Origin of the sequence: Mesorhizobium sp. M0052, from assembly GCF_040323255.1 — a bacterium.
In the GTDB taxonomy this organism is placed as follows: domain Bacteria; phylum Pseudomonadota; class Alphaproteobacteria; order Rhizobiales; family Rhizobiaceae; genus Mesorhizobium.
Map to the genome: position 1 here is coordinate 53660 of NZ_JAMYUS010000025.1, position 41739 is coordinate 95398.

The following is a 41739-nucleotide window of genomic DNA, read 5'->3' on the forward strand; positions in this document are numbered from 1 at the left end:
CTCGAGCGCCTCTATCCAGTTGCACCGGCGAAAGTCTATTTCGCGCTCAGCGATCCGGCCGCCAAGCGGCGCTGGTTCGCCGACCCCGACAACCCGATGACCCACAGGCACGAAATGGATTTTCGCGTTGGCGGCCAGGAGGTCAATGCCGGCGGGTCGAAGGACGGGCCGATCCACACCTATACCGCCACCTATCAGGACATCGTGCCCAACCAGCGCATCGTCTACAGCTACGACATGCTGTTCGGTGATGTCAGAATCTCGGTTTCGCTGGCGACAATTGAGCTTCGCCCGGAAGGCACGGGCACGCGTCTGGTGCTGACCGAGCAGGGCGCGTTTCTTGATGGGCACGACACACCGTCATCGCGCGAGCATGGTACCGGATTCCTGCTCGATGCGCTGGGCAAGGCACTGGCAACGGACACTTGAAAGCCAGGGAGGCGAGCTGGAATCTCGGCCTATGCTTCCCAGAACTGATCAAGCCAAATATTGAGCTTGAGGAAGCCGGCACTGCTGACTGTATAGACCCGCCTCGTGCCCTCGGCCCTGGCCTGAACCAGACCGGCGTCCAGCAGCACTTTCAAATGCTGGGACACGGCCGGGCGGGAGACTGGAAGGCCCGCAGCCAGCTCGTTGACGGTTTTCGGGCCACGCCGGAGCTCTTCCAGAAGATAGCGCCGGTTGGGGTCGGCAATCGCCATGAAGGCGTCAGAAAAGATCATGCCTATACTTGTGGGGCAAAGCTTTTCAAATCTCAACCGTCGGCTTCCGCTTTTCTGAGCCGCAGTGCTTCAGGGGTGACCGAGCGATCGGCCGGCTGGGTCTTGAAGGCATCGCGGTCTTCGATCGGCACCGGCGCGCGGCGGCTGATGCGCAGCAGCGTGTAGGCGGCGAGGCTGAGATGCGCCAGCGCGGTGGCCAGGAACAGGCCTTCGGGGCGGAGCCAGCCCATCAGGGCGGCAGCCAGCAGGGGCCCGATCATGGTTCCGAAGCCATACAGAAGCAGCAGGCCGCCCGAGACCTTGACGAAATCCTCCGATCGGGCGTGGTCGTTGGCATGCGCCACGGCGATCGAATAGAGCGTGTAGGCAAAGGCGCCGTAGGCGGCGGCGAAGACAATGACGAGGACGGCGGAACGCGGTTCGAACAGGAAGATCAGGATGGCGAACAGTGCGGCGCCGAAAGCCGCGCCCGCCAGCACGAAACGGCGGTCGGTCTTGTCGGAGAGGCGTCCGGCCGGAAGCTGCATGGCCGCGCCGGCAATAACGACAAGGCTCATCATCAGTGCGATCTGGGCGGTGGAGATGCCGATACGGGCGCCGTAGACGGCGCCAAGCGTGCCCCAGGCGCCATTGGCGATGCCGACCAACAGGCAGGCGATCGCCGACACCGGCGAGTTGGCGTAGAGACCTTTGACGTCGAGCTTGACGTCCTGCAAAGGCTTGGGAGACGAAGCCGACGACACCGCGGTCGGGATCAGCGACAGGCAGAACAATATGCCGGTGATCATGAACAGCGACGCCGATCTGACGTCGCCGCCGGCAACGATCATCTGGCCGCCCATGATCGAGGCATAGGTGACCATCATGTAGAGGCCGAAGACGGTGCCGCGGTTCTCGTTGGTGGCCTTCTCGTTCAGCCAGCTTTCGATGACCATGAAGGCTCCGGCCATGGTGAAGCCGGTGAAGGCGCGCAGCAGGATCCAGACATATTCGTCGATGATCAGGCCGGTAAGCAACGCCACGATGGCGCCCGAAGCGGCAAAGGCGCCGAACGCCCGGACGTGGCCGGCGCGGCGCACCAGGCGCGGTGCGAAGAAGCAGCCGGTGACGAAGCCACCGGCCCAGGCCGTGCCCATCAGACCGAGCGATGCGGTCGAAAACCCTTCGATCTGGCCGCGCAACGGCAACAACAGGCCGTGCAATCCCGAAGCCGCAAGCAGGAAAGCGGTGCCGCGAAGCAGCGAGAGGATCGGCCTGTAGCTTGCAAACATTGTTTGATCCGTCTGGAGATTCGGTGGCGGGGTCTGAAGACAGGCGCATTCGGGCTTTTCGGCGGCGGATGCTCAACGCCGAAACTAACGCGAAAACTAGCCGCGGCGAAACAGGGCTTCGGCCGCCGATTTGGTGCTGCCCTTGGTCTGGAGCTCGGCTTCGAGCCGGGCAATCTCCTCGCGCAGGATGCTGATCCGTTCGGTAAGGTCACCGACCGAAAGCAGCGACAGATCCTGTCCGATCTCATGCGGGCGGGCTTTCTTTTTGGGTTCGTCGTCGAAGATCGCCATCGTCGCTCCTCCCTATTCAGTATTGGGCTGATTTGGCCATTTGCCTGATCCGGCAATCAGCATACATAGGGCAGGGGCGCAGATGCAAACAGCCGGCAAGAAGCTGGCAGCCGGCGACAGACCGGCGGACCGAGACGGGAAATTTCATGGCGAGCGGACATAAAATTCCAGCCACGATGACGGCCATCGCAATCTCGCAACCGGGCGGGCCGCGTGTGCTGAAACCGGAAACGCGCGACGTGCCGGTGCCTGGTCCCGGCGAAATCCTGATCCGGGTGCGTGCGGCCGGCGTCAACCGCCCCGACGTGCAGCAGCGCAAGGGCGCCTATCCGGCGCCGCCCGGCGCCTCCGACCTGCCCGGTCTCGAGGCATCGGGCGAAGTGGCCGCCCTTGGCGACGAGATATCGCGCTGGCGCATCGGCGACCGGGTCTGCGCGCTGACGCCGGGGGGCGGTTATGCCGAATATGTCAAGGTTCATGCCGGCAGCGTGCTGCCGCTGCCCGCCGGCTTCACCCACACGGAGGCGGCCGCGGTTCCGGAAAACTATTTCACCGTCTGGCACAATGTGTTCGAGCGCGGCGGCTTGAAAAAGGGTGAGACGCTGCTGGTCCATGGCGGCTCATCGGGCATCGGCACCACGGCGATCCAGCTGGCGTCGGCCTTCGGCGCGCATGTCGTCACCACCGCCGGCTCGAAGGAGAAATGCGACGCCTGCCTGAAGCTCGGCGCCGACCGGGCGATCAACTACCGCGAGGAGGATTTCGTCGCGGCGGTCAAGGATGCGACCGGCGGCAAGGGGGCCGACGTCATTCTCGACATGGTCGGCGGCGACTATATCGCGCGCAACTACGAGGCCGCCGCGGTCGAGGGCAGGATCGTCCAGATCGCCGTCCAGGCCGGCGCGGTGGCGAGCGCCGATTTCTCGAAAATCATGGTCAAGCGGCTGACCCACACCGGCTCGACGCTGCGGCCTCGCACGGTCGAGTTCAAGGCGGCGCTCGCCGCCGCACTGGAAGCACAGGTGTGGCCGCTGCTCGGCACCCGGAAGGTAGCGCCGGTGATGGACATGATCTTCCCGCTGACCGACGCCTGGCGGGCGCATGAGCGCATGGAAGAGGGCGAGCATATAGGCAAGATCGTTCTCGACGTCGGCTAGATGGGGCGAGATTCAGGTGAGGCCGGCCTGCGAATGGCGGCTCCCTGCGCTTCCGGCCTTCGCCGGCCGAAGCCCTCATGAGGGGTGCGGCAGTTAAGGCTACGGCCGGCGTAGGCCGGTGCTTCGTACTGAAGTACGCTCCGCTCCGGTTGTCGGGAGCCGCCATTCTCTGCTCGGCCTGACCTGAACCTCGCGCCATGCTCCGCGCTCAGCCTGTCGGCAAGATGAACAGAAGCTTAATGCTGCAATGCAGCATTTGCATTGCGGCTATGCAAAGACGTCTGTTCAATTCGTGGGCAGCACTGCCTATCTAAGCGTCATCGAAACGATTTGATCCAACAACTGGAGGACAACCATGAACCCGATCCGCGCTTTCCGTAACTGGCGTATGTACAACGAAACCGTGCGCGAGCTGAACAAGCTCAACGCCCGTCAGCTCAGCGACCTCGGCATCAGCCGCGGCGACATCGAGAGGATTGCCCGCAAGGCCATCTAATTCGAAGCTTGGTCGGCCGATGAGGCCTGACCACGCGGCAGAAGCAAGAGCCGCCGCAGACGGTATCCCGTCGCCGGTTCCGAGCCCGCTGGACCCTGTCCGGCGGGTTTTGTCGTTTTGGACCCCCTGTACAACTCGGCATCAATGATCGCCGGAGCCGAGGTCCTCCTGGCCTCCCCCGCTGTCCGGTGTCCGACGGCTGCGCCCTGCGCCAAAAACATTGCGAAACGGCAGCGGAGCGGTTATACAGGCCGCGAATTTCCCATTTTGGTGGCTCTAAACCACCGCCCGCGCGGGAACGCGGGCGAACGAGAAGGATTTTTGAAATGGCCAATACGCTGCTGATGCCCAAGGCGACCGCCGTCTGGCTGGTCGACAACACCGCGCTGTCCTTCGAGCAGATCGCGCAGTTCTGCGGGTTGCATCCGCTCGAGGTCAAGGCGATCGCCGACGGCGAATCGGCGCAAGGCATCAAGGGCATGGACCCGATCATGACCGGACAGCTGACCCGCGACGAGATCGCGCGCGCCGAGAAGGATCCGAACCAGCGCCTGAAACTGTCCGACCCCAAGGTGCGGGTGCCGGAATCCAAGCGCAAGGGTCCCCGCTACACGCCGTTGTCGAAGCGCCAGGATCGGCCCAACGCCATCCTGTGGCTGGTCCGCAACCATCCGGAATTGAAGGACGCGCAGATTTCGCGCCTGGTCGGCACGACCAAGTCGACGATCGAACAGATCCGCGAGCGCAAGCACTGGAATTCGGCCAATCTGCAGCCGATGGACCCGGTGACGCTGGGTCTCGCTTCGCAGATCGACCTCGACATGGAAGTCAACCGCGCCTCGCGCGGCCGCGAGCAGGCGCAGCCTGTCGGCGACACGCTGCTGCCGGCTGCCGTGACCGAGCGCCTGGTGCCGGCGCCGGAGAAGCCGAAGGACGAGGATGCCGAACTGGACGCCAACGCCGTGTTCGCCAAGCTCTCGGCGCTCAAGTCCAAGAAGGAAGATGCGGACGACGAGTGAGGTTTGCGACAGTTCAACAAAAAAGCCCGCTTCGAGCGGGCTTTTTAACTGATTGTCGAAATCTCAGCTGCGCGCCGCCCGGTCCGGCGTCATGCCATAATCCTCGCTGCGCTCGACCGCGCGGTAGAAGTCGGCAAGCTGCTTGCCGCGCTCAGGCTTGAAGATGCGGCCGGCGATGACCACCGAGGCGATGCGGTCGATGCGGAAGGCGCGGAAATCGTCGCGCATCTCGCACCAGGCAACCAGCGTCCATACCTTGCCCCAGAACCACAGACCGAGCGGACGGATGTCACGCCCGGTGCCGCGGCCGGCCTCGTCGCGGTAGTCGATGGTCAGCACCTGTCGCTTCTCGACAGCGCGCTCGATCACGTCGATCGCCTCACGCGCGGCGTCGCTCACCACCCACATCGGCGTGTGGATCTCGGTGCGGGCGATGCGGTCCTTCTCGGCGTCGGGCAGGACGGCGCCGATCTTGACCAGCGCCTCGTCGGCCGCACGCGCCATGGCCGCGCCGCCAAAGGCCCGCACCATGCGGGCGCCGGCGACCAGCGCGACGATTTCGTCACGCGTGAACATCAGCGGCGGAAGGTCGAAACCCTCCCTCATCATGTAGCCGACGCCGGCCTCGCCGTCGATCGGCACTCCGGTCGACTGCAAATCGGCGATATCGCGGTAGATGGTCCGCTCGGAAACCTCGAGCCATGTGCCGAGCTTCTGGGCGGTGACCAGCCGGCCGCCACGCAGGTGCTGCACGATCTGAAAGAGCCTGTCGGCACGTCGCATCGTATGGTCCCTCGGCTGCTTGTCTATGAATGACATGGTCCCAAAACCGGTTCCGGGTGACATCCATGTCCTGTTTTATGCTTGTCGTTCTCCCAAAAACCGCTGCGCACTTTTGGGCGACACGCATTATGGTTTAAGTCCTTCGCGCTTGCGCTGCACGGCGACGAATTCCGCGCCGAAGGACAACTTCTTCGTTGTCGGCGTGTTCACGTCGAGCACACGCCAGTACGGCGTGATATCGTTCAGCGTCATGCCGCGTTCGAGATCCTCATTGGCGGCTTCGGCGACGGTTCGCAGATGATAGCCGATGGTAACCGGACATGTCACTTGCGCCCCATGCTCGATGGCGAGCGCGGTGCGCAAGGCGCGTACATCCATCTCGACGCCGTTGGGGATCGTGCGGATGAAATCATCGACCTGACGGGGCGTCGGCACCAGCATCGGCTGGCCCTCGACGACGTCGCCCATTGTGCGTGGCGTCGGCTTCACGCCGTTGACGCCCGGCGTGTTCAGCCTGTCGTTCCAGCTTTTCACCATTCATGTCTCCTGACACGTTTATGGCATGGTGCTCCTGACAGCATTCTGTCAGGAGCCTTCAGCATTGTCCGTAGCAGGCGCCAAAGTTTTTGCGCCAGCCCGAGGGGTCGCTGCCCGGGGGTCCATGTCAATGATCCGGGCGTTGCGGGGTCCGCATCCAAGCATTGTCAGGTAAAACGCCTCAGATCTCGCGAATGCGGCTGTGACCCTCATACATATCCGGCCAGCCAATGTCCTTGCGGATGTCCGCCGGCAAGGAGTTCAGGAAGCGCTGGGTACGGACTTCATTGCGCATCGTGCGGATCTTGCCGACATAGTGCTGTACGCTGTTCAAAATACCAAAGCTGTTCATGACAATCTCCTCTTCTCTGATGGAGACACTATCGCATACCCCTCCTGACAGCAGTCTGTCAGGAGCATGTCAGCTCGTTGAAGAAAGCTGCGAGGTGCTTGGCGGTCGGTTCGGAAACGAGCCTTTTGTCAGGAATGGCCAAGTCGACCGAGACCATGCAAGAACCGCTTTGACAGCCTGTCGCGATGCTGCTCAAAGGCGGGCATGTCGAAACTCCTCGCGCTCGTCATCATCGGCATGATGGCCATTCAGCTGATCAAGCCGCTCGGCTGGCCGGGCCTGAAGCGGCGCGGCGATTTCTGGAAGCTGGCCCTGATCGCCATGGCGGCCATCGCGCTGGCGGGTGCGCTGGGGCACTGGGCATAGCCTTGAGGGTCAGGTCGGGTCCACCGTTCCCATGGCAATCATCCGGATGGCGTTGAGGCTGGGCACGAAGAAGTAATCGCCACCGCGCGTCGTCATGAATTCCGGCAGGTTCGCCGCAATAAAAGGCGTGGCGTTGGCCGGGCCGGCCGGAATGACATGCTTGCTCGATTCGGCGCGGTTGCCGGTCAGCGTGCAGGTGTCGTTGCCGGTTTCGGAATCCAGGCCGTAGCTCGTCCATTGCTGCTGGATGATATTCTGGCTCAGATCCATTGGAAGCAGGCTGCAATCAACAGTATTTGGAAATACCCGCGTCAGTTCTCTGAAGCCCACCAGTCCGAGCTTGTGCCCCCTCAGGTCAATCGGCGAGCACCCATCCGACCAGATGTTCGGCCCAGGCGCGGTAACCGGCTTCCGAGGCATGAAAGCCATCGGAGGCAAAGCCGGCCTCAGGGTTGGTGATCGGCAGCCGTGGCGCCGGCACGGCGCCGCGCTCGAAACAGAGGCGCTCGCCCATGCGGTTCATTGCGGTAGCGCGGATTTCGAGTATCTTGCCGAGCAGCGGCGGCATGGCCGGCGCACGGGTGAATTCCAGCACCGGCGACCAGACGACGCGGGCCTCCGGCCATTTGGCGCGCAGCGCGTAAAGCAGGCCGCCGAACTCTTTCTTGAAGCGCGGCACCGAGTGGAAATTCTTGGTGTCGTTGGTGCCGATGGCCAGCACTATATGCGTCCACCGATCGGCCGACAGATTGGGCAGCACATGGTCGCGGATCTGGCCCGACGTTGCCGAGTTGAAGCCGGCGGCGCGCCAGCGCACGGCAAGGCCGGTTCGCTGCGCGATCATGACGGCAAGCTGCGCGGCAAGCCCGTTCTCGGAATTGCCGATGCCGACGGAAGCGGCCGAGGAATCGCCCAGCACCAGCAGCGAGATGGCCGGCGCCTTGCCCGATATTTCGTGCATGACCGGCCCTTGTGCCGGCAGCATGCGGGTGGTGCGGCGGCGCACGCCGAGGCCCTGCCAGACATAGACGGGGTAGGCGAGCCAGGTAAGAAGGGCCGGGAAGCGCATGGCAATACCGTTAGAGGTTAACGGCAGCCTTAGCGCATGTTTGGGCGCAGGTGAACGCGCTTCTAGTCGCAGCAGTTTTCCTTAGCCGCCTGCTTTTCCTGATATTCGTCATGCAGCCGCACCCAGTCCATCAGGCTTTGATAAGGGCCATTTTCGCCGCGGCCCTTCGGCGTCATATCGAGATAGTCATAGGTGCCGATCTGCGCCTCGCCGCCGCGGGCGCGCGACATAAAGGTGAGAAAGATGTCGCCGTTCTCGTCCTTGTAGAAAACACTGGTGCCGGGAAGGTCCTTTGACGTGCGCGGACGCGTCTCGAAATTGTAGGTGGTGTCGCCGGCCGCGATCTGCTTGTCGGTGAAGGAGACCTGCATGTCGAAGTTGAAATCCGAGGCGTAGGACGACACCCAGTCGAATTTCCAGCCCATACGCTGCTTGTAAGGCAGCAGTTCCGCCAGCGGCGCGCGCGCAACCACCACCAGCGACACGTCGTGGCGCCTGAGATGCTGATCGGCGCCGTCTATATGGTCGGCAAGGAAGGAGCAGCCTTCGCAGCGGTGGTTCGATCCTGGCGTCATCATGAAGTGGTAGACGATCAGTTGGCTGTTGGCGCCGAACAGTCCGGCCAGGTTCTTCGGACCCTGCTCGGTCTCGAAGACATAGTCCTTGCGGATTTTCATCCAGGGCAGTTCACGCCGCTCGGCGGCGATGCGCTCACGCAACCGTGTCAATTCCTTCTCGCGCGCCAGATGCGCCTTGTGCGCCTCAAACCAGTCTTCACGCGAAACCACCTTCTTGCGAGTCATGAAGTTCTCCCTGTCTGTTCACCCAAGGACGTTCGGGGTGGGCAGAAACCGACATCGCCGTCAGCTTTTGCCGAAAAGGAGATAAGGATGGGCGAACTCCGTCCCAAGCCCGCCTTGTCATAAACAAAACCCGGGCGCATCGGCCCGGGTTGTATGACAACGGGAGGACTGCGCTCAGGCGGCCTGTTCGAGGCTCGCCGTCCATTGTCCCAGCGCCGCCAGATGGTTCATGTGGGCACGATGGGTGAAGGCGGCCTGGCCGGCGGCGACGTTCGATGCCTTGCCGCTCCAGGCCTTTTGCGGGGCGGCCTGCAAGGCGCGGCCATAGGAGAAGGTCAGCTTCCACGGATGCGGGCCGATGGCGTTGATGGCGTTGAGGTTGGCGGTAGCCTCCTCGTCCGACTGCCCGCCCGAAAGGAAGGCGATGCCCGGCACCGCTGCCGGTACGGTTTCGCGGAACAGTTTTATGGTCTTTTCCGCGACCTCTTCGGGGCTGCTCACCTTGCCCGACTTCCTGCCGGCCAGCACCATGTTCGGCTTCAGGATGGTGCCTTCCAGCACAACGCGCGCCGCATGCAGCTCGTCATAGAGCTTGATCAGCGTTGCCTTCGAGATGTCGTAGCAGGTGGCAATGTCGTGCGCGCCGTCCATCAGCACTTCCGGTTCGACGATCGGCACGATGCCGGCCTCCTGGCACAGTGCGGCATAGCGGGCCAGCGCATGGGCATTGGAGGCAATCGAATTGGCCGAGGGCACGCCCTTGCCGGTGTCGATGTCGATCACCGCGCGCCATTTGGCAAAGCGGGCGCCGAGCTTGTAATAATCCGCGAGCCGCTCGCGCAAGCCGTCGAGGCCTTCGGTAACGGTATCGCCGGGAAAGCCGGCGAGTGGCTTGGCGCCGGCATCGACCTTGATGCCGGGAATGGCGCCCGCCGCCTTGATGATGTCGACCAGAGGCGTGCCGTCGGCAGCCTTCTGACGGATGGTCTCGTCGTAGAGAATGACGCCGGAGATGTACTTCGTCATTGCGTCCTTGGCGCGGAACATCATCTCGCGGTAGTCGCGGCGGCTATCGGCGGTCGATTCGACGCCGATAACGTCGAAGCGCTTCTTGATGGTGCCGGAGCTCTCATCGGCGGCCAGCAGGCCCTTGCCGCCGGCCACCATCGCGGCGGCAATGTCTTCGAGACGTTCGCTCATTTTTGCTTCTCCTTGACGGTGTTGTTCCGCGCTTAAGGGAAGTCTACCGCCAAAGGAATGGCATCGGAAAGCTCGAATCGATTGAAAGTTTCCAGCGCCTCGTTTGACGCCCTCGTCCCGATCAGGCCTGCTTCTTCAGGACGTCGACGCCGGGCAGCGGCTTGCCTTCCATCCATTCCAGGAAAGCGCCACCGGCGGTCGAGACATAGGTGAAGTCGTCGGCGACGCCGGCATGGTTGAGGGCGGCCACCGTGTCGCCGCCACCGGCGACCGAGACCAGCTTGCCGGCCCTGGTGCGGGCCGCCGCGTGCCTGGCCGCCGCCACCGTGGCGTGGTCGAAAGGCTCGATCTCGAAGGCGCCGAGCGGGCCGTTCCAGACCAGCGTCGCGGCGCGGTCGATCCATTCACCGATCGTCTTCACGGTCTTTTCGCCGACATCGAGGATCATGCCGTCAGCCGGGACATCCGAAATGGCAACGGTCTCGCTGGCGGCACCCGCCTTGAATTCCTTGGCGACGACACCGTCGACAGGCAGGATGATGGCGCAGCCGGCTTCGGCGGCCTCGATCATGATCTGCTTGGCGGTCGCGGCAAGGTCATGCTCGCACAGCGACTTGCCGACAGCGGTGCCACGCGCAGCGAGAAAAGTGTTGGCCATGCCGCCGCCGATGACCAGCGCGTCGACCTTCTTCACCAGGTTCATCAACAGGTCGATCTTGGTCGACACCTTGGCGCCACCGACAATGGCGACGACAGGGCGGACCGGATTGCCGAGCCCCTTCTCCAGCGCCTCGAGCTCGGCCTGCATGGTGCGGCCGGCATAGGACGGCAACAGCCGCGCCAGGCCTTCGGTCGAGGAGTGCGCCCGGTGGGCGGCGGAAAAGGCGTCGTTGACGAAGATATCGCCATTGGCGGCGAGCCGCTCTGTAAAGGCCGGGTCGTTCTTCTCCTCGGTCTTGTGGAAGCGGGTGTTTTCCAGCAGCAGCACATCGCCCTTGTTCATGGCGGCGACCGCACTGCCCGCCGTGTCGCCGACGCAGTCGCCGGCAAAGCCGACGGGGCGGCCAAGCACCTCCGCGGCAGCCTTGGCGATCGGCTCCAGCGAGAATTCGGGCGAGGGACCATCCTTCGGGCGGCCGAAATGCGCGAGCAGGATGACCTTGGCGCCCTTGCCGGACAGTTCGGCGATGGTCGGCGCAATGCGTTCGATGCGGGTGGCGTCGGTGACCTTGCCGTCGGCGACGGGCACGTTGAGGTCGACGCGCACCAGCACGCGCTTGCCGCTGATATTGCCGATATCGTCGAGTGTCTTGAAGGCGGCCATGCTGATACCTTTCCGTGAAAAATCGCCGGGACCATACCTCGCATCGATGACGATGCAAGGCTTGAGCCGGGGTGCGAGCTAAATTTTGAGATCAAGGCGAAGGCTGTCGTGATGATGCGGGACGTCAGCGTGAACCGATCGCTTGTCAGCCTTCGGTCGTTATCTTTTCCGCCGTCGGCTCAAGGGCCTTCTCATTGGCTATCGCCTCTGCAGTCTGCGTCTCGGTCGGCTTGTGCCAGTTGCGGATGAAGGCGGAGACCCGATCGCCGATCTCGCCGGCGCTCAGGAACACCGGAACCCGCGCCACCGGCGCGGTCGGCTCGAAGGAGAGGCCGAGACCGGTGATCTTGCCCTTGTCGTCGACGTCGCGGACGATCAATTCGATCGGGCCGATCAGCACCCGGTCGGCATATTCGGCATGGCCGCCGAGCCGCGCCGTCACCAGCGCGCCGACGGTGAGCTTCTGCTCGGCTTCGCTCAATCCCGGAGTGTATGCGGCCTCGAGCTCTGCGGCCGAGCGGGCGGGATCGACGGCAAAGGCGCCGAAGAAGTCGGCATCCTCGGGGTCGACTACGGCGCGGCTGGCAAACAGCTTGTCAAGCAGGCGCGGATAGCGGTCGGGCACGAAGATGTAGACCTGGTCGCCGGCCGCGAGCCGGCCCATGTCCTGGAAACGCATCGAGCGGCCGTCGCGCAGCACCAGCGAGGGCCGTGCCCAGCGCGGGATGCGCTCGCCGCGCGCCACCGGGCTGCCGGGCGCGACGCGGTAGGCGAGCAGTTCGTGGTGGGCGGAGCCCGGCAGTTCGAGTTCGACCTTGTCGAGCGGCCCGAGTCTCGCCGGCACGATCAGGCCGAGCCGGCGCGCCAGCGGACCGACCGACCAGCCCTGCACCACCAGCGATACCAGCACGATGATGAAGGCGACGTTGAAGATGGTGCGGCCGTTCTCCAGTCCGCCGAGCAGTGGGGTGATGGCAAGCAGGATGGACACGGCGCCGCGCAGGCCGACCCAGGAGACGAAGGCGATCTCGGGACGCGGCAGGCGGAACGGGATCAGGCAGAGCCAGACGGCGACAGGGCGCGCGACAAACATCAGGAACAGGCCGAGCAGCACCGCGGGCACCATGATCGCCGGAAACTGCGAGGGTGTCGCGAACAGGCCGAGGATCAGGAACATAATGATCTGTGCCAGCCACGACATGCCGTCCTGGAAGCGCTTCAGGATGGTGACGGCGCGGATGTCGGAGTTGCCGGCAATCAGCCCGGCGAGATAGACCGCCAGGAAGCCCGAGCCGCCAATGGCGCCGGCGGCGGCGAACACCATCAGTGACAGGGTCAGCACGAAGATCGGCAGCAAGCCATGGTCGAGGTTGAGCCGGTCGACGAGGCGCACGATGCCGAGCCCGCCAAGCACGCCGACGACGGCGCCGAGCCCCATATTGAGGAGGAAGCCGAGGATCAGGTCGGTGACCAGCACATGGGTCTCGGGATTGGCGTGGGCGGCGATGATCTCGACCAGCGTGATGGTCAGGAAGATGGCGATCGGGTCGTTGGTGCCGGATTCGACTTCCAGTGTCGCGCGCACGCGCTCGCGCAGATTGATTTCGCCGGCGCGCAGCAGGAAGAACACCGCAGCCGCATCGGTCGAGGCGACGGCAGCTCCAAGCAGGAAGGATTCCAGCCAGCTGAGGTCGAGCAGGTAATAGGCGGCGGCGCCGAACAGGCCAGTGGTCAGGATTACGCCAAAGGTCGCCAGCGACAGCGCCGGGCCGGCCGCCTGGCGCAGCGCGTTGAGCGGCGTGCCGAAACCGGAATCGAACAGGATGACCGCCAGCGCCAGTGAGCCGGCAAAATATGCCACGCGCGCATTGTCAAATTCGATACCGAGACCATCGACGCCGCTGGCGAGGCCGATGCAGAGGAAGAGCAGCAGCAAAGGGGCGCCGAAGCGAAAGGCGATCAGGCTCGAGAACGCTGCGGCGACGACTAGCGCTGTGCCGACCAGCGTGACGAGATAGATCGCATGCTCCATCCGTGATTTGCCCCTCGAATTCCTCTTTCTACCGATTCACGGGAGAGTGGGGCGAAGGAATGGCCGGTGCAAGGCGCAAGGATGGCTTTTTGCCTTATGCCGCTGATTTTCCGGCGTTTGGCGGCTCGGCGCGCCTTGCCCGGCGCGCTGACGAAAAACGCCCGGGCACAGCCGAGCGTTCGAAGCTGCGAGACGATGCCTTCAGATCAGGCGATGGTCTTGCCGAAGGCGACCGAGGTGTCGGCCATGCGGTTGGAGAAGCCCCACTCATTGTCGTACCAGGACAGCACCGAAACGAAGTTGCCGTCCATGACCTTGGTCTGGTCGAGCGCCAGGATCGACGAGCGCGGATCGTGGTTGAAGTCGATCGACACATTCGGATGATGGGTGACGCCGAGAATGCCCTTCAGCTTGCCGTTGGAGGCAGCGATCACCGCTTCGTTTACCTCCTGCACGGTGGTGGCGCGCTTGGCGATGAACTTGAAGTCGACAACCGAGACGTTGGGGGTCGGCACGCGGATCGAGATGCCGTCGAGCTTGCCCTTGAGGTCGGGCAGCACCAGGCCGATCGCCTTGGCCGCACCGGTCGAGGTCGGGATTTGCGACAGGGCAGCCGCGCGGCCGCGGTAGAGATCCTTGTGCATGGTGTCCAGCGTCGGCTGGTCGCCGGTGTAGGAGTGGATCGTCGTCATCATGCCCTTTTCGATGCCGACGGTCTCGTGCAGCACTGCGGCCAGCGGCGCCAGGCAGTTGGTGGTGCAGGACGCATTCGAAATGACGATGTGGTCCTTGGTCAGCTTGTCGTGGTTGATGCCGTAGACGACGGTGAGGTCAGCACCTTCGGCAGGCGCGGAGACGACGACGCGCTTGGCGCCGGCGGTCAAATGCGCGGCAGCCTTGTCGCGGGCGGTGAAGATGCCGGTGCATTCGAGCGCGATGTCGATGCCGAGCTCCTTCCACGGCAGCTGCGCCGGGTCCTTGATCGCGGTGACCTTGAAGGTCTCCTTGCCGACGGTGATCTGGTCGCCCGAGACCGACACTTCGTGCGGGAAGCGGCCGTGCACGCTGTCATAGCGCAGCAGATGCGCGTTGGTCTCGACCGGGCCGAGGTCGTTGACGGCGACGACGTCGATGTCCTTGCGGCCGGATTCATGGATGGCGCGCAGGATGTTGCGGCCGATGCGGCCAAATCCGTTGATGGCAACTCTGACGGTCATTTTACTCTCCCTGAGAGCTGGAGGCGGCAGATGGGTCCGCAGCTTCATAGCGGCGGATGGCACAAGAATCCAGCCGCAGAAGGCCGAATTTAAATCGATTAGGTTGGTCCAGCCCCGCGAATCCGCCTTGGAGGTGCGCGGGACTGACCCTGATCTTACTTGCCGTGCAGGCGGGCTTCCGCCGCCTTGGCCGCGGCTTCGGCGGTGATGCCGAAATGCGGGTAGAGCTGCTCGATGGTGCCGGAAGCGCCGAAGCCGGTCATGCCGATGAAGATGCCGTCGGAGCCGATCAGGTGATCCCAGCCCTGACGGATGCCGGCCTCGATCGCCATCTTGATCGGCGCGTTGCCGATCGTCTCCTTGCGATAGGCGTCGCTCTGCTGGTCGAACAGTTCGAAGCAAGGCACCGAGACGACGCGGGTCGGGTGCCCATGCTTTTCAAGCAAATCACGGGCGCCGAGCGCGATCTCGACCTCGGAGCCGGTCGCGAAGATCGTCACCGCCGCTTCGCCGCTCGCCGCGGCCAGTTCATAGGCGCCCTGGCTCGAGAGGTTCCTGGCCGAGTGCTCGGTGCGCACCGTCGGCAGGTTCTGGCGGGTCAGCGCCAGGGTGGACGGGGTCTTTTCCGATTCAATGGCAATCTGCCAGCATTCGGCGGTTTCCACCGCGTCGGCCGGACGGAAGACATTGTGGTTGGGGATGGCGCGGAGCGCCGCCAGGTGCTCGACCGGCTGGTGGGTCGGGCCGTCTTCGCCCAAACCGATCGAATCATGGGTCATGACGAAGATCGAGCGGATGCCCATCAGCGACGCCAGCCGCATCGACGGACGGGCATAGTCGGAGAAGCACATGAAGGTGCCACCGTAGGCGATGAGGCCGCCATGCAGCGTCAGGCCGTTGAGGGCGGCCGCCATGCCATGCTCGCGGATGCCGTAGTGGACATAGCGCTGGCCGTAATCGTCCGGCGTGATGTTCTTGGTCTGGCTGGTCTTGGTGTTGTTGGAGCCCGTCAGGTCGGCAGAGCCGCCGATGGTTTCCGGCACCGCGCCGTTGATGACTTCCAGCGCCATTTCCGACGATTTGCGGGTGGCGACCTTCGGCTTGTCGGCCGACAGCTTCTTCTTGTAGTCGGCAATGACGGCATCGAAATTCGACGGCAGCTTGCCGGCGAGGCGGCGCTCGAACTCGGCCTTCAGCTCGGGCTTGGCCTTGGCGAGCCGGCCTTCCCAGTCGGTGCGCGGCTTGACGCCGGCCTTGCCGGCGGTGCGCCAGGAGTCGAGAATGTCGGCCGGAATTTCGAAGGGCGGCGAGTCCCAGTTGAAGAATTTCCGCGCGCCTGCGATCTCGTCGGCGCCGAGCGGCGAACCGTGCGCCTTGTTGGTGCCGGCCTTGGTCGGGGCGCCGAAGCCGATGGTCGTCTTGCAGGCGATCATCGTCGGCTTGTCGGAATGGCGGGCGGCTTCGATGGCGTAGGCGATCGCCTCGGGGTCGGTGCCGTCAATGTGGCTGGCGTTCCAGCCCGAGGCCTGGAAGCGGGCGACCTGGTCGGTGTTGTCTGCAAGCGAAACCGGACCGTCGATTGAGATGTTGTTGTTGTCCCAGAAGACGATCAGCTTGTTGAGCTTGAGGTGGCCGGCCAGCGCGATGGCTTCCTGGGAAACACCTTCCATCAGGCAGCCGTCGCCGGCCAGCACATAGGTGTAGTGGTCGACGAGGTCGTTGCCGAAGGCGGCGTTCATGATGCGCTCGCCGAGCGCGAAGCCGACCGAATTGGCGAGACCCTGGCCGAGCGGGCCGGTCGTCGTCTCGATGCCGGTGGCATGGCCGTATTCGGGATGGCCGGCAGTCTTGGAACCCAGCTGGCGGAAATGCTTGATCTGGTCGAGGGTCATGTCCTCGTAACCGGTCAGATGCAGCAGCGAGTAGAGCAGCATAGAACCGTGGCCGGCCGACAGGATGAAGCGGTCTCGGTCCGGCCAATGGGGGTTCTTCGGATCATATTTCAGAAAGCGGGTGAACAGCACTGTGGCGATGTCGGCGCAGCCCATGGGCAGGCCGGGATGGCCGGACTGGGACTTCTCGACGGCGTCCATGGAGAGAAAACGGATCGCATTGGCCATCCGGTCATGTTGTTCACGCGACGTCATGGTACCTCCGGGGTGGGGATTTGTGGGCTTGGCAGAGCCCAGGAAAGAGTGCGCGACACATAGCAGCCACGGGCTTTTAGTCAACAAATCGGCTGCACATTTGCCGGTCTTGTGATGGCTTTGAGACCTTATGGGGCGACCTACATTAGCGTTAGCGGGGGACAGTCGCGAGAGCTTTGTTGACGTTGCCTTCACCCGGTGCCTAATGTTTCCTTGTTAACGCGTTCTGAACGCGAAGCGATTCGGTGATGGGCAGGGCACAGGACGAAGGCCATGACCGGCGAAACCACACTCAAGGAAGTCATCCACAGGCTGGGCAAGGCCATCGAGGGGCTGGAAAACGCCGTCGCGGCCAAGCTCGAGCACGAGCGCGACTATTCCGAAGCCGAGGCTGAGGTGCAGCGCATGAACGCCGACCGTTCACGGCTGGCGCAGGAACTCGACAATTCCGAAGCCCGCGCCGAACGGCTGGAAGATGCCAACAAGGAAGTGTCGCGCCGCTTGGTGACCGCCATGGAAACCATCCGCGCGGTGCTGGACAGGTAGGAGCTGCAGGCCATGGCACAGGTCACGGTTTCCATCGACGGCAAGCAGTATCGCATGGCTTGCGACGAGGGTCAGGAAGAGCACCTGATCGACCTCGCCGAGCGGTTCGACCGTTATGTCTCGCATCTGAAGGATTCGTTCGGCGAGATCGGCGACCAGCGGCTGACGGTGATGGCCGGCATCATGGTGATGGACGAGCTTTCGGAGCTGCAGAAGCGGGTCAAGGGCATGGAGACCGAAGTGCAGACGCTGCGCAAGACTCGCGACGAAGCGCTGACCAAGGCCGACAAGAACGACACCGTGCTGACCAGCGCGCTCGGCGCGCTCGCCCAGCGCATGGAAGACCTGGCCACGTCGCTGGCGGTCAACAAGGCCTGAGCCTTCCCCGCACAAACGAAAGATTGTCGGCCCAACGTCGGTCCGTAGAACGAAAGTGCTCGTTCCGTCGCCAATAATAGTTTCCTATTGTCCTGCAGCCGCGATTTTTGCGCTAAGATGCGGGAATGCCGGAGCGTTGACGCCGTCCACGGCCGCTCCTGACGAAATCTGTTGCTGGGGAAATAATGCCATGAGCCTTCGTATCAACGACATCGCGCCTGACTTCACCGCCGAGACCACGCAAGGGCCGATCAAGTTTCATGACTGGATCGGCGACGGCTGGGCGATCCTGTTCAGCCATCCGAAGAATTTCACCCCGGTCTGCACCACCGAGCTGGGCACGATGGCGGGGCTCGAAGGCGAGTTCAAGAAGCGCAACGTCAAGGTCATCGGCATTTCCGTCGATCCCGTTGCGAGCCACGACAAGTGGCAGGCCGACATCAAGACGGCGACCGGCCAGACGGTGAATTACCCGCTGATCGGCGACAAGGACCTCAAGGTGGCCAAGCTCTATGACATGCTGCCGGCGGGCGCCGGCGAGACGTCGGAAGGCCGCACGCCGGCCGACAACGCCACGGTGCGCTCGGTCTATGTCATCGGGCCGGACAAGAAGATCAAGCTGGTGCTGACCTACCCGATGACGACGGGCCGCAACTTCGACGAGATCCTGCGCGCGGTCGATTCCATGCAGCTGACCGCCAAGCACCAGGTGGCGACGCCGGCCAACTGGAAGCAGGGCGAGGATGTGATCATCACCGCCGCGGTTTCGAACGAAGATGCGGTCAAGCGTTTTGGCGCTTTCGAGACGATCCTGCCCTATCTCAGGAAGACCAAGCAGCCGTCAGCCTAGGTTTTCTCCGTCGGAGCTATTTCGGGCTTCAGTCCTATTTCTGGCAAGGCGTGCTTGACCGGCGCGCTTTGCCAGATGACCATGCTGTTGTTCAACCCGACGGAGAAAACGGTTCCTGTCGGGCAAGGGGCAGGGGGGCCGGACATTGGACATCGCTTCGGCCAAACCTGAGGTCGCCGGCTTCTACGACAAGCCGACCGGCGCCATCCAGTATGTCGTCACCGACCCGGTGACGAGACGCTGCGCCGTCATCGACCCGATCCTCGACTTCGACGAAAAATCCGGCGCGACGGCGACGAAGAATGCCGACGCCTTGCTGGATTTTATCCACGAAAACGGGCTGGAGCTCGAGTGGATCCTGGACACCCATCCGCATGCCGATCATTTCTCGGCGGCGCACTATCTCAAGGAAAGGACCGGCGCGCCGACGGCGATCGGCGACAGGATCGTCGAAGTCCAGGCGCTGTGGAAGGCGATCTACAACTGGCCGGATTTCCCCGCCGACGGCTCGCAGTGGGACCGGCTGTTTGGGGAAGGCGAAACGTTCATGATCGGCAACCTTCCGGTCAAGGTGCTGTTCTCGCCCGGCCACACGCTGGCCTCGATCACCTATGTCATTGGCGACGCAGCCTTCGTCCACGACACGCTGTTCATGCCCGACAGCGGCTCGGCAAGGACGGATTTTCCCGGCGGCAGTGCCGCGCGGCTGTGGCATTCGATTGAGGGCGTTCTGGCGCTGCCGGACGAAACGCGGGTGTTTGTCGGCCACGACTATCAGGCCGGCGGGCGCGAGCCGTGCTGGGAGAGCACGGTCGCCGAGCAGAGGGCAAAGAATATCCACCTCGTTGCGGCGCGCAGCGAAGCCGAGTTCGTCGCCTTGCGCGAAGCGCGCGACAAGACACTGCCGATGCCGCGGCTGATCCTGCATGCGCTGCAGGTCAACATGAATGGTGGACGGCTGCCGGAACCGGAGGCCAACGGCCGAAGGTATCTCAAGTTTCCGCTGGATGGGCTGTAGATCGGTTCATGCTGTTGGCGCCGTCGCCGAAGCTGCCAATCTCCCCCTCAAGGGGGGAGATCAGCTGTTGCCCGACTTTCGCTAACCGCCGACGGACGACAAAACAAAAAAGGCGGCGCCGGTTTCCCGACGCCGCCTTCTGTTCCTTAGCCGAACCCGGCTTTACGCCGCGGGCTGCGCCTCGATCGTGCGCAGCGCCTGCATCTGGCGCTTGGCGGCGGCCTTGACCGCGTCCTGCACCTTCTCGAAGGCGCGCACCTCGATCTGGCGCACGCGCTCGCGGCTGATGTCGAACTCGGACGACAGCTCTTCCAGCGTCAGCGGCTCCTCGGCGAGGCGGCGTGCCTCGAAGATGCGCCGCTCACGATCGTTGAGCACGGCCAAAGCACCCGACAGCATGCCGCGGCGGTTTTCCAGCTCGTCCTGTTCGATCAGCATGTCTTCCTGGCTTTCGTGGTCATCGACCAGCCAGTCCTGCCATTCGCCGGATTCACCTTCGCTGGCGCGGATCGGCGCGTTCAGCGACGCGTCGCCCGACAGGCGGCGGTTCATCGACACGACTTCGGCTTCCGACACGTTCAGCCGGGTGGCGATCTCGGTGATCTGGTCGGGCTTGAGGTCGCCATCGTCCAGCGCCTGGATCTTGCCCTTCACCTTGCGCAGGTTGAAGAACAGGCGCTTCTGATTGGCGGTCGTGCCCATCTTGACCAGGCTCCACGAGCGCAGGATGTACTCCTGGATCGAGGCCTTGATCCACCACATGGCGTAGGTCGCGAGGCGGAAGCCACGCTCGGGTTCGAATTTCTTGACGGCCTGCATCAGGCCGACATTGCCTTCCGAGATCACTTCGCCGATCGGCAGGCCGTAGCCGCGATAGCCCATGGCGATCTTGGCAACGAGCCGAAGGTGGCTGGTGACGAGCTTGTGCGCAGCGCTGGTGTCTTCATGCTCGGCGTAGCGCTTGGCGAGCATGTACTCTTCCTGCGGCTGAAGCATGGGAAAGCGGCGGATTTCTTCCAGGTAGCGGCTGAGGCCGCCTTCGCCGGAAACAATACTGGGTAGTGACTGGGCCATGATTGCGCCCCCTCTCTATTGGAGTGATGCCCCCGAAACGCGGCGGGCATGTGACGCGAGCACCAAAAGGCTCGCCCGCGGCAACTGATTTATATAGGAACAAAACCAGAAAAGACAGGCATTTGTTCAACACGAAACAGTGTGTCACGCTGAAGTGAACAATGCCGCTCAGGTTTTAGCTGGCTGGTTCAGAGCTTGCGGAAGCCGCCGACGAGTTCCTCCATGTCCCCCGGTATCGGCGCCTCGAACCTCATCGATAAATGGGTAGCCGGGTGCCGAAATGCAAGAAGCCAGGCATGCAAAGCTTGCCTGGAAAATGCCTTGACCTGACCCTTCAGCAGTTCGGGCAGCCGGTTGGCCTTGGTGCGGAAGGCCTGGCCGTAATCGGGGTCACCGATGACGGGATGGCCGATGTGGGCCATGTGGACGCGGATCTGGTGGGTGCGGCCGGTTTCCAGCCGGCATTCGACCAGGCTGGCGGTGGCGAACGCCTGCTGGCCCTCGCCGAAACGCTCCTTGACGGTGAAATTGGTCACGGCGTGGCGGGCGTCGTCACGGCCTTCCGGCACGACGGCGCGGCGCACGCGGTCGGCGGCACGGCCAAGCGGCGCGTCGACCGTTCCGGTCGGCCGCGACGGGATTCCCCAGACCAGCGCCAAATAAGCACGTTCGAGGTCGCCGGTGCGGCCGTGGTCGGCAAAGGCCTCCGACAGCGCCTTGTGGGCGCGGTCGGTCTTGGCCACCACCATGACGCCGCTCGTTTCCTTGTCCAGCCTATGGACGATGCCCGGCCGCCTGACGCCGCCAATGCCGGAAAGACTGTTGCCGCAGTGGTGGATCAGGGCGTTGACCAGCGTGCCGGTCCAGTTGCCGGCGCCGGGATGGACGACGAGGCCGGCCGGCTTGTTGATGACGATCAGCTCGTCGTCCTCATAAAGCACGTCGAGCACGATGGCCTCGCCTTGCGGTTCGGCCGGTTCCGGCTCGGGCATGACGACCGATACGCGCTCGCCGGCACTCATCTTGCGCTTGGTCTCGTCGACCGGCTTGCCGTCGATCGAAACGGCACCTTGCCGGATCAGCATCTGCACCCGGCTGCGCGACATGTCGGGACCAAGGGCGCTCGCCAGCCACTGGTCGAGGCGCTGGCCGGCCGCTTCCGCGCCGGCTTCGAGCACGGTTGGCGCCGCCTCTATGAATTGTCCAGCCTCTATCAATTCAGGGGTCTCTTCGCTATGAGCGCTCATCGAAAAAAGTTCCGGAAGTTCTGCCATGGCCCGGCCCGTTGCCGATGAAGAAGAAAAGCCGCTCGATCCCGAGATCGAAAAGGTGCGCGGCAGGCTCATCCGTTTCATGGCCATCAATCTCGGCCTGCTTTTGCTGGCCCTTATGGTGGTGATCGCAGCCATTGTCTACAAATCGCGCAAAGCGCCGCCCGCGAACCCGCCGCTCGCCAACGACATTCCAGTTCCGCCCGGCGAGCCGCTCGCGGCCGACATAGTGCTCCCGGTCGGAGCCAAGGTGATCAGCCAGGCTCTGTCGGGCAATCGCATTTCGATCGACGCCGAGCTCAGCGACGGCAGCCGCACCATCTTCGTCTACGACATCGCCGAGCGCCGTATCATCGGCCGCTTCGCCATCCGCAACAAATAGCTGGGCCGAGACAATGACCGGGTTTGCCGACCATCGCCGCATAGCAACCGTCACGCTCGTGGTCGCCGATTATGACGAGGCGATTGCCTGGTATGTCGGCAAGCTTGGCTTTGCGCTCTGCGACGACATCGATCTCGGTGACGGCAAGCGCTGGGTGACTGTGACGCCTGCGGCCGGGCAAGGCCCGCGGCTGCTTCTGGCGGAAGCGTTGGACGATGTGCAGAAAAGCCGCGTCGGCGACCAGACCGGAGGCCGCGTGGTTTTGCTTCTCGAAACCGATGATTTTGCCAGGGACCATGCGACGATGCTGGAAAACGGCGTCGAGTTCCACGAAACGCCACGCCATGAGCCTTACGGCACCGTGGCGGTTTTCGCCGATCTCTACGGCAATCTGTGGGACCTGATCGAGCCGAAACGCTAGGTCCGCAAACCGACATTGCACAGAAGCGGTCCGGCCGTTCGAAGCCCAGTTGCTTTTTCCAAACCGTCAGCCTATATCGCCGGTTCTTGAACGCGCCCATCGTCTAGCGGTCAGGACACCGCCCTCTCACGGCGGGAACAGGGGTTCGATTCCCCTTGGGCGTACCAAGCAACCGCTTTCCTTCCGCATCATCGACAATTTCGGGCAGCAGCCGCGCGGATCGCGTGTGACCGCGAGGGCCGGCGGCATAAGCGAAAACCCGGCAAATCCGCGTCACAGATACACCCAATTTAAGTCAGACCGCGACGCTTGAAAGCGTAGCGATCTCTGTTACTTGCGGTGCGGGGATAGCATCTGCGGCAACGCGGATTTGGTTGGGCATAGCAGGTATGAGTTCGGCAAAAATGATATGCCCGTGCTGTCACGGCAGCGGGCAGGTTTTCGATTGCTTGAAATGGCGCGAGTCGAAAGGGCATTGCTGCCCGCAAGGCACGCATCGGGCCGGCTGTCCCGGGCAGACCATGGCATGCGCCGAATGCGCGGGCCTGGGCACGCTGGCGGAAGCCGAGCTCAGAGCGGTCGCGTAGCCTCAGGTCATGCAACTCAAACCCCTTTCACCATCCAGCGCCGGCAGTCTCCGCGAGCTTCTGGCGCGGCGCTGCCAATTGCACTAGCATCATGTACGAAGCCTCGCCAAAGGGCGTTGCGGCGCGCAAGACGCCGGGGAACATAGGCGAGGGTCGGCGAGGAGGAGACCGATGCAGAAACTGCAGTCGCAGGGCGTCCATCACATCACCCTCGTCGGCGCCGGGCGCCAGACTTCGATCGATTTCTGGGAGGGCGTGCTCGGCATGCCGTTCATCTTCGAGCAGCCCAACCTCGACAAGCCAAGCGAAAGTCATCTCTATTTCGATCCCGGCGACGGCAGGTTGATCACCGTCTTCACCGACGAGAGCCGCACGCCGGTCAAGCGGCGCACGCCCACCGAACCGGGCTGCGTCCATCATATTGCGTTCTCGGTGTCGCGCGTCACTTTCCTGCAGGCGGTCGCCCGGCTCGACGAACGCGCCATCAAGCACAGCGGCGTCAAGGATCGCGGCTTCATGGATTCGATCTATTTCGAGGATCCGCTCGGCCTCTTGATCGAACTCGCCTCCTATCGCTTCGATCCGCCGGCAGGTTTCACCCATGCCGACGTGCTGATGCAGGCGCACAAGCTGCGCGTTGCGCGCGGCGACTACAACATCGCCGAAGTGCACCTTGCCGACGCGATCCAGACGCTGGTCGAGTGGTCGCGCGCGACCTTGTCGGACGACCGGACGCCGAAGAATCCATACTGACGGCCAGCAAAAGGGGAGGACCATAATGGCAAAGACAGTGATCAAGAGCGCCGGGAAATCAGCGGCCAAGCCTGCGGCGAAAGCGGCTGCGAAGCCGGCCGCAAAGGCCGTAAAGGCCGCGCCGAAGGCAGCCGCAAAGCCGGCCGCGAAAGCCGCGACAAAGCCGGCTGCCAAGAAATCCGCGCCGAAGGTCAAGGCGGCGAAAAAACCGGCGCTGAAGCTCTCGATGCTGAAGCCGAGCGTCAACAACATGACCGTCCGGGTGTTTGCCCGTGCGGCCGGGTTCGACGCCGCCGAGACCGACGCCTGGGGCCACACGCGCTCGCCCGAATATATGGCGCGCAATCCGGCGCATCTGACGCCGATGATCGAGGACAAGGGGCTGCCGCGCGGCGTGCTCTGGGAGAGCTGTGCCATCATGCAGTATCTCGCCAACAAGCACGGGCTGGAGAAATTCTATCCCAAGGCGCCGGCCAAGCGGGCGATGGTCGACAGCGCCATGTTCTACCTGATCGGCACGCTCTACCCGTATGTGGCGCGCGCCACCTATCCGGCGCTGGGTTTCCCGCACTATGCCGGCGAGGTCGGCCATAGCGACGCTCATCCGGAGAAGAAGTCCGAGGCGCAGAAGGCCGCCATGGCGGCGATTGCCGAGCCGCTGGAGGTGTTTCACTCCTTCTTCAGGGACGGCAAGCCGTTCATCGGCGGCAAGCACCCGTCGATCGCCGACATACGCCTGGCATCGACGCTGGAGTTCCTGGCCGTCATCGACTATGCGCTGCCAAAATGGGCCAAGGAGTATGTCGCTGCGATGGAGAAGAAACTCGGTAAGGCCTATGCCGAGCCGGCCGGCGACGTGCGCGGCTACATCGCCTATGTGAAGTCGCAGGCCAGCGCGCAACGCTAAGGATTCATTAACCAGAACGCTGTCTATTGAAGGCACCGCGCGACCACGGATGTACTGGCGCAAGGGTGAAGGGAAAGGTCGGCGCAATGCCGGCCTTTTGCTTTTCGCCGATGCGCCATCAGGCACGTCTCATGCTGTAAAGTCCGACATCAGGCATATTGCCATCGTTTGCTTCGACCCTACCATCATGGTCGGCGGACGACACACGAGGAGCTTTGCGATGAAGGGCGTAGCGAGAGTGTTTGCGATTGCCGGTGTTGTGTTGGTCGGAGGCTACCCGTGCAATGCCGCGCCGCTCGACACGATGGCGGAGGTCGGCGATGCCATCCAGGCGTGCTGGACGCCGCCGGCGGGTGTTGGAAATGCCAGCGTCACCTTGAGCTTCAGCTTCAAGCGCGACGGCACGCTGATCGGTCCGCCGCGGCCGACGGCGATCAAGGTCGATGGCGATGCCGATACCAGGAAGTCATTCGTCGACGCCGCAACCACTGCCCTGCAAAAGTGCCTCCCGTTGAGCTTCTCGCCGACGCTGGCGCAAGGCGTCGCGGGCAATGTCTTCACCGTGCAATTCGCTTCGCCCAAGCAGTAGGCGAGCGGGCGAGCGTTTCACCGTTTTCACAGAAACGGCGACCCCCTCTCTCGTTGTCTTTACGCAATTCCCAGGGGAAAGCGCTACGCGCTTTTCCCGGAAAAACGACTCACACTTTTCCTGAAGTTGCTCTGATCAGTTGTGCGGGCGTCTGATATCGACATGCCGCTGCAGTTCCGGCGTCTCGAAGACGTAGTCGGCCCAGGCGGATTCCGGAATCTGTCCGGCCAGATAGCATTCCAGCAACAGGCTCTGTTCGGGATCGAGCGCTCTCGGCGCCCGCTCATGGTCCAGCCCCAGCGAGTGGAACAGGTTCCTGGTCAGGCCAGAGACAGTGAAGTGAATAGACATCTTCGTCTCCTTTGCCCGACACAACGCGAGACACCGGAGAAAGGTTTCATCCGCAAGGGCCCGATAACGCGGGATCGATGATTGCGGCGGCCCGGGCTCGCCCGAGCCTGGCCTCGTCGCAATCTTGAAACAAAAGTGTAATAGCGAATTTACAGGAACCGGCATAATACACTCGGCATAAAATACCTGGCGGTTCTTGGCGTCTCTTCAATTAGACTTACCTCACGCATTGAGGCTCAATCGGCTGGAGCGGCGATCGGCTCCACAGGGGTACAAGGACCAGGTGTCGCCGATGATGCGTTTGTGGCTTGTCGTGACCTTTGCACTGGTGTCGGCAAGCGTCCTCGGCATTTCGGCTTCCCTTGCCGATCCATGCGCCGCGCTCAGGAGCCAGCTGGCACCGTCCGGCCGCAGCGGCGGGATCAGCTCCGAGCTTGCGCAGCTGCGTCGCCAGCTTGCGGCGATCCAGGGGCTGGAGAGGCAACGCCGGTGCACGGCGCAAAGTGCGGTGGGGGGCTTCTTCAATGCTTGCGCCGACCTCGCCAAAAGCCGCACACAGGTGCAACGCCAGATCGCCGGCGCCGCGATTTCGCGCCGGGATGCGTCCGGACTGCAGGCCAGGCTCGTCGCGCTCGGCTGCACGCCCGCCGCCGGGCAACAAAGACAGCGTCCGGCTGGCGCCATGATCGGCAGCAATTCGATGCTGTTTTGCGTTCGTCTCTCCGACGGCTATTTCTTCCCGGCGCCGAAATCGCAGTTCGTGCAAGGCGGCGATGTCAAGGAGATGGTCGATCAGTGCCGCTACATCTGCGACGATGCCGGCGTCGACCTGTACACGCTCAGTGATCCAAGCCTTGAAACCGAAGAGATGGTCGCGCTCGATACGCGCACATCCTACAAGGACCTGCCGACGGCCTTCAAATATCGCAATGATGCGAACTTCAGGGCCTGCGACCTCAAGCGCTATCACCGGCGCGTTGCCGAGCTGAGAGCGCGCACGTGACGCCAGCCAATATGGCCAACGCGATCATTCCTTTGCCGTCAGCGAAGCCGGATCTTGGCACCGTGGCGCAACTTCCCCATCCTGGCGCAGACGCTGCAGAGGCCAGGGGCGCCGCCCAGCGACAGTCGGTCGAGCCATTGGCCGGCTCGCGGCCGGTCAGGGTGGTCGGGCCGGCTTTCTTCCCGGCGGTAACCTGCGCCTAGAGCGTTTCACCGTTTCACCGAAACGGCGAACCGCTCTATGTCTTTGTTTTACGCAATTCCGGACGGAAAACCGTTTCACACTTTTCCTGGAATTGCTCTAGTACCAGCTATTCGCAAACCATCCTGTAGCGTTTGCCGGGTTCGCTGACATTCTTGCAGGTGAGCGGATTGGCCGGTTCGGAAGCCATGCTGGGAGGGCTGGACCTGACGTGCCGCCTTGGCGCAGCTATTTGTGTCGTGTGCCTGCGTGCCGCCGGCCGGTAGGGCTCCTGCGGCGGCGGCGTCGGAAACACACCGGCTGCCGCCTGCATCCGGCTGGCCTCAGTCTGCGACGGATCGCGATCCCAGACCCGCCTGATATCGAGCGGCTTCGGGATCACCACCGTGCCGTCATAGCTGCGTGCGCAGCCGCTGCCCGCAAGCAGCGCCATGCACAGGAAACAAGGCACGATCCAACCGGTCATCAGCAACACCCCCGCCGACTTATAGCCCGGCCGGGGTTCCGCCGACAACCGGCGGAATACCGCAGGGCAATGTGGCTCTGGCCGCAGTCTGGATTGGTTATGGTTAGCGGATCATTAATGCTTCTCGGGCACATTCCGCCGGCGAACCGCTGAGGGGGTTCGGCCTTGGCTTTCGGGGTGGGAACGGGATGGCTGACGGGACTGTTGGAACACGCGGCGGACGCGGTTCCCGAAAAGGGGCTGTGAACGGCGAGGATACGTCCGTCGGGGGTTCGCCCGAAGCGCTGCGCGAACTGGTCGGGGCCGGCGCCGACTGGGTCTGGGAGACCGACGCCGAGCTGCGCTTTTCCTGGCTTTCGGAGAACTACCAGGCCGCCACCGGCATCGATCCCGCCAGCATTCTTGGCCGTTTCCGCTTCGATTTCCTCAAGCAGATGGTGCACGGCAATCGACACGCCGCCGCGCATCTGGAGGATCTGCAGGCGCATCGGCCGTTTCGCGACTTTGTTTATGAGTTGAAGGGCGGCCGTCCCGGCTGCCGCTGGGTTTCGATCACCGGTTCCCCGCGGTTCGACGGCGAAGGCGAATTCATCGGCTATCGCGGCATCGGCCGCAACGTCACGGCACTGGCCGGTGCGCTGGACGAACTGCGGCAGGACGAGAGCGATCCGCCGGCCGGCGAGGCTACGCAGCACCTCGCCGATCTCGAGCGGACAATGGATGCCATGCATATGGGCGTCGTGGTGCTTGACGCGAAGTTCGACACGCTCATCGTCAACAAGGCCTATCGCGAGCTCTCCAGGATTCCCGATGGCGCCGTCACGGTCGGCGCGCCGTTCAGCCTGTTGATGGAACTCAACCGCCGCAACGGCATCTACGGCGATCTCGATGGACAGCAGTGGCAGCACTACCTCGCCACCCGCATCGAGGAGATCAGCGCCGGCTCGGTTGCGCCACGCGAATTTCTCCATGCCAATGGCAGGACGATGATGTTCTCCGTGACGGCGTTGTCCGGCGGCAAGCGGCTGTTGACCTACTACGACGTCTCCGAGCTCAAGCGTCGCGACGCCGAGATCGAGAGTGCCAACGCCAAGATCACCGAGACCTTCGCCAATCTTCGCACGATGGTCGACCAGATGCCGATCGGCGTGCTCGTCCTCGATGCCGACATGCGCGCGGAGGTGATCAACCGCGCCTTCTATGATTTCTGGGAAATCGATCCCCGGCGCGCCGGCATCGGCTGCGGCTTCCGCGAACTGATGCAGGCCAGCCGCGATATGGACCCGTACGGTGCTGACGATGCGGAATGGCAGGACCACATCGCCGAGCGCGAAGCAGAAATCTCGGCCGGCCTGGTGGGCTCCAGGCAATTGCCACGCAATGACGGCCGTACGCTGATTGCCTCGCTGGCGCCGCTCGCCGGCGGCAAAAGGCTGATCTCCTATGTCGACGTCACCAACATGAAGGATCGCGAGGCTGAACTCGCCCAAGCGCTGGAGAAATCGCGGCTGGCCGAGGCGGTGATCAACGGCGTCAAGGACCCGATCTTCGTCAAGGACGACAATCTGCGTTTCGTCTTCGTCAATGAGGCGTTTTCGGCACTGTTCGGACAGAGCCCGCAAGCGATGCTGGGCAGGCCCGGCGGCGACTTCCTCAAGCAAAAGGACGCCGCGCAATTCGAAGACAGCGAACGCGCCGTGCTGGCGACCGGCACGCCCTACGAGGTCGAGGAGACTTTCGACGCCGAGGGCGCCAGCCGCTCGCGCATCGTGCGCAAGAACCGCGTCGGCATGCCCAGCGGCCGCAACTATGTCGCCGGTTTCCTGTTCGACATCTCCGACATGAAGCGCCGCGAGACCGAAGCCGAGGACGCCCGCAAGAACCTCACCACGGTGCTGGAGTCGCTGCCGGCGGCCGTCATCATCTATGACCGCGACGACAAGTTCGTCTTTGCAAACCGCAAGCTGCAGGACACGCTGCCGGAGCTGAAACCGGCATGGCAGCCTGGCCGCAGCTTCCGCGCGGCCCTGGAACTTGGACATTCGGTCGGCTATTTCCGATCGAGCGGCGATCCAGAAATCGACAGGCTCTATGAAGGCGACCCCGATGTCTGGCTCAATGCCATCCTCGCCCGCTATCGCCTGCCCAACTCGTCCTATGAGCGCCTCAATGCGGACGGCCGCTGGTATCAGGTCTACGATATGCGCACCGAGGACGGCACCTTTATCGGCGTGCGCGTCGACATCTCGGAGATCAAGAGCCGCGAAAAGGCGCTGCAGGAAAGCATGCGCCAGATCGACCTGTTCCGCCACGTCATGGACGAACTGCCGGTCGCCGCCTTCATCAAGGCGCAGGATCTGAGCATGGAATTCGTCAACAAAGCCTGGTGCGCGCTGACCGGCATCCCCAAGGAGGAGGTCATCGGCCGGACCGATCTCCAGCTTTTCGGCATCGACGACGCCGAAACCTACACCCATGACGACACCGAGGTCGTCGTCACCGGGCGCGGCCGCGAGATCGAGGAGCCCGTTACCCATCGCGACGGCACGGTGCGGCAATTGATGACGCGCAAGAGCCGGCTGGTGGCGCTCGATGGGTCGGTGCACCTGGTCGGCTCCAGCACCGACATCACCGACGTCAAGGCACGCGAGCAGGCGCTGGAAGAGAGCATGCGCGAGAACGAGGTGTTCCGCAATCTCATCGACAACGTGCCGGTGTCGATCTACGCCAAGCGCTCCGACCTCAGGCAGTTCTACGTCAACAAGGGCTGGTGCGACCTCACCGGCCTCCGCAGGGAAGACGCGATCGGCAAGACGGACATCGAGATTTTCGGCGAGGACGGCGAAGCCTTCGTCAACAGCGATCTCGCCGTGCTGCGCACAGGCGATACACAGGAGATCGAGGAAACGGTGACGCTTGCCGACGGCAGCGTGCGCCACCAGTTCGCCCGCAAGGGCGCGATGATCGCGTCCGACGGTTCGCTCTATCTGATTGGGTCGACCACCGACATCACCGAACTGAAGCTGCGCGAGGCCGAACTGCGCGAGGCGCGCCAGCGCGCCGTGCTGGCCGACCGCGCCAAGTCGGAATTCCTGGCCAATATGAGCCACGAGATCCGCACGCCGATGAACGGCGTACTCGGCATGGCCGAGTTGCTGGCCAAATCCGACCTCGATCCCAAGCAGAAGACGTTCACCGATATCATCGTCAAGTCGGGTAACGCGCTCTTGACCATCATCAACGACATACTGGACTTCTCCAAGATCGATGCCGGACAGCTGGTGCTCGACCCTGCGCCCTTCAACCTGCCCGAAGCGATCGAGGATGTGGCGACGCTGATATCGACGCGCGCCAAGGAGAAGGACCTCGAGCTCATCGTGCGCGTCGAGCCGGGCCTGGGAAGCCTGTTCGTCGGCGATGTCGGTCGCATCAGGCAGATCGTCACCAATCTGGTCGGCAACGCGGTGAAGTTTACCGACGAAGGCCACGTGCTGGTCGACGTGACCGGACAAAGGGGGCCGACGGGGACAAAGCTTACCGTTTCGGTCACCGACACCGGCATCGGCATTCCGCAGCAGAAACTGAAGCTCGTCTTCGAAAAATTCAGTCAGGCCGACACCTCGTCTACCAGACGCCACGAAGGCACAGGGCTCGGGCTCGCCATCACCTCGCGGCTGGTCGAGTTGATGGGCGGCGAGATCGGTGTCGAGAGCGCCGAAGGCAAGGGCTCGACCTTCTGGTTCACCGTGACATTGCCCAGGGCCGAGGAACAGACCGGACGGCGGATCATGCCGGTCGACGTGACCGGCTCACGGGTGCTGATCGTCGACGACAATGCCGTCAACCGATCGATCCTGAGCGAGCAGATGGCGTCATGGACCTTCGATTCCTGCGCCGCCGAAAGCGGACCCGAAGGGCTGAAGGTGCTGGTCGCCGCGGCTGCCTACGGCGTGCCGGTCGACTGCGTCGTGCTCGATTATCAGATGCCGGGGATGAGCGGCGCCGAAATGGCGCGCGTCGTGCGCAGCACCGCAGGGCTGGCCGACACGCCGATCATCATGCTGACTTCGGTCGACCAGTCGCTCGCCAACACCAGCTATCGCGATCTCGGCATCGACGCCCAGCTGATCAAGCCGGCGCGTTCCTCGGTGCTTCTGGAAACGCTGGTCGCCACCATCCAGCGGCACCATCACAATATCACAGACGGCCGTGTGCTGCCGGCGGCAAGCAGCGGTTCCGGCGGCGGCAGGAACGAACCGTCGCCGGCAAAGCCGCCGCTCGCTGCCTCGGAACGCGCCCTGCTGCAACCGCCGCCGGTTCGTGCCCGCGCCCGGGCCGCCGGGGATGAACGCCGGCTCGACATCCTCGTTGCGGAGGACAATGAAGTGAACCAGATGGTGTTCACCCAGATAATCGGCGAAACCGGCTACAGTTTCGAAATCGTCGGCAACGGCCGCAAGGCGCTCGATGCCTTCGGCCGGCTTAATCCGCGCATGATCCTGATGGACGTCTCGATGCCGGAGATGAACGGGCTCGAGGCCACCGCCGCAATTCGCCGGCTGGAAGAACATACGGGTATGCATATCCCGATCGTCGGCGTCACCGCGCATGCCTTGAAGGGCGACCGTGAGCGCTGCCTGGAAGCCGGCATGGACGACTATCTGCCCAAGCCGATCAGCCCCAGGGCGCTGCTCGAAAAGGTCGAGCGCTGGGTCGGCATATCAGGCGAAGCCCAACGAGACGCTGGATAGCAACCTGCGGCGCCGGCCGGGATTCGGCCGCGCCGCAACAGCCAAGGCTATGGTGCGATCGCACCATATCAAAGCTGGCGCCCAGTCAGGACAATGGTCACAACGAAACCGCTCATTCAGTTACGGGCGGGAGCAAGCGACCGCCGACAAGAAACAGCGTCGAATCTACCCCAACGGACCTGTTTTTGGCGATGGCTCGGCCAAAATTCGCTCTGGCCACGGGCAACGCGCTCCCGTCCGGTTTTTCTTTCTCGGCATCGCGGCCTGCGATCTGCCGGGACTTGATGCCAGCACGAATCGCGCAAGCGTCTGATTCCAGCGGCAACTTCCATCCCCACAAACCGGCTTAAAGGCTGCGGCTCACGAGGCGTCTGTGCGACGTTACCGGGCTGACACGAAACTGTCATGCGACTGTAATAATCGAAGGCTATTGGCCTCAGCGGGCGCCGGTTTGAAGAGGGCGCCAAGAGACCATCTTCCGAACAGGAGCAGGCCACATGAAGAAATTCCTCGTTACGGCATCGGCCGTGGCGGTAGCGTTCGCCGCATCGTCCGGTGTCGCCGCTGCGCGTGACCAGATCCAGGTCGCCGGTTCGTCGACCGTGCTGCCTTACGCCAAGATCGTCGCCGAGCAGTTCGGCGAAACCTTCACCAACTTCAAGACCCCGGTGGTCGAGTCCGGCGGCAGCGGCGCCGGCATCAAGGAGTTCTGCAAGGGCGTCGGCGAAGACACGATCGACATCGCCAACTCCTCGCGCCCGATCAAGAAGGACGAGCTGAAGTCCTGCGCCGACGCCGGCGTCAAGGACGTCCAGGAAGTCCGCATCGGCTATGACGGCATCGTCTTTGCCACCGACATCAAGGGTCCGGACTGGGCGCTGGTTCCCGCCGACATCTACAAGGCGCTCGCCGCCAAGCTGGTCGTCGACGGCAAGCTGGTCGACAACCCGAACACCAAGTGGAACCAGGTCAATCCGAAGCTGCCCGACTGGGATATCGCCGCCTATATTCCGGGTGAGAAGCACGGCACCCGTGAAGTGTTCGAGGCCAAGCTGCTCGACGCCGGCTGCGACAAGGCCGCTTTGAAGGCTGCCGGCATCGCCGACGACAAGGAAATCGGCAAAACCTGCATCGCCATCCGCAAGGACGGCAAGGCTGTCGACATCGATGGCGACTACACCGAGACGCTGGCCCGCATCGACTCCAACAAGACCGGCGTTGGCGTGTTCGGCCTCGCCTTCTACGAGAACAATGCCGACAAGCTGAAGGTCGCTACCGTGGAAGGCATCGTGCCTTCGACGCAGACCATCGCCGATGGCACGTACCCCGTGTCGCGGCCGTTGTTCTTCTATGTCAAGAAGGCGCATCTGGGCGTCGTTCCCGGCCTCAAGGAATATGTCGAGTTCTTCCTTGATGACCAGATGATCGGCCCGGAAAGCCCGCTCGCCCAGTACGGCCTGGTTTCCGCTCCCGACGCCGAACGTCAGGGCCAGCGCGACGCCTTCGCCGCCGGAAAGACGATGTAATCAACGGACGGAGCAGGGCGCGGATGAACTCCGCGCCCTGATTTCGCCGCTTGCCGCAACGGCGGCGGCGATCTGAATTTTCCCTGGGGTGGGTTATGTCGTCCTTGCTCGTACTCGCCATAGTCATTGCCATAGGCGTGGTCGCTTTTGTGGTCGGCCGCCAGCGCGCCGCGGCGCTGGATACCGGCAAGGTCAAGCCGCATTCGCGCGCGCATTATCATGGCTGGTGGGCCTTTCTGCTCGCGGTCCTGCCTGCCGTCCTTTTGCTCGCCGTCTGGGATATCGGCTCTTCCTTCTATCTCGACCGGCATATCCATGCCGCTTTGCCCGAGCGCACCGCCGACACAAAGGTCGCCAGCGAAGCGCTCGACGCCAGCCTGGTGAAGAGCCTGGCCAAGGGCCTGCGTCGGCTCGATGGCGATACCGCACTTCCCGCTACTTTCGCCGAATTGCAGCCGCTGCTCGCCGCCAAGGGCGTGGCACTGGCCAGCGACACCCAGGACTATATGATCCCGATCGCGGTCGAGGCGAACCAGGTCCAGGACCGGCTCGGCCTGTTCGGCGCCGTGCTGACCTTCGCGCTGTCGGTCGCCGGCGCCTTCTATGCGCTGAGGCAGATCGCGCCGCGCGCCAGGGCGCGCAACAACGTCGAGAAGCTGATGCTGTGGGGGCTGCTTGCGGCCTCGACCATCGCCATCCTGACCACGGTCGGCATCGTGCTGTCGATGCTGTTCCAGACCATCACCTTCTTCGAGAGCGTGTCGCCGATGAGCTTCTTCTTCGGCACGGTGTGGGATCCGCGTTTCGCCGCCGCCGGTTCCGGCGGCAGCCAGGGTCAGTTCGGCCTGATCCCGCTTCTCGCCGGCACGCTCTACATCGCCGCCGTCGCCCTTCTGGTGGCAGTGCCGGTCGGGCTGATGTCGGCGGTCTACATGTCCGAATATGCCTCGCGCGGTGTGCGCTCGGTGGTCAAGCCGGCGTTGGAACTGCTGGCCGGCATTCCGACCATCGTCTACGGCATCTTCGCCGTTGTCACGCTCGGACCGTTCTTGCGCGACCTGTCGGCGGCACTCACCGGCGGCTCGCCCTTCATCCAGGGCCAGAGCATCTTCACCGCCGGTCTGGTGATGGGCGTCATGCTGATCCCGGTCGTGTCCTCTTTGTCCGACGACATCATCACCGCGGTGCCGCGCGCAATGCGTGACGGCTCGCTCGGCCTCGGTGCCACGCGCTCCGAGACGATCAAGCGGGTGATCCTGCCGGCGGCACTGCCCGGCATCGTCGGCGCCATCCTGTTGACGGCGTCGCGCGCCATCGGCGAGACGATGATCGTCGTGCTGGCGGCGGGCGTCGCCGCCAATCTGACGGCCAATCCGTTCGAGGCGATGACGACCATCACCGTCAAGATTGTCAACCAGCTGACCGGCGATCTCGAGTTCAACTCGCCGCAGACGCTGGTCGCCTTCGCGCTCGGCCTGACGCTGTTCGCGCTGACGCTGGTGATGAACATCGTCGCCCTCTACATCGTGCGCAAGTACCGGGAGCAGTACGAATGACCGACATCCCCCTGGACACGATGGTGGGTGCCGTCGCGCGTCCGCGCCGCGACATCGGGCTGAAGGCGCGCTATGCCGCCGAACGCCGGTTCCGCATCTATGGCGTGATTGCGATCTCGGTGGGCCTGGCGTTCCTGGCCATCATGTTGATCACCATCGTCTCGAAAGGCTACACCGCCTTCTGGCAGACGACGGTGACGCTGCCGGTCACCTTCGACGAGAAGGTGATCGACCCCTCGAACAAGCGTGCCACAGACCCGAATGTGCTGATCAAGGCGAACTATCCCAAGCTCGCCGAAAACGCGCTGGTGGCCAAGCTCGGCATCGATCCGGCCAACAAGCCGATGATGCTGAAGCTCAAGGGCTTCCTGTCGGAAGGCGCGCGGGTCCAGCTGCGCGACATCGTCTCCGCCGATCCCTCGGTGATCGGCACGACGCGCGATGTCGACATCCTGGCTGCCGCCAATCTCGACTCGGCCTTCAAGGGCCAGATCGACCTCGGCGTCGATGAAGCGCGCCGCAAGGTGTCCAACCAGCAGATCGACTGGATGAACAAACTCAAGGCCGACGGCGTGATGGCCGAGCATTTCAACACCGGCCTGTTCAGCTATGGCGCCTCCAGCCGGCCCGAGACGTCGGGCATGGGCGTGGCCATCATCGGGTCGTTCTACATGATGGTGATCGTGCTGTTGCTGGCGCTGCCGATCGGCGTCGCCGCCTCGATCTATCTCGAGGAATTCGCCAAGAAGAACCGCTTCACCGACCTGATCGAGGTCAACATCAACAATCTCGCGGCGGTGCCGTCGATCGTCTTCGGCCTGCTCGGCCTTGCCGTGTTCATCAACTTCCTAGGCATGCCGCGCTCGGCTTCCTTCGTCGGCGGCCTGGTGCTGACGCTGATGACGCTGCCGACCATCATCATCGCCACGCGCGCCGCCCTCGCCGCGGTGCCGCCGTCGATCCGCTCGGCGGCCCTAGGTCTCGGCGCCTCCAAGATGCAGATGGTGTTCCATCACATCCTGCCGCTTGCCGCCCCAGGCATCCTTACCGGCACCATCATCGGCCTGGCGCGTGCGCTCGGCGAGACAGCACCGCTGCTCTTGATCGGCATGGTCGCTTTCGTCGCCGATTATCCGACGACGCCTTTCGATCCGGCGACCGCGCTGCCGGTGCAGATCTACATGTGGGCAAACGAGGCTGAGCGCGCTTTTGTCGAGCGCATGTCCGGCGCCATCATCATCCTGCTCGTCTTCCTCATGGCCATGAACATCACCGCGATCGTGCTTCGGCGCCGGTTCGAGCGGCGCTGGTAGAAAAAAGGCAATTTGGTATGAACATCATGACCGAACAGTCCCTTGAGAATGCAGTGGGCGACAAAATGAACGCCAAGTCGAACGAAGTCATCAAGATGCGCGGCGACAAGGTCGGCGTCTTCTACGGCGAGAAGCAGGCGTTGTTCGACGTCAATCTCGACGTCCGCCAGAACCAGGTGACGGCGCTGATCGGCCCGTCCGGCTGCGGCAAGTCGACCTTTCTGCGCTGCCTCAACCGCATGAACGACACCATCGATTCGGCGCGGGTGACCGGCAAGATCACGCTCGATGAAGACGACATCTACGACAAGAACATCGATGTCGTCGAACTGCGCGCCCGCGTCGGCATGGTGTTCCAGAAACCCAACCCGTTCCCGAAGTCGATCTACGAGAACGTCGCCTACGGCCCGCGCATCCATGGGCTGGCCAAGCGCAAGTCCGACATGGACCAGATCGTCGAGCAGAGCCTGAAGAAGGCTGCGATCTGGAACGAGGTCAAGGACCGCCTGCAGGAGCCCGGCACCGGCCTGTCCGGCGGCCAGCAGCAGCGCCTGTGCATCGCGCGCGCCATCGCCGTGTCGCCGGAGGTGATCCTGATGGACGAGCCCTGCTCGGCGCTCGATCCGATCGCCACCGCCCGTGTCGAGGAGCTGATCGACGAACTGCGCCAGAACTACACGATCGTCATCGTCACCCACTCGATGCAGCAGGCGGCGCGCGTGTCGCAGCGTACAGCGATGTTCCATCTCGGCTATCTCGTCGAGGAGGGCGCCACCGACAAGATGTTCACCAACCCCGACGACAAGCGCACCCAGGACTACATTACCGGCCGCTTCGGCTGAGCCGTCCGGCGGGTGAATTTTCAGGCACGAGGACCAAGATCATGGGTGAACATACCGTCGCCTCCTTCGATGAAGAGCTCGGGCAGATCAGCAAGCTGATCCGCGACATGGGCGATCTGGCAGGCTCGATGGTCAGCGGCTCGACCAGGGCGCTGCTCAATTCGGACAATGCGCTGGCACAGCGTGTCGTTTCCGACGACGCCATCATGGATGCGCGCCAGCGCGAACTGGACGACCGCGCCATCACGCTGATCGCCAAGCGCCAGCCGATGGCCAACGATCTGCGCGCCGTGGTCGGCTCGATCCGCATGGCCGGCGACCTCGAGCGCATCGGCGATCTCGCCAAGAACATCGCCAAACGCGTCGGCACCGTGGGCTTGAGCGTCACGCCGCGCGACCTCTCGCACTCCATCGATGCCATGGCGCAGCTGGTGCTGATCCAGGTGCAAGGCGTCGTCGAGGAATATGCCGCCACCGATGCGGCAGCTCTTGCAAAACTCAGGAATGACGACGAGCGCATCGACGTCAAATACACGTCCGTGTTTCGTGAGCTCTTGACCTACATGATGGAAGACCCTCGCAACATCACCGCCTGCACGCATCTCTTGTTCTGCGCCAAGAATCTTGAGCGCATCGGCGATCATGTCACCAACATCGCCGAAAATGCGTATTATGTGCTGACCGGCCAGCAATTGCCCGCCAATCGTCCGAAGCAGGACGAGACGGCGATGGCCACGCCGGCCTGATGAGGGTGAACTGCCTATGATCGCGCCACGCATCATGGTCGTGGAGGACGAGGAGCCGCTAGGCGTGCTCCTCCGCTACAACCTCGAATCCGAAGGCTATCACGTCGAGGTGGTGACACGCGGCGACGAGGCCGAGATCCGCCTGCAGGAAAACGTGCCCGATCTCCTGGTGCTCGACTGGATGGTGCCCGCTGTTTCCGGCATCGAGCTCTGCCGGCGGCTTAGAGTGCGGCCCGAAACCGAGCGGCTGCCGATCATCATGCTGACCGCGCGCGGTGAGGAAAGCGATCGCGTGCGCGGCCTGTCCACCGGTGCCGACGACTATCTGGTCAAGCCATTCTCGACGCCGGAGTTCATGGCGCGCGTGAAGGCGCTGCTGCGCCGGGCCAAGCCGGAAGTGCTGTCCAGCGTGCTCAAGGTCGGCGACATCGTGCTCGACCGCGAGTCGCACCGTGTCTACCGCAAGAAGAGCGAGATCAGGCTCGGACCGACCGAGTTCCGGCTGCTCGAATTCATGATGCGCCATCCCGGCCGCGTGTTCTCGCGCAGCCAGCTGCTCGACAATGTCTGGGGCGAGACGATCTACATCGACGAGCGAACCGTCGACGTCCATGTCGGGCGCTTACGCAAAGCGGTCAACAACGGCCGCATGCCGGATGTCATCCGTACCATTCGCGGCGCCGGCTACGCGATCAGGGAAGACTAGGATGCTGCGCGTCGCGCCGTTGCCGGCCATTCAGGCGACATGCTTGCCGGATTTGGCCTGAATGCCCGGCGCGAAAATCTCCTGATCGACGAAGCCGAGCGCGCGCATGGCACAGCCTTCGCGGATCAGCGGCAGCTCGTTGGGCTCGGTGTCGAAGGAGATCGATTTCGAGTGCTGGCCGCCGGCGGTCTGGGCGATCGCTTCGCGCAATGCCGGCTCGATCAGGTCGAAGGCGGCGGCGCTGACGCCAACCATGGCGACAGGCGCCGGGTCGATCAGCGCAAACAGGCTGCCGAGGCCGAAGCCGAGCGCCTCACCGGCCTTGCGATAGGCTTCGCGCTCCGGGCCATCGGTTTCGCGGGCGCGCGCGGCGAGTGCGCGCATATCAGCGTCGCCGATATCGACCGGCTCGGCATCTTCGCTCATCATTTTGGCGCTGCGCCAGATGGCGTAGTTTCCGGCATAGGCCTCGACGCAGCCGCGCCGCCCGCAGCGGCAGAGCGCGCCGCCCGGACGGTGGATCATGTGGCCGAACTCGCCGCCCGAGGAATGGGTGCCGGTGAACAGTTCGCCTTTCAGCACCAGCCCCATGCCGATGCCGTGCGACAAGAGGATCGCGATGAAATTGTCGCGGTAGCGCTCGGGCTGGCGCCATTGCAGGGCCACCGCCATCATATTGCAGTCGTTCTCCATGGTGGCAGGAATGCCGAATTCCGCTTCCAACATGTCGGCGAAGGCAATGTCGGTCAGTGGCGTGATTGGCGACCACAGCATGGCCCGCGCCTGCGAATCGGTGATGCCCTGGATGCCCATGGCAATGCGGGCGATGCTCTGGACATCGAGGTCCGGGTCCGCGAGACGCCGCCCGACGATTGCTACGCATTCGCCGATCAGCTCGTCGCGCGGCATGGTCAGCGTGTCGAGCCGGCGCTGTTCTTCCGCGACCACCTGGCCGGCATAGTCGATGACGGTGACGGAGAGGAAGTTCAGCGACAGCACCACGGTCATGACCGCCGCCGCTTCCGGGTTGAGGCCAAGGCCGACCTGCGGCCGGCCGCGTTTCAGCGAGCCGGTCTCGCCAGGCTTGCCTTCAATCAGGATGCCTTCTTGAATTAGATCAGACGAGATTGCCGATATCGTCGAATGGCTGAGGCCGGTGGTCGCCGCAATCTCGGTCCGCGACGGCTGGCCGGCCCGGCGCACGGCCGAAATCACCATCGCACGGTTGCGACGGCGCAGATCGTCGTGGCGGATCCCAACCGACATTTGTTTTCCTCCCGGCCTCCTCGCGCCTCATGATAGTGAAGGCGTTCGACGGCACCAGCCAAATATTGGCAGACGCCGGCAGCCCTGTCATTGTTTATTGCGGAGCTCGAAAAAATTCGGCAACGCTATCAGAATCCATCATAATCGATGTTGACAGTGCCTTATCATTGAACCAGTATTTTTTCGAGGCTCGAAAAAATGGAGCCTCTTTGTGCAGGCCTTCGGGCCGGTTTTGTCGCGCCGTGGGCGGCGCAGGGAGGGTTATAATGAACAGATTTGCAGCCGCCATGCTGGCGGGTGTCGCCATGTCGCTGGCGCTGATGTCGGTCGCGCAGGCGAAGGACAAGGTCATCGGCGTGTCGTGGTCGAACTTCCAGGAAGAGCGCTGGAAGACCGACGAGGCGGCGATGAAAACGGCGATCGAAGCCGCCGGCGACAAGTACATTTCGGCCGACGCGCAGTCCAATCCCGGCAAGCAGCTGACCGACGTCGAAAGCCTGATCTCGCAGGGCGCCAACTCGCTGATCATCCTGGCGCAGGACGCCTCGGCCATCGGCCCGGCGGTGCAGAAGGCGCTGGACGAAGGCATTCCGGTCGTCGGCTATGACCGCCTGATCGAGAACAAGGACGTTTTTTACCTGACCTTCGACAACAAGGAAGTCGGCCGCATGCAGGCCCGCGAAGTGTTCAAGGCGAAGCCCGAAGGCAACTATGTCTTCATAAAGGGCTCTGGCTCGGATCCGAATGCCGATTTCCTGTTCTCGGGCTCGATGGAAGTGCTCAAGGAAGCCATCGACTCGGGCAAGATCAAGAATGTCGGCGAGGCCTATACCGATGGCTGGCTGCCGGCCAACGCCCAGAAGAACATGGAACAGTTCCTGACCGCCAACGACAACAAAGTCGATGCCGTGGTTGCGGCCAATGACGGCACCGCCGGCGGCGTTGTCGCCGCGCTGACGGCGCAGGGCCTTGCCGGAACGGTTCCGGTCTCGGGCCAGGACGGCGACCATGCCGCCCTGAACCGCATCGCGCTCGGCACGCAGACGGTGTCGGTGTGGAAAGACGCGCGCGAACTCGGCAAGAACGCCGCCGAGATCGCCTCGCAGCTTGCCGATGGCAAGAAGACGGGCGACATTGCCGGCGCCAAGGACTTCACCACGCCTGACGGCAACACCGTCAAGTCGCTGTTCCTGACCCCCGTCGCGATCACCAAGGACAACCTCAACGTCGTCATCGACGCCGGCTGGATCAAGAAGGACGAAGTCTGCACAGGCGTCGCCGCAGGCAGCGTCGCGGCTTGCAACTGATCTCGACGACTTGAAGAAATGAGGCGCCCCGGCGGTCAACGCGCGGCCGTTTGAGTAAAAGCATTTTTTGTTTAAGCCCTCCGGCGCAAACATGTAGTCAGTTGTCCTGCAGAGCAATAAAAACATGAACGAGGCCACCAGCC

Annotated in this window: 43 protein-coding genes and 1 tRNA gene (1 of these 44 running past the window's edge); 25 read left to right on the forward strand and 19 right to left on the reverse strand. The window is 63.4% G+C overall.

The features are described 5' to 3' along the window. Positions 1 to 429, forward strand: partial view of an SRPBCC family protein gene (locus NKJ77_RS27095; protein WP_286440135.1) — the 3' portion only. 36 nt of this gene lie to the left of the window's left edge; only the last 429 of its 465 coding nucleotides appear in the window; its start codon lies beyond the left edge, outside the window; its stop codon occupies positions 427 to 429. Positions 430 to 458: 29 nt separating this feature from the next. Here the strand turns inward: NKJ77_RS27095 and NKJ77_RS27100 are convergent, their stop codons facing one another. The 3 genes from NKJ77_RS27100 to NKJ77_RS27110 form a co-directional block, all read right to left on the reverse strand. Next, positions 459 to 722 (reverse strand): ArsR/SmtB family transcription factor, encoded by a 264-nt coding sequence (locus tag NKJ77_RS27100; protein WP_023742792.1) that lies wholly within the window; start codon positions 720 to 722, stop codon positions 459 to 461. A 32-nt stretch (positions 723 to 754) separates the two neighbouring features. After that, positions 755 to 1993 (reverse strand): MFS transporter, encoded by a 1239-nt coding sequence (locus NKJ77_RS27105; protein WP_023670146.1) that lies wholly within the window; start codon positions 1991 to 1993, stop codon positions 755 to 757. Between the two features lie 96 nt (positions 1994 to 2089). After that, positions 2090 to 2284 carry a DUF1192 domain-containing protein gene (locus NKJ77_RS27110; protein WP_023670145.1) on the reverse strand — a complete coding sequence of 65 codons (195 nt, stop codon included), beginning with the start codon at positions 2282 to 2284 and terminating at the stop codon, positions 2090 to 2092. Between the two features lie 146 nt (positions 2285 to 2430). Between NKJ77_RS27110 and NKJ77_RS27115 the strand changes: the two genes are divergently transcribed. The 3 genes from NKJ77_RS27115 to NKJ77_RS27125 all read left to right on the forward strand — a co-directional run bounded on the left by NKJ77_RS27115 (position 2431) and on the right by NKJ77_RS27125 (position 4956). Beyond that, on the forward strand, positions 2431 to 3441 hold the full coding sequence (locus NKJ77_RS27115; protein ID WP_352536002.1) for an NAD(P)H-quinone oxidoreductase: 1011 nt from the start codon (positions 2431 to 2433) through the stop codon (positions 3439 to 3441). A 355-nt stretch (positions 3442 to 3796) separates the two neighbouring features. Next, positions 3797 to 3937 carry a DUF1127 domain-containing protein gene (locus tag NKJ77_RS27120; RefSeq protein ID WP_023670143.1) on the forward strand — a complete coding sequence of 47 codons (141 nt, stop codon included), beginning with the start codon at positions 3797 to 3799 and terminating at the stop codon, positions 3935 to 3937. A gap of 326 nt (positions 3938 to 4263) precedes the next feature. Continuing rightward, entirely contained in the window at positions 4264 to 4956 is a 693-nt protein-coding gene (locus NKJ77_RS27125; protein ID WP_023670142.1) for a DUF1013 domain-containing protein, read from the forward strand. Between the two features lie 63 nt (positions 4957 to 5019). Here NKJ77_RS27125 and NKJ77_RS27130 read toward each other — a convergent pair whose 3' ends face one another. The 3 genes from NKJ77_RS27130 to NKJ77_RS27140 form a co-directional block, all read right to left on the reverse strand. Next, the gene (locus NKJ77_RS27130) at positions 5020 to 5739 is read right to left on the reverse strand and encodes a helix-turn-helix transcriptional regulator (RefSeq protein WP_023683994.1); all 720 of its coding nucleotides are present in this window, start codon (positions 5737 to 5739) and stop codon (positions 5020 to 5022) included. Between the two features lie 126 nt (positions 5740 to 5865). Continuing rightward, entirely contained in the window at positions 5866 to 6276 is a 411-nt protein-coding gene (locus NKJ77_RS27135; RefSeq protein ID WP_031196067.1) for a hypothetical protein, read from the reverse strand. Between the two features lie 181 nt (positions 6277 to 6457). Further along, positions 6458 to 6628 (reverse strand): hypothetical protein, encoded by a 171-nt coding sequence (locus NKJ77_RS27140; RefSeq protein ID WP_023670139.1) that lies wholly within the window; start codon positions 6626 to 6628, stop codon positions 6458 to 6460. Between the two features lie 204 nt (positions 6629 to 6832). Between NKJ77_RS27140 and NKJ77_RS27145 the strand changes: the two genes are divergently transcribed. Further along, on the forward strand, positions 6833 to 6994 hold the full coding sequence (locus tag NKJ77_RS27145) for a hypothetical protein (protein WP_023683991.1): 162 nt from the start codon (positions 6833 to 6835) through the stop codon (positions 6992 to 6994). A 9-nt stretch (positions 6995 to 7003) separates the two neighbouring features. Here the strand turns inward: NKJ77_RS27145 and NKJ77_RS27150 are convergent, their stop codons facing one another. The 8 genes from NKJ77_RS27150 to tkt all read right to left on the reverse strand — a co-directional run bounded on the left by NKJ77_RS27150 (position 7004) and on the right by tkt (position 16786). Further along, positions 7004 to 7324, reverse strand: a complete 321-nt coding sequence (locus NKJ77_RS27150; RefSeq protein ID WP_155924185.1) for a hypothetical protein — start codon at positions 7322 to 7324, stop codon at positions 7004 to 7006. A 25-nt stretch (positions 7325 to 7349) separates the two neighbouring features. Beyond that, entirely contained in the window at positions 7350 to 8063 is a 714-nt protein-coding gene (locus NKJ77_RS27155) for an SGNH/GDSL hydrolase family protein (RefSeq protein ID WP_023683989.1), read from the reverse strand. A gap of 62 nt (positions 8064 to 8125) precedes the next feature. Continuing rightward, positions 8126 to 8866, reverse strand: coding sequence for a DUF899 domain-containing protein (locus tag NKJ77_RS27160; RefSeq protein WP_023752897.1), 741 nt, complete (start codon positions 8864 to 8866; stop codon positions 8126 to 8128). A 174-nt stretch (positions 8867 to 9040) separates the two neighbouring features. Continuing rightward, positions 9041 to 10066 (reverse strand): class I fructose-bisphosphate aldolase, encoded by a 1026-nt coding sequence (locus NKJ77_RS27165; protein ID WP_023748338.1) that lies wholly within the window; start codon positions 10064 to 10066, stop codon positions 9041 to 9043. 121 nt (positions 10067 to 10187) lie between these two features. After that, entirely contained in the window at positions 10188 to 11390 is a 1203-nt protein-coding gene (locus tag NKJ77_RS27170) for a phosphoglycerate kinase (RefSeq protein WP_023670132.1), read from the reverse strand. 145 nt (positions 11391 to 11535) lie between these two features. Then, positions 11536 to 13422 carry a potassium/proton antiporter gene (locus tag NKJ77_RS27175; protein WP_023696439.1) on the reverse strand — a complete coding sequence of 629 codons (1887 nt, stop codon included), beginning with the start codon at positions 13420 to 13422 and terminating at the stop codon, positions 11536 to 11538. A gap of 206 nt (positions 13423 to 13628) precedes the next feature. After that, entirely contained in the window at positions 13629 to 14639 is a 1011-nt protein-coding gene (gap, locus tag NKJ77_RS27180; RefSeq protein ID WP_023748339.1) for a type I glyceraldehyde-3-phosphate dehydrogenase, read from the reverse strand. Positions 14640 to 14794: 155 nt separating this feature from the next. Continuing rightward, on the reverse strand, positions 14795 to 16786 hold the full coding sequence (gene tkt, locus NKJ77_RS27185) for a transketolase (protein ID WP_023832011.1): 1992 nt from the start codon (positions 16784 to 16786) through the stop codon (positions 14795 to 14797). A 273-nt stretch (positions 16787 to 17059) separates the two neighbouring features. Here tkt and NKJ77_RS27190 point away from each other — a divergent pair, with 273 nt between their 5' ends. The 4 genes from NKJ77_RS27190 (at position 17060) to NKJ77_RS27205 (ending at position 19578) form a co-directional block, all read left to right on the forward strand. Further along, positions 17060 to 17332 (forward strand): DUF4164 domain-containing protein, encoded by a 273-nt coding sequence (locus NKJ77_RS27190; RefSeq protein WP_023670128.1) that lies wholly within the window; start codon positions 17060 to 17062, stop codon positions 17330 to 17332. Between the two features lie 12 nt (positions 17333 to 17344). Next, positions 17345 to 17710, forward strand: coding sequence for a cell division protein ZapA (locus NKJ77_RS27195; protein WP_023670127.1), 366 nt, complete (start codon positions 17345 to 17347; stop codon positions 17708 to 17710). 190 nt (positions 17711 to 17900) lie between these two features. Further along, a complete protein-coding gene (locus tag NKJ77_RS27200; RefSeq protein WP_023670126.1) occupies positions 17901 to 18560 on the forward strand; it encodes a peroxiredoxin in 660 nt (219 codons plus the stop codon). A 145-nt stretch (positions 18561 to 18705) separates the two neighbouring features. After that, entirely contained in the window at positions 18706 to 19578 is an 873-nt protein-coding gene (locus NKJ77_RS27205) for an MBL fold metallo-hydrolase (RefSeq protein WP_031195636.1), read from the forward strand. 162 nt (positions 19579 to 19740) lie between these two features. On the opposite strand, the gene rpoH is transcribed toward NKJ77_RS27205, so the two are convergent. Both rpoH and NKJ77_RS27215 read right to left on the reverse strand, forming a co-directional pair. Further along, positions 19741 to 20652: an RNA polymerase sigma factor RpoH gene (rpoH, locus tag NKJ77_RS27210; protein ID WP_023670124.1), complete on the reverse strand. Its 912-nt coding sequence runs from the start codon at positions 20650 to 20652 to the stop codon at positions 19741 to 19743. A 188-nt stretch (positions 20653 to 20840) separates the two neighbouring features. After that, positions 20841 to 21899 carry an RluA family pseudouridine synthase gene (locus NKJ77_RS27215; RefSeq protein ID WP_352536003.1) on the reverse strand — a complete coding sequence of 353 codons (1059 nt, stop codon included), beginning with the start codon at positions 21897 to 21899 and terminating at the stop codon, positions 20841 to 20843. Positions 21900 to 21924: 25 nt separating this feature from the next. Here NKJ77_RS27215 and NKJ77_RS27220 point away from each other — a divergent pair, with 25 nt between their 5' ends. From NKJ77_RS27220 to tolA, 6 genes are all read left to right on the forward strand, one after another. Beyond that, positions 21925 to 22305: a hypothetical protein gene (locus NKJ77_RS27220; RefSeq protein WP_023690093.1), complete on the forward strand. Its 381-nt coding sequence runs from the start codon at positions 21925 to 21927 to the stop codon at positions 22303 to 22305. A gap of 13 nt (positions 22306 to 22318) precedes the next feature. Then, positions 22319 to 22726 (forward strand): VOC family protein, encoded by a 408-nt coding sequence (locus tag NKJ77_RS27225; protein WP_352536004.1) that lies wholly within the window; start codon positions 22319 to 22321, stop codon positions 22724 to 22726. Positions 22727 to 22818: 92 nt separating this feature from the next. Beyond that, positions 22819 to 22893 (forward strand) — tRNA-Glu (locus tag NKJ77_RS27230). A 591-nt stretch (positions 22894 to 23484) separates the two neighbouring features. Further along, positions 23485 to 24066: a VOC family protein gene (locus NKJ77_RS27235; protein WP_023683976.1), complete on the forward strand. Its 582-nt coding sequence runs from the start codon at positions 23485 to 23487 to the stop codon at positions 24064 to 24066. 25 nt (positions 24067 to 24091) lie between these two features. After that, positions 24092 to 24973, forward strand: coding sequence for a glutathione S-transferase family protein (locus NKJ77_RS27240; protein WP_023690096.1), 882 nt, complete (start codon positions 24092 to 24094; stop codon positions 24971 to 24973). A 220-nt stretch (positions 24974 to 25193) separates the two neighbouring features. Further along, on the forward strand, positions 25194 to 25562 hold the full coding sequence (gene tolA / locus NKJ77_RS27245; protein WP_023690097.1) for a cell envelope integrity protein TolA: 369 nt from the start codon (positions 25194 to 25196) through the stop codon (positions 25560 to 25562). A 135-nt stretch (positions 25563 to 25697) separates the two neighbouring features. On the opposite strand, the gene NKJ77_RS27250 is transcribed toward tolA, so the two are convergent. Beyond that, on the reverse strand, positions 25698 to 25913 hold the full coding sequence (locus NKJ77_RS27250; protein WP_023690098.1) for a hypothetical protein: 216 nt from the start codon (positions 25911 to 25913) through the stop codon (positions 25698 to 25700). Between the two features lie 292 nt (positions 25914 to 26205). Between NKJ77_RS27250 and NKJ77_RS27255 the strand changes: the two genes are divergently transcribed. Together NKJ77_RS27255 and NKJ77_RS27260 are read left to right on the forward strand one after the other, a co-directional pair. Then, a complete protein-coding gene (locus tag NKJ77_RS27255) occupies positions 26206 to 26916 on the forward strand; it encodes a DUF2865 domain-containing protein (RefSeq protein WP_352536005.1) in 711 nt (236 codons plus the stop codon). Then, a complete protein-coding gene (locus NKJ77_RS27260; RefSeq protein ID WP_352536006.1) occupies positions 26913 to 27119 on the forward strand; it encodes a hypothetical protein in 207 nt (68 codons plus the stop codon). Before NKJ77_RS27255 ends, NKJ77_RS27260 begins: the two co-directional genes overlap by 4 nt. A 107-nt stretch (positions 27120 to 27226) precedes the next feature. On the opposite strand, the gene NKJ77_RS27265 is transcribed toward NKJ77_RS27260, so the two are convergent. Further along, positions 27227 to 27583 carry a hypothetical protein gene (locus NKJ77_RS27265; RefSeq protein WP_023670115.1) on the reverse strand — a complete coding sequence of 119 codons (357 nt, stop codon included), beginning with the start codon at positions 27581 to 27583 and terminating at the stop codon, positions 27227 to 27229. A 188-nt stretch (positions 27584 to 27771) separates the two neighbouring features. On the opposite strand from NKJ77_RS27265, the gene NKJ77_RS27270 reads away from it, so the two are divergent. The 7 genes from NKJ77_RS27270 to phoB all read left to right on the forward strand — a co-directional run bounded on the left by NKJ77_RS27270 (position 27772) and on the right by phoB (position 39023). Then, on the forward strand, positions 27772 to 32334 hold the full coding sequence (locus NKJ77_RS27270) for a PAS domain-containing hybrid sensor histidine kinase/response regulator (protein ID WP_502904433.1): 4563 nt from the start codon (positions 27772 to 27774) through the stop codon (positions 32332 to 32334). Positions 32335 to 32831: 497 nt separating this feature from the next. After that, positions 32832 to 33860: a substrate-binding domain-containing protein gene (locus tag NKJ77_RS27275; protein ID WP_352536008.1), complete on the forward strand. Its 1029-nt coding sequence runs from the start codon at positions 32832 to 32834 to the stop codon at positions 33858 to 33860. Between the two features lie 95 nt (positions 33861 to 33955). After that, positions 33956 to 35416, forward strand: coding sequence for a phosphate ABC transporter permease subunit PstC (gene pstC / locus NKJ77_RS27280; RefSeq protein ID WP_352536009.1), 1461 nt, complete (start codon positions 33956 to 33958; stop codon positions 35414 to 35416). Then, a complete protein-coding gene (gene pstA / locus NKJ77_RS27285) occupies positions 35413 to 36729 on the forward strand; it encodes a phosphate ABC transporter permease PstA (RefSeq protein ID WP_352536010.1) in 1317 nt (438 codons plus the stop codon). Before pstC ends, pstA begins: the two co-directional genes overlap by 4 nt. A 17-nt stretch (positions 36730 to 36746) precedes the next feature. After that, positions 36747 to 37571, forward strand: a complete 825-nt coding sequence (gene pstB, locus NKJ77_RS27290) for a phosphate ABC transporter ATP-binding protein PstB (protein WP_023670110.1) — start codon at positions 36747 to 36749, stop codon at positions 37569 to 37571. Positions 37572 to 37612: 41 nt separating this feature from the next. Further along, entirely contained in the window at positions 37613 to 38317 is a 705-nt protein-coding gene (gene phoU, locus NKJ77_RS27295) for a phosphate signaling complex protein PhoU (RefSeq protein WP_023670109.1), read from the forward strand. A gap of 16 nt (positions 38318 to 38333) precedes the next feature. Beyond that, positions 38334 to 39023, forward strand: coding sequence for a phosphate regulon transcriptional regulator PhoB (gene phoB / locus NKJ77_RS27300; protein ID WP_031193203.1), 690 nt, complete (start codon positions 38334 to 38336; stop codon positions 39021 to 39023). 30 nt (positions 39024 to 39053) lie between these two features. Here the strand turns inward: phoB and NKJ77_RS27305 are convergent, their stop codons facing one another. Further along, entirely contained in the window at positions 39054 to 40289 is a 1236-nt protein-coding gene (locus NKJ77_RS27305; protein ID WP_023683969.1) for an ROK family protein, read from the reverse strand. 266 nt (positions 40290 to 40555) lie between these two features. On the opposite strand from NKJ77_RS27305, the gene xylF reads away from it, so the two are divergent. Beyond that, positions 40556 to 41596, forward strand: a complete 1041-nt coding sequence (gene xylF / locus NKJ77_RS27310) for a D-xylose ABC transporter substrate-binding protein (RefSeq protein ID WP_023727290.1) — start codon at positions 40556 to 40558, stop codon at positions 41594 to 41596. Positions 41597 to 41739 lie beyond the last annotated feature (143 nt).

Bases quoted from the DNA above. Each gene is read 5' to 3' on its own strand.
- NKJ77_RS27100 (WP_023742792.1), bottom strand. From the start codon at position 722: ATGATCTTTTCTGACGCCTTCATGGCGATTGCCGACCCCAACCGGCGC.
- NKJ77_RS27105 (WP_023670146.1), bottom strand. From the start codon at position 1,993: ATGTTTGCAAGCTACAGGCCGATCCTCTCGCTGCTTCGCGGCACCGCT.
- NKJ77_RS27110 (WP_023670145.1), bottom strand. From the start codon at position 2,284: ATGGCGATCTTCGACGACGAACCCAAAAAGAAAGCCCGCCCGCATGAG.
- NKJ77_RS27115 (WP_352536002.1), top strand. From the start codon at position 2,431: ATGGCGAGCGGACATAAAATTCCAGCCACGATGACGGCCATCGCAATC.
- NKJ77_RS27120 (WP_023670143.1), top strand. From the start codon at position 3,797: ATGAACCCGATCCGCGCTTTCCGTAACTGGCGTATGTACAACGAAACC.
- NKJ77_RS27125 (WP_023670142.1), top strand. From the start codon at position 4,264: ATGGCCAATACGCTGCTGATGCCCAAGGCGACCGCCGTCTGGCTGGTC.
- NKJ77_RS27130 (WP_023683994.1), bottom strand. From the start codon at position 5,739: ATGCGACGTGCCGACAGGCTCTTTCAGATCGTGCAGCACCTGCGTGGC.
- NKJ77_RS27135 (WP_031196067.1), bottom strand. From the start codon at position 6,276: ATGGTGAAAAGCTGGAACGACAGGCTGAACACGCCGGGCGTCAACGGC.
- NKJ77_RS27140 (WP_023670139.1), bottom strand. From the start codon at position 6,628: ATGAACAGCTTTGGTATTTTGAACAGCGTACAGCACTATGTCGGCAAG.
- NKJ77_RS27145 (WP_023683991.1), top strand. From the start codon at position 6,833: ATGTCGAAACTCCTCGCGCTCGTCATCATCGGCATGATGGCCATTCAG.
- NKJ77_RS27155 (WP_023683989.1), bottom strand. From the start codon at position 8,063: ATGCGCTTCCCGGCCCTTCTTACCTGGCTCGCCTACCCCGTCTATGTC.
- NKJ77_RS27160 (WP_023752897.1), bottom strand. From the start codon at position 8,866: ATGACTCGCAAGAAGGTGGTTTCGCGTGAAGACTGGTTTGAGGCGCAC.
- NKJ77_RS27165 (WP_023748338.1), bottom strand. From the start codon at position 10,066: ATGAGCGAACGTCTCGAAGACATTGCCGCCGCGATGGTGGCCGGCGGC.
- NKJ77_RS27170 (WP_023670132.1), bottom strand. From the start codon at position 11,390: ATGGCCGCCTTCAAGACACTCGACGATATCGGCAATATCAGCGGCAAG.
- NKJ77_RS27175 (WP_023696439.1), bottom strand. From the start codon at position 13,422: ATGGAGCATGCGATCTATCTCGTCACGCTGGTCGGCACAGCGCTAGTC.
- gap (WP_023748339.1), bottom strand. From the start codon at position 14,639: ATGACCGTCAGAGTTGCCATCAACGGATTTGGCCGCATCGGCCGCAAC.
- tkt (WP_023832011.1), bottom strand. From the start codon at position 16,786: ATGACGTCGCGTGAACAACATGACCGGATGGCCAATGCGATCCGTTTT.
- NKJ77_RS27190 (WP_023670128.1), top strand. From the start codon at position 17,060: ATGACCGGCGAAACCACACTCAAGGAAGTCATCCACAGGCTGGGCAAG.
- NKJ77_RS27195 (WP_023670127.1), top strand. From the start codon at position 17,345: ATGGCACAGGTCACGGTTTCCATCGACGGCAAGCAGTATCGCATGGCT.
- NKJ77_RS27200 (WP_023670126.1), top strand. From the start codon at position 17,901: ATGAGCCTTCGTATCAACGACATCGCGCCTGACTTCACCGCCGAGACC.
- rpoH (WP_023670124.1), bottom strand. From the start codon at position 20,652: ATGGCCCAGTCACTACCCAGTATTGTTTCCGGCGAAGGCGGCCTCAGC.
- NKJ77_RS27215 (WP_352536003.1), bottom strand. From the start codon at position 21,899: ATGAGCGCTCATAGCGAAGAGACCCCTGAATTGATAGAGGCTGGACAA.
- NKJ77_RS27220 (WP_023690093.1), top strand. From the start codon at position 21,925: ATGGCCCGGCCCGTTGCCGATGAAGAAGAAAAGCCGCTCGATCCCGAG.
- NKJ77_RS27225 (WP_352536004.1), top strand. From the start codon at position 22,319: ATGACCGGGTTTGCCGACCATCGCCGCATAGCAACCGTCACGCTCGTG.
- NKJ77_RS27235 (WP_023683976.1), top strand. From the start codon at position 23,485: ATGCAGAAACTGCAGTCGCAGGGCGTCCATCACATCACCCTCGTCGGC.
- NKJ77_RS27240 (WP_023690096.1), top strand. From the start codon at position 24,092: ATGGCAAAGACAGTGATCAAGAGCGCCGGGAAATCAGCGGCCAAGCCT.
- tolA (WP_023690097.1), top strand. From the start codon at position 25,194: ATGAAGGGCGTAGCGAGAGTGTTTGCGATTGCCGGTGTTGTGTTGGTC.
- NKJ77_RS27250 (WP_023690098.1), bottom strand. From the start codon at position 25,913: ATGTCTATTCACTTCACTGTCTCTGGCCTGACCAGGAACCTGTTCCAC.
- NKJ77_RS27255 (WP_352536005.1), top strand. From the start codon at position 26,206: ATGATGCGTTTGTGGCTTGTCGTGACCTTTGCACTGGTGTCGGCAAGC.
- NKJ77_RS27265 (WP_023670115.1), bottom strand. From the start codon at position 27,583: ATGACCGGTTGGATCGTGCCTTGTTTCCTGTGCATGGCGCTGCTTGCG.
- NKJ77_RS27270 (WP_502904433.1), top strand. From the start codon at position 27,772: ATGGCTGACGGGACTGTTGGAACACGCGGCGGACGCGGTTCCCGAAAA.
- NKJ77_RS27275 (WP_352536008.1), top strand. From the start codon at position 32,832: ATGAAGAAATTCCTCGTTACGGCATCGGCCGTGGCGGTAGCGTTCGCC.
- pstC (WP_352536009.1), top strand. From the start codon at position 33,956: ATGTCGTCCTTGCTCGTACTCGCCATAGTCATTGCCATAGGCGTGGTC.
- pstA (WP_352536010.1), top strand. From the start codon at position 35,413: ATGACCGACATCCCCCTGGACACGATGGTGGGTGCCGTCGCGCGTCCG.
- pstB (WP_023670110.1), top strand. From the start codon at position 36,747: ATGAACATCATGACCGAACAGTCCCTTGAGAATGCAGTGGGCGACAAA.
- phoU (WP_023670109.1), top strand. From the start codon at position 37,613: ATGGGTGAACATACCGTCGCCTCCTTCGATGAAGAGCTCGGGCAGATC.
- phoB (WP_031193203.1), top strand. From the start codon at position 38,334: ATGATCGCGCCACGCATCATGGTCGTGGAGGACGAGGAGCCGCTAGGC.
- NKJ77_RS27305 (WP_023683969.1), bottom strand. From the start codon at position 40,289: ATGTCGGTTGGGATCCGCCACGACGATCTGCGCCGTCGCAACCGTGCG.
- xylF (WP_023727290.1), top strand. From the start codon at position 40,556: ATGAACAGATTTGCAGCCGCCATGCTGGCGGGTGTCGCCATGTCGCTG.